At 60.9% G+C, this 57,671-nt stretch carries 43 protein-coding genes, 1 tRNA gene and 2 pseudogenes (2 of these 46 running past the window's edge); 21 read left to right on the forward strand and 25 right to left on the reverse strand.

The window, feature by feature from the left end; genetic code table 11:
• On the reverse strand, window positions 1-362 hold the beginning of the coding sequence (locus PSUM_RS01880) for an AraC family transcriptional regulator (RefSeq protein ID WP_033044354.1). Its footprint begins 682 nt before the window's first position; 362 of the gene's 1,044 nt are visible here — the first part of the coding sequence; it begins with the start codon at window positions 360-362; the stop codon falls past the left edge of the window.
• A gap of 355 nt (window positions 363-717) precedes the next feature.
• On the opposite strand from PSUM_RS01880, the gene PSUM_RS01885 reads away from it, so the two are divergent.
• From PSUM_RS01885 to PSUM_RS01915, 7 genes are all read left to right on the forward strand, one after another.
• Window positions 718-1,284, forward strand: coding sequence for an RBBP9/YdeN family alpha/beta hydrolase (locus tag PSUM_RS01885; RefSeq protein WP_020800027.1), 567 nt, complete (start codon window positions 718-720; stop codon window positions 1,282-1,284).
• 127 nt (window positions 1,285-1,411) lie between these two features.
• Window positions 1,412-3,415 carry a DUF1302 domain-containing protein gene (locus PSUM_RS01890; RefSeq protein WP_083348863.1) on the forward strand — a complete coding sequence of 668 codons (2,004 nt, stop codon included), beginning with the start codon at window positions 1,412-1,414 and terminating at the stop codon, window positions 3,413-3,415.
• A gap of 41 nt (window positions 3,416-3,456) precedes the next feature.
• Window positions 3,457-4,815 carry a DUF1329 domain-containing protein gene (locus PSUM_RS01895; protein ID WP_020800025.1) on the forward strand — a complete coding sequence of 453 codons (1,359 nt, stop codon included), beginning with the start codon at window positions 3,457-3,459 and terminating at the stop codon, window positions 4,813-4,815.
• A gap of 209 nt (window positions 4,816-5,024) precedes the next feature.
• Window positions 5,025-6,113 carry a WD40/YVTN/BNR-like repeat-containing protein gene (locus tag PSUM_RS01900; RefSeq protein ID WP_033044348.1) on the forward strand — a complete coding sequence of 363 codons (1,089 nt, stop codon included), beginning with the start codon at window positions 5,025-5,027 and terminating at the stop codon, window positions 6,111-6,113.
• 16 nt (window positions 6,114-6,129) lie between these two features.
• On the forward strand, window positions 6,130-8,649 hold the full coding sequence (locus PSUM_RS01905) for an efflux RND transporter permease subunit (RefSeq protein ID WP_083348864.1): 2,520 nt from the start codon (window positions 6,130-6,132) through the stop codon (window positions 8,647-8,649).
• 6 nt (window positions 8,650-8,655) lie between these two features.
• Window positions 8,656-10,434, forward strand: a complete 1,779-nt coding sequence (locus tag PSUM_RS01910) for an acyl-CoA dehydrogenase C-terminal domain-containing protein (RefSeq protein WP_083348865.1) — start codon at window positions 8,656-8,658, stop codon at window positions 10,432-10,434.
• Window positions 10,435-10,453: 19 nt separating this feature from the next.
• Window positions 10,454-12,097, forward strand: coding sequence for a fatty acid--CoA ligase (locus tag PSUM_RS01915; protein ID WP_020800021.1), 1,644 nt, complete (start codon window positions 10,454-10,456; stop codon window positions 12,095-12,097).
• A gap of 19 nt (window positions 12,098-12,116) precedes the next feature.
• On the opposite strand, the pseudogene PSUM_RS32535 reads toward PSUM_RS01915, so the two are convergent.
• Window positions 12,117-12,206 (reverse strand): annotated as a pseudogene (locus PSUM_RS32535) (outer membrane lipoprotein carrier protein LolA); the annotation flags it as partial.
• Between the two features lie 205 nt (window positions 12,207-12,411).
• Between PSUM_RS32535 and PSUM_RS01920 the strand changes: the two are divergent.
• The gene (locus PSUM_RS01920) at window positions 12,412-13,737 is read left to right on the forward strand and encodes an OprD family porin (RefSeq protein WP_033042529.1); all 1,326 of its coding nucleotides are present in this window, start codon (window positions 12,412-12,414) and stop codon (window positions 13,735-13,737) included.
• A 1,912-nt stretch (window positions 13,738-15,649) separates the two neighbouring features.
• Here PSUM_RS01920 and PSUM_RS01935 read toward each other — a convergent pair.
• The 5 genes from PSUM_RS01935 to lldD all read right to left on the reverse strand — a co-directional run bounded on the left by PSUM_RS01935 (window position 15,650) and on the right by lldD (window position 24,687).
• Window positions 15,650-19,747, reverse strand: coding sequence for a bifunctional nitrate reductase/sulfite reductase flavoprotein subunit alpha (locus tag PSUM_RS01935; protein WP_083348867.1), 4,098 nt, complete (start codon window positions 19,745-19,747; stop codon window positions 15,650-15,652).
• Window positions 19,748-20,168: 421 nt separating this feature from the next.
• Window positions 20,169-21,875 (reverse strand): amidase, encoded by a 1,707-nt coding sequence (locus PSUM_RS01940; RefSeq protein ID WP_083348868.1) that lies wholly within the window; start codon window positions 21,873-21,875, stop codon window positions 20,169-20,171.
• 83 nt (window positions 21,876-21,958) lie between these two features.
• Window positions 21,959-22,477, reverse strand: coding sequence for an HIT family protein (locus tag PSUM_RS01945; RefSeq protein ID WP_083348869.1), 519 nt, complete (start codon window positions 22,475-22,477; stop codon window positions 21,959-21,961).
• A 259-nt stretch (window positions 22,478-22,736) separates the two neighbouring features.
• Window positions 22,737-23,504 carry a metallophosphoesterase gene (locus PSUM_RS01950; RefSeq protein ID WP_083348870.1) on the reverse strand — a complete coding sequence of 256 codons (768 nt, stop codon included), beginning with the start codon at window positions 23,502-23,504 and terminating at the stop codon, window positions 22,737-22,739.
• Window positions 23,505-23,541: 37 nt separating this feature from the next.
• Window positions 23,542-24,687, reverse strand: a complete 1,146-nt coding sequence (gene lldD, locus PSUM_RS01955) for an FMN-dependent L-lactate dehydrogenase LldD (RefSeq protein ID WP_020800052.1) — start codon at window positions 24,685-24,687, stop codon at window positions 23,542-23,544.
• Window positions 24,688-24,859: 172 nt separating this feature from the next.
• On the opposite strand from lldD, the gene PSUM_RS01960 reads away from it, so the two are divergent.
• A complete protein-coding gene (locus PSUM_RS01960; protein ID WP_083348871.1) occupies window positions 24,860-25,075 on the forward strand; it encodes a hypothetical protein in 216 nt (71 codons plus the stop codon).
• 22 nt (window positions 25,076-25,097) lie between these two features.
• Here the strand turns inward: PSUM_RS01960 and PSUM_RS01965 are convergent, their stop codons facing one another.
• Entirely contained in the window at window positions 25,098-25,316 is a 219-nt protein-coding gene (locus tag PSUM_RS01965; RefSeq protein ID WP_020800050.1) for a DUF4287 domain-containing protein, read from the reverse strand.
• 464 nt (window positions 25,317-25,780) lie between these two features.
• Here PSUM_RS01965 and PSUM_RS01970 point away from each other — a divergent pair.
• Window positions 25,781-25,990 (forward strand): annotated as a pseudogene (locus PSUM_RS01970) (NUDIX domain-containing protein); the annotation flags it as partial.
• A 45-nt stretch (window positions 25,991-26,035) separates the two neighbouring features.
• Window positions 26,036-26,557: a GNAT family N-acetyltransferase gene (locus PSUM_RS01975; protein WP_083348872.1), complete on the forward strand. Its 522-nt coding sequence runs from the start codon at window positions 26,036-26,038 to the stop codon at window positions 26,555-26,557.
• On the opposite strand, the gene PSUM_RS31990 is transcribed toward PSUM_RS01975, so the two are convergent.
• The 7 genes from PSUM_RS31990 to PSUM_RS02015 form a co-directional block, all read right to left on the reverse strand.
• Complete coding sequence (locus PSUM_RS31990) at window positions 26,544-27,041, reverse strand: hypothetical protein (RefSeq protein WP_231989909.1); 498 nt, start codon at window positions 27,039-27,041, stop codon at window positions 26,544-26,546. The genes PSUM_RS01975 and PSUM_RS31990 overlap by 14 nt on opposite strands.
• Window positions 27,042-27,071: 30 nt before the next feature.
• Window positions 27,072-28,241, reverse strand: coding sequence for a GGDEF domain-containing protein (locus PSUM_RS01985; RefSeq protein ID WP_083348873.1), 1,170 nt, complete (start codon window positions 28,239-28,241; stop codon window positions 27,072-27,074).
• Window positions 28,242-28,337: 96 nt separating this feature from the next.
• Window positions 28,338-29,123 (reverse strand): 2-oxo-tetronate isomerase, encoded by a 786-nt coding sequence (gene otnI, locus PSUM_RS01990; RefSeq protein WP_033044559.1) that lies wholly within the window; start codon window positions 29,121-29,123, stop codon window positions 28,338-28,340.
• Window positions 29,124-29,914: 791 nt separating this feature from the next.
• Complete coding sequence (otnC, locus tag PSUM_RS02000; protein WP_020796427.1) at window positions 29,915-30,553, reverse strand: 3-oxo-tetronate 4-phosphate decarboxylase; 639 nt, start codon at window positions 30,551-30,553, stop codon at window positions 29,915-29,917.
• Window positions 30,550-31,842 carry a 3-oxo-tetronate kinase gene (gene otnK / locus PSUM_RS02005; protein WP_020796426.1) on the reverse strand — a complete coding sequence of 431 codons (1,293 nt, stop codon included), beginning with the start codon at window positions 31,840-31,842 and terminating at the stop codon, window positions 30,550-30,552. The genes otnC and otnK overlap by 4 nt, the downstream gene beginning before the upstream one ends.
• Window positions 31,843-31,852: 10 nt before the next feature.
• On the reverse strand, window positions 31,853-32,827 hold the full coding sequence (gene denD, locus PSUM_RS02010) for a D-erythronate dehydrogenase (RefSeq protein WP_020796425.1): 975 nt from the start codon (window positions 32,825-32,827) through the stop codon (window positions 31,853-31,855).
• Between the two features lie 15 nt (window positions 32,828-32,842).
• Window positions 32,843-34,153 carry an MFS transporter gene (locus PSUM_RS02015; protein ID WP_020796424.1) on the reverse strand — a complete coding sequence of 437 codons (1,311 nt, stop codon included), beginning with the start codon at window positions 34,151-34,153 and terminating at the stop codon, window positions 32,843-32,845.
• Between the two features lie 162 nt (window positions 34,154-34,315).
• Here PSUM_RS02015 and PSUM_RS02020 point away from each other — a divergent pair, with 162 nt between their 5' ends.
• On the forward strand, window positions 34,316-35,101 hold the full coding sequence (locus PSUM_RS02020; protein ID WP_033043139.1) for a FadR/GntR family transcriptional regulator: 786 nt from the start codon (window positions 34,316-34,318) through the stop codon (window positions 35,099-35,101).
• Window positions 35,102-35,243: 142 nt separating this feature from the next.
• Here PSUM_RS02020 and PSUM_RS02025 read toward each other — a convergent pair whose 3' ends face one another.
• The 5 genes from PSUM_RS02025 to PSUM_RS02045 form a co-directional block, all read right to left on the reverse strand.
• On the reverse strand, window positions 35,244-37,370 hold the full coding sequence (locus PSUM_RS02025) for a TonB-dependent receptor family protein (RefSeq protein ID WP_083348874.1): 2,127 nt from the start codon (window positions 37,368-37,370) through the stop codon (window positions 35,244-35,246).
• A gap of 313 nt (window positions 37,371-37,683) precedes the next feature.
• The gene (locus PSUM_RS02030) at window positions 37,684-39,237 is read right to left on the reverse strand and encodes an amino acid permease (RefSeq protein ID WP_083350147.1); all 1,554 of its coding nucleotides are present in this window, start codon (window positions 39,235-39,237) and stop codon (window positions 37,684-37,686) included.
• Between the two features lie 265 nt (window positions 39,238-39,502).
• On the reverse strand, window positions 39,503-40,666 hold the full coding sequence (locus PSUM_RS02035; protein ID WP_020796418.1) for an iron-containing alcohol dehydrogenase: 1,164 nt from the start codon (window positions 40,664-40,666) through the stop codon (window positions 39,503-39,505).
• Window positions 40,667-40,669: 3 nt separating this feature from the next.
• Window positions 40,670-42,061, reverse strand: a complete 1,392-nt coding sequence (locus PSUM_RS02040) for an aldehyde dehydrogenase family protein (protein ID WP_083348875.1) — start codon at window positions 42,059-42,061, stop codon at window positions 40,670-40,672.
• Window positions 42,062-42,068: 7 nt separating this feature from the next.
• Window positions 42,069-43,442, reverse strand: coding sequence for a glutamine synthetase family protein (locus PSUM_RS02045; RefSeq protein ID WP_083348876.1), 1,374 nt, complete (start codon window positions 43,440-43,442; stop codon window positions 42,069-42,071).
• Between the two features lie 216 nt (window positions 43,443-43,658).
• Between PSUM_RS02045 and PSUM_RS02050 the strand changes: the two genes are divergently transcribed.
• The 4 genes from PSUM_RS02050 (at window position 43,659) to PSUM_RS02065 (ending at window position 47,481) form a co-directional block, all read left to right on the forward strand.
• On the forward strand, window positions 43,659-44,051 hold the full coding sequence (locus tag PSUM_RS02050) for a GFA family protein (protein WP_083348877.1): 393 nt from the start codon (window positions 43,659-43,661) through the stop codon (window positions 44,049-44,051).
• A 227-nt stretch (window positions 44,052-44,278) separates the two neighbouring features.
• Window positions 44,279-45,277: a bile acid:sodium symporter family protein gene (locus tag PSUM_RS02055; RefSeq protein WP_083348878.1), complete on the forward strand. Its 999-nt coding sequence runs from the start codon at window positions 44,279-44,281 to the stop codon at window positions 45,275-45,277.
• Between the two features lie 121 nt (window positions 45,278-45,398).
• Window positions 45,399-45,473 (forward strand) — tRNA-Gln (locus tag PSUM_RS02060).
• A gap of 331 nt (window positions 45,474-45,804) precedes the next feature.
• The gene (locus tag PSUM_RS02065) at window positions 45,805-47,481 is read left to right on the forward strand and encodes an MFS transporter (protein WP_020796412.1); all 1,677 of its coding nucleotides are present in this window, start codon (window positions 45,805-45,807) and stop codon (window positions 47,479-47,481) included.
• A 153-nt stretch (window positions 47,482-47,634) separates the two neighbouring features.
• Here PSUM_RS02065 and PSUM_RS02070 read toward each other — a convergent pair whose 3' ends face one another.
• The 3 genes from PSUM_RS02070 to PSUM_RS31995 all read right to left on the reverse strand — a co-directional run bounded on the left by PSUM_RS02070 (window position 47,635) and on the right by PSUM_RS31995 (window position 52,834).
• A complete protein-coding gene (locus PSUM_RS02070) occupies window positions 47,635-48,855 on the reverse strand; it encodes a hypothetical protein (RefSeq protein ID WP_083348879.1) in 1,221 nt (406 codons plus the stop codon).
• A gap of 8 nt (window positions 48,856-48,863) precedes the next feature.
• Window positions 48,864-50,057: a hypothetical protein gene (locus tag PSUM_RS30885; RefSeq protein ID WP_141195470.1), complete on the reverse strand. Its 1,194-nt coding sequence runs from the start codon at window positions 50,055-50,057 to the stop codon at window positions 48,864-48,866.
• 71 nt (window positions 50,058-50,128) lie between these two features.
• On the reverse strand, window positions 50,129-52,834 hold the full coding sequence (locus PSUM_RS31995) for a glycoside hydrolase family 19 protein (protein WP_225441921.1): 2,706 nt from the start codon (window positions 52,832-52,834) through the stop codon (window positions 50,129-50,131).
• A 520-nt stretch (window positions 52,835-53,354) separates the two neighbouring features.
• On the opposite strand from PSUM_RS31995, the gene PSUM_RS02085 reads away from it, so the two are divergent.
• From PSUM_RS02085 to PSUM_RS02100, 4 genes are all read left to right on the forward strand, one after another.
• Window positions 53,355-53,675, forward strand: coding sequence for a DUF6124 family protein (locus tag PSUM_RS02085; RefSeq protein WP_020800992.1), 321 nt, complete (start codon window positions 53,355-53,357; stop codon window positions 53,673-53,675).
• Window positions 53,676-53,905: 230 nt separating this feature from the next.
• Entirely contained in the window at window positions 53,906-54,115 is a 210-nt protein-coding gene (locus tag PSUM_RS02090) for a hypothetical protein (RefSeq protein ID WP_020800991.1), read from the forward strand.
• Window positions 54,116-54,163: 48 nt separating this feature from the next.
• Window positions 54,164-55,546, forward strand: a complete 1,383-nt coding sequence (locus PSUM_RS02095; protein ID WP_020800990.1) for an iron-containing redox enzyme family protein — start codon at window positions 54,164-54,166, stop codon at window positions 55,544-55,546.
• A 17-nt stretch (window positions 55,547-55,563) separates the two neighbouring features.
• Window positions 55,564-56,508, forward strand: coding sequence for a methyltransferase (locus PSUM_RS02100; protein ID WP_083348881.1), 945 nt, complete (start codon window positions 55,564-55,566; stop codon window positions 56,506-56,508).
• A 12-nt stretch (window positions 56,509-56,520) separates the two neighbouring features.
• On the opposite strand, the gene PSUM_RS31755 is transcribed toward PSUM_RS02100, so the two are convergent.
• Together PSUM_RS31755 and PSUM_RS02105 are read right to left on the reverse strand one after the other, a co-directional pair.
• Complete coding sequence (locus PSUM_RS31755; RefSeq protein WP_169840427.1) at window positions 56,521-56,676, reverse strand: hypothetical protein; 156 nt, start codon at window positions 56,674-56,676, stop codon at window positions 56,521-56,523.
• Between the two features lie 82 nt (window positions 56,677-56,758).
• Window positions 56,759-57,283, reverse strand: coding sequence for a cupin (locus PSUM_RS02105; protein ID WP_033042836.1), 525 nt, complete (start codon window positions 57,281-57,283; stop codon window positions 56,759-56,761).
• A 208-nt stretch (window positions 57,284-57,491) separates the two neighbouring features.
• On the opposite strand from PSUM_RS02105, the gene PSUM_RS02110 reads away from it, so the two are divergent.
• Window positions 57,492-57,671, forward strand: partial view of an acyl-CoA dehydrogenase family protein gene (locus PSUM_RS02110; RefSeq protein ID WP_083348882.1) — the 5' end (the start) only. The gene runs 849 nt beyond the window's last position; only the first 180 of its 1,029 coding nucleotides appear in the window; it begins with the start codon at window positions 57,492-57,494; its stop codon lies off the right edge, out of view.

The following is a 57,671-nucleotide window of genomic DNA, read 5'->3' on the forward strand; positions in this document are numbered from 1 at the left end:
ACCATCTTGCCGGCCTCTTCAATGAAGATGGCCAGCGAGTCATTCATCAAGTGCCGGTAATGCACCACCACCTGCAAGGCATCGCGCAGCGTGCGCTGATGGCTGAGCAGCAGGCTGACCACGCCGAAGTCCGAGAGCTGGCGTGATTCGGCCATGCTCAAACCGAAGGTCTGGCAGCCGCTGGCAGAGGCTGAATCCTCCAGCAGGCGCACGGCGGAATCGATGGGGATGCGATGTTCCGGGGCCTGCAGCAAAGCCTTGGACAAGCCAACGCTGGCCAGCAAATCGCGTGGGTTGAACCCCAGGTATTGGGTGACCTCCAGGTAGTTGGTCAAGACGGCGGCGCGAACAAGCTTGGTCATGCGAAGGTCTTTCCTGGGCCGATTGCAATTCAATTGAGCGTGGCGACTATATCCAGCGCATCAGCAATTGCAACAGTTGTTAAGTGAGCGATTGCACCCGCCCATTGCTGTCCGATTTACCACTCTTGAACCTGCCTCATCGAGGCTCACCCATTGATTACAGTGACCCGCACAGAACTTGCTGAGATTTTCGACCGGTGGTCGCACCGCGCCATCACCGAAACGTTTGTCATGAAAAGAAAAGTGCCTGACGTCCAATGAAAAGCGCCTGGGGTGGGCGCTCTTTAATGTCAGTCCTACAAAAAGCCCCTGGCGACAGAGCCAGTCGAGTCATCGAGAAAGCGTAGGTGTTGAAGTGGACAAACTGCAAACTGCCGCAACCGTTCTGATCGTACCGGGCCTGCGTGAGCACGTCGCCGAACATTGGCAGACGTTGCTTGAAGCCAGGCTGAGCAAGGTACGTAGCGTGCCGCCGCTGGAGGCCGACAAGCTCGATTGCAACAAACGCGTGCAAGCGATCCAGCATGCACTGGAACAGATCGACGGGCCGGTGATCCTGGTCGCCCATAGCGCCGGTGTCCTGATGGTCGCGCACTGGGCCGCGCAGCACAGCCGGCCGATCAAGGGCGCGCTGCTGGCCGCTCCACCTGACCTCGATGCCCCTTGGCCGTCTGGCTACCCATCGCCTGAAACCCTGCGTAGCCAGGGGTGGGACCCTCTACCCAAAGGCCCGCTGCCATTTCGCAGCCTCGTGGCCGCCAGTACCAACGACCACCTCGCCAGCCTGCAAGCCGTTACGCACCTGGCCGAAGGCTGGGGTAGCGAGCTGCTCAACCTGGGCGATGTCGGTCATCTCAATCCTGCTGCCGGGTACGGGCACTGGCCGCAAGCCGAAGCCCTGATCCTCGAGCTGGATCGCTAGTTCAGGCGCCGGTTGGCCCGCGCCATCCGGTATCCGCCCCTATCCTGAAAAACGTAAACCCCTGGAACAAGGGGTTACGCGGGGCCTGCTGCGCTTAAAACAAATACAAAAAGGCGGAGACAACGCTATGCACCACAACAAGAGTCACGGGTTCACCGCTTCACGCTACACCTTGCTGGCCTCGGCCATTCTCGCGGCAACGGTGCCGACGGCCCATGCGGTCGAGATCGAGACAGGTAACCCGGACTGGAACGTTCGCGTGGATAACACCGTCAAGTACAACTACGGCGTACGCACCGAAAGCGCGGACAAACGTATGTTGGGCACGCCCAACAACAACGACGGCGACTACAACTTCCGTAGGTCTGGCACCAACATCACCAACCGCGTCGACCTGTTGACCGAGATGGACGTGGTTTATCAGAACCACATGGGCTTTCGCGTAAGCGCCGCCGGTTGGTACGACAAGGCCTACGAGAACACCGGTTCCAATTCCAACCCGTTCGTCAACGGCAACGGTTCGACCTCGGGCCTGATCGCCAACGACCCGCGCCTGGCCGGGGTCACCAATGACAACGTCGGCAATGGCAGCCCGCACCTGAGCAACTATGCCCAGCGTTACTACACGGGTCCGTCCGGCGAAATCCTCGACGCCTTCGTGTTCTACAGCACCGAAGTGGGCGAGGAGTCGATGCTGAGCTTCAAGGCTGGCCAGCACAACGTGTTCTGGGGCGAGACCATTCTCAATCCGGTGCATTCGATCAGCTACGGCCAGTCCGGCCTGGACCTGGCCAAGCTGGCCGCGTCGCCGGGCACCGAAGCCAAGGAGCTGTTCGTACCGCGCAATCAGCTGTCGATGTCGTTCACCGTCAACCCTGAGTTGACCCTGGCGGCCCAATACTTCCTCGACTGGGATGAAGCGCGTCTTCCAGAAGCCGGCACCTACTACGGCGGTTCCGACCTGGTCGGTTTCGGCGCGCAGTCGTTCCTGCTGGGTAACACTAATGCTGTCGTGCCTGGCAGCCCTCTGGGTTGCGGCCTGGCGCCGTGCAACGGCTTGACCAACGTGCGTCGCGGGCACGACCTGACCCCGGACAAGCGCGGCGACTGGGGCCTCATGGCCAAATGGTCACCCGCCTGGCTGGACGGCACCCTCGGCGTCTATTACCGCGAAACCTCGGAAATCCTCCCGCAAGCCTGGCTCGATGCCCGTGGCCTGAGTTCGGCCAACCCGAACGGAACCCGGCCAGCCGGCCAGGTGCCCGCGGTCATCAATACGCTCAACTCGCTGAGCACCGCCACCTATCAGATGGCCTATGCCGACAACATCAAGATCGTTGGCCTGAGCCTGTCCAAGGACGTGGGCGGGGTGAGCGTGGGCTCGGACCTGAACGTCCGGCACAACATGCCGCTGGCCAGTATTCCAGCCGTCGTCAGCACCACCAGTCCCCTGGGCCTGGGCCAGGGGCTCGGCCTGCTGCCGGCGCGCACACCCGGAACCGGCGTGATCTATGACACCCCGGAAAAGGGCGACAGCATGGCCGCCACCGGCGACACCCTGCACTGGACGGTCAACGGTCTGATGACCATGCCGAAAACGCCCGTGTTCGATTCGGCGACCCTGCTCGCCGAGTTGTACTACAGCAACTTGCTCAAGCTCGATAGCAAGAACGAAGCGCTCTACAAAGGCAAGGGCACTTACCACGGTATCGATCAGCCGACCCGTGACAACTGGGGCATCGCGGTCAACTTCACACCGACCTGGTACCAGGTGTTTCCCGGTGTCGACCTCAATGCACCGATGTCCGTCAACCTCGGTCTCGATGGCGTTTCACCGGTTTCCGGTGGCGGTGCCAAGGACACCGGTAACTACGCAGTCGGCCTCGGCGCCGTTGTGTACAACAAATACTTCGTCGACCTGAAATACGTGGACTCTTTCGGCAAGGCCGACAAGTGCAATGTCAGTGGCGTGAGTACTGGCCCGACCGGAGGTGACGGCGCTGCGCCGAATGCCTTCAGCGGCAACGAAAACTACGCCTGTTACGCCGGTGGCTATTCGTCCTTTTCCGGTGGTGGTGCCACGACTGAGGACCGTGGCGCTGTGTACCTGACGATGAAAACAACCTTTTGATGCACCACTGATTTGCTCAATGCAAGCAGGAGAATAACAAGATGAAATTCGTGAAAACCGTGTTGGCCGCTTCGCTGGCCATGGTCCTTGCCGCCCAGGTACAGGCCGCTGTTTCAACCCAGGACGCTGCCAAGCTGGGCACCAGCCTGACCCTGGTGGGCGCCGAAAAGGCCGGCAATGCCGATGGTTCGATTCCGGCCTACAACGGTGGCCTGACCACGCCGCCAGCCAGTTTCAAAGCCGGTGACAGCATGCGCCCGGACCCGTTTGCCAGTGAAAAACCGCTGCTGGTGATCGATGGCAAGAACGTCGACCAGTACAAGGGCATGCTCACCGCCACCACGGTGGAACTGGCCAAGCGCTTTCCGACTTTCCGTGTCGACGTGTTCCCGACCCACCGCACCGTTTCGCTGCCAAAAGCCATCCTCGATAACGGCGTGAAGAACGCCAGCGGCGCCAAGTCACTCGAAGGCGGGTTGGCCATCGACAACGTGCTGCCGGGCGTACCGTTCCCGATTCCGCAATCGGGCAACGAAGCAATGTGGAACTTCCTCTTGCGTTATCAGGGCGTGAGCATCAACTCCAAGTACGACTCCTGGAACGTTGACTCCGCCGGCGTGCCAAGCCTGGCCACCACCGGGCAGGCGTTCATCTCCTATCCGATCTACGAGAACCTGACGCAGCCGATCAGCAGCGCCGATGTGTACTACCAGATGAAGCTGTCCTACACCGGCCCGGCACGTCGCGCCGGCGAGGCGGTAATGCTCAAGGACGCGGCCAACCCGCTGCAGCAACCACGCCGCGCCTGGCAATACCTGCCGGGGCAGCGTCGGGTGAAGCTGGCGCCTAACCTGGCGTACGACACGCCGAACCCAGGGACTGCGGGTGCGGGCACTTATGACGATGTGTTCGTGTTCAACGGTGCGCTGGATCGCTACGACTGGAAGCTGGTGGGCAAGCAGGAAATGATCGTGCCCTACAACACCTACAAGCTGACCTACGCCCAGGATCCGAAGTCGCTGACCACCGCCAATCACCTCGCACCAGACTTCGTGCGCTGGGAAAAACACCGCGTATGGGTCGTGGAAGGCAACCTCAAGGCCGGTGCCCGGCACATCTATGCCAAGCGCCGCTTCTACCTCGACGAAGACAGCTGGAGCGCTTTGGCCTCGGATCAGTATGACGCCCGTGGCCAGCTCTATCGTGGTTCCTTCGCGTTCCTCAGCCAGAGCTATGACAAGCAGGTGCCGGACTCCACGCCTTTCATGATCTACGACCTGGTCGGTGGCTCCTACAACATCAACGGTGTAGTCGGCCCTTACGGCGGCATCAAGTACATCGATCCGCTCTCCAAGGCCCAGTGGTCGTCGGAATCCCTGGCCGGCAGCGGCATTCGCTAAGCAAACCGCAAGCAGACGCTCGCACGATCCACTGTGGGAGCGAGCCTGCTCGCGATGGACGTTAACGATGACGCGTGCTGTCTGGATGCCCGCGTCGCCCTCTGGTCCATCGCGAGCAGGCTCGCTCCCACATGACCTGCACGGCGCAAGGTTTGAACGTCAGGCACACCGATGTGTGTCCCGGCGCGGTTTTCCGAAGAGGACGCGGTATGTGTTCGTATAAGAATTTCAAGCACGTGGCGTTTGGCCTGGCGCTCGGCCTGTTGCAGGGCGTCACCCACGCAGCCGATTACGTTGATGTGCTGGACCTGCCTGCCAGGGTCAGTGCCTTGGCCAGCAATAGCCCGCTGTCCGGCATGGCCCGCGCCGGTGAGCGCGTGATCGCCGTTGGCCAGCGCGGCCATATCCTGTTTTCCGATGACGCTGGCAAGCACTGGCAGCAGGCTGCCGTACCGGTCAGCGCCGACTTGACCGCCGTGAGTTTTTCCGGTCCCACCCAGGGCTGGGCGGTGGGCAATGACGGTGTGGTGTTGCACACGAGCGACGCTGGCGCGACCTGGAACAAGCAACTCGACGGCCGCCAGATCGGCAACTTGCTGGTCAAGCATTACACGGCGCTGGCCAGTGCCGAGCCGGGCAACGAACAGTGGCCGCTGCTGGTCGCCGAAGGTCAGCGACTGCTGGAGCAGGGTGCCGATAAACCGCTACTCGATGTGTGGTTCGCCAATGACCAAGTCGGCTATGTGGTCGGCGTGTTCAACCTGATCCTGCGCACTGACGATGGCGGCATGAGCTGGACGCCGTTGCAGGATCGCACCGACAACCCGCAAGGCTTGCACCTCAATGCCATCGCCTCCACTGGTGACAGCCTGTACATCGCCGGCGAACAAGGCCTGTTGCTCAAATGGGATGAGCAGGCTCAACGCTTCGCCGCCGTGGAGACGCCCTATCAGGGCAGCTTCTTCGGTGTCATCGGCAAGCCTGGCGAAGTGCTCGTCTACGGCTTGCGCGGCAACGTGCTGCGCAGTACCGACGGCGGGCAGAGCTGGACCCCGTTGGACACTGGGCTGCACATCAGCATTACCGCCGGCCTCGTCGATGCCCGTGGCCATTACCGCCTGTTCACCCAGGGCGGGCAGATGCTGGTCAGCCAGGGCACAGGTGCGCACATGCACCTGGTGCAGCAACCGGCACGCACCCCGGTTGCCGGTGCCACCCAGTCCGCCGACGGCGCATTGGTGGTAGCGGGCAGCCGTGGCGCCCAGGTGTTAGCCGCCGATCCAGCCCTCGAACCCTAAGAGCGAGAACCCAGACATGGGCAATATCAAACAAGACGCCATGCCGGTGATTCGCGAGCTGCGTGATTTCGACCGCCGCTCCGGCAACCTGCTCGAACGGCTGGTGTTCAACTACCGTCCGCTGTTCATGCTGCTGATGGCCTTGGCCACCGTGGTCCTGGGCTTCATGGCGGTGACCCGCCTGGAACTGCGCCCCAGCTTCGAAAAAATGATTCCGCAGAGCCAGCCCTACATCCAGAATTTCCTGGAGAACCGCCAGTCGCTGCGCGGCCTGGGCAACTCGGTGCGGGTGGTGGTCGAGAACACCCAGGGTGACATTTTCGACCCTCAGTACCTTGACGTACTCAAGCAGGTCAACGACCAGTTGTTCCTCACTGAAGGCGTCGACCGTGCGTGGATGAAGTCCTTGTGGAGCCCGGCGGTACGCTGGACTGAAGTCACCGAGCAAGGCTTCCAGGGTGGCCCGGTGATGCCTGATACCTATGAGGGCAAACCTGAGCAAATCGAACAGTTGCGCCAGAACATTTCCCGCGCCGGCATCGTCGGCAGCCTGGTCGCCAGCGACTACAAGTCGAGCATGCTCGTCGTACCGCTGCTGGACAAGTCCGCCGCAGGTGGCCAGCGCATCAACTACCATCAGTTCTCGCAGATGCTCGAAGAGCAGTTGCGCGACAAGATCGAATTCGCCGGCGACAGCGCGGCGCGTAAATCCGGGGAAGAGGGCAAGGGCCCGTACAAGGTGCGGGTGATCGGTTTCGCCAAGCTGATGGGCGACCTGATCGACGGCCTGATCCAGGTGATGATGTTCTTCGGGCTGGCCGTGGTCACTTCGCTGATCATCATCTACGCCTACACCCGTTGTGTGCGCAGCACCTTGTTGGTGGTCGGCTGCTCGCTGATCGCGGTAGTCTGGCAACTGGGCATCGTCGCCTGGCTGGGCTACGCCATCGACCCGTACTCGGTGCTTGTACCGTTCCTGATCTTCGCCATCGGTGTGTCACACGCCGCGCAGAAGATGAACGGCATCATGCAGGACATCGCCCGTGGCACCCACAAACTGATTGCCGCGCGCTACACCTTCCGCCGCCTGTTCATCGCTGGCGTCACCGCATTGCTGGCCGACGCCGTGGGCTTTGCCGTGCTGATGCTGATCGACATTCCGGTGATCCAGGACCTGGCGATCACCGCCAGCATCGGTGTCGCGGTACTGATCTTCACCTCACTGTTGCTGATGCCGGTGGCGCTGTCCTACATCGGCGTCGGCCGCAAGGCGGCCGAGCGTGCGCTGAAAATCGACAACCGTGCCGAGCACCACAAGGGCTTCGGCAAACTCTGGGACCTGCTCGATCGCTTCACAACGCGCAAGTGGGCGACGGGCGCCGTGCTGGTCGCGGTGCTGATGGGCATTGGCGGCTTCATGGTCAGCCTGCAACTGAAGATCGGCGACCTTGAAAGTGGGGCGCCGGAGTTGCGCGCCGACTCGCGCTACAACCGCGACAACGCCTACATCACCAGCCACTACGCGCTGTCCAGCGACCTGTTCGCGGTGATGATCAAGACCGCGCCGGAAGGCTGCCTGAACTACCAGACCTTGATCCTCGCGGACCGCCTGGCCTGGGAGCTGCAGCAGTATCCGGGTGTGCAGGCGACGTCCTCGCTGGTCAACGCGGTACGCCAGATCACCGCCGGCACCTATGAAGGCAACCCCAAGCTCAACAGCATCCAGCGCAACCAGGACGTGCTGAACTACGCCGCGCAGCAAGCCTCGGTTAACTCTCCGGAGCTGTTCAACAACAACTGCTCGCTGATGCCGGTGATTGCCTTCCTCAAGGATCACAAGGCGGAGACCCTGGATGCCGTGGTGGCGATTGCCGACAAGTTCGCCAAGGAAAACAGTACTGACGATCGCCAGTTTCTGTTGGCGGCCGGCAGTGCCGGGATCGAAGCGGCCACCAACATCGTGGTGCGCGAGGCCAACCGTACCATGCTGCTGTACGTCTATCTGGCGGTAACCCTGTTCTGCCTGATCACTTTCCGCAGCTGGCGCGCCACGCTGGTGGCGCTGCTGCCGCTGGTGCTGACTTCGATCCTGTGCGAAGCGCTGATGGTGGCCATGGGCATCGGCGTGAAAGTCGCGACCTTGCCGGTGATCGCCCTGGGTGTGGGGATCGGTGTGGACTACGCACTGTATCTGCTCAGCGTGCAATTGCACTTCCAGCGCCAGGGCCTGCCGCTGTCCCAAGCCTACCGTAACGCCGTGTCGTTCACCGGCCGGGTGGTCGGGCTGGTCGGTATCACCCTGGCCGCCGGCGTGGTGTGCTGGGTCTGGTCGCCGATCAAGTTCCAGGCCGACATGGGCATCCTGCTGACCTTCATGTTCCTGTGGAACATGCTCGGTGCGCTGATCCTGATTCCCGCCCTGTCGTACTTCCTGCTGCGTGAACGGGCACCGCAACCCGGCGCTATTGCGGCAGCCGAAATCATTGAATCCACTGAACGTCCCGGCATGCCCCATGCCGTGACCACTTCCGAGTAAGTCAAGATGTCTGATTACAAAGCTCCCCTGCGCGACATGCGCTTCGTCCTCAACGAGGTCTTCCAGGTGTCCCGGCTGTGGGCCAGTTTGCCTGGCCTGGCCGACGTGATCGATGAAGAAACCGCTGCCGCCATCCTCGAAGAAGCCGGCAAGATCAGTGGCGAAGTCATCGCACCCTTGAACCGCGCCACCGACGAGCAGGGCTGTACCTGGAGCAATGGTTCGGTCACCGCGCCAGAGGGTTTTGCCGAGGCCTATCAAGCCTTCGCCGAAGGCGGTTGGGTCGGTGTCGGCGGAGATCCGCAGTACGGTGGCATGGGCATGCCCAAGGCGATTTCGGCCCAGGTCGAAGAGATGGTCAACTCGGCCAGCCTGTCGTTCGGCCTGTACCCGATGCTGACCGCCGGCGCCTGCCTGTCGATCAAGGCGCACGCCAGTGAAGAACTCAAGGCGCGTTACCTGCCGAACATGTACGCCGGCACCTGGACCGGTTCCATGTGCCTGACCGAGGCCCATGCCGGCACCGACCTGGGCATGATCCGCACTCGCGCCGAGCCCCAGGCCGATGGCAGCTACAAGGTCAGCGGCAGCAAGATTTTCATCACCGGCGGCGACCACGACCTGACCGAAAACATCATCCACCTGGTACTGGCGCGACTGCCCGATGCCCCGGCAGGCCCAAAAGGCATCTCGCTGTTCCTGGTGCCCAAGGTGCTGGTCAACGCCGACGGATCGCTGGGTGAAAACAATGCGCTGTCCTGCGGCTCCATCGAACACAAGATGGGGATCAAGGCGTCGGCCACCTGCGTGATGAACTTCGACGGCGCCACCGGCTGGATCGTCGATGCGCCGAACAAGGGGCTGGCGGCGATGTTCACCATGATGAACTATGAGCGCCTGGGCGTGGGCATCCAGGGCCTGGCGCAGGGCGAGCGTTCCTACCAGAACGCCGTCGCCTATGCCCGTGATCGCTTGCAGAGCCGTGCACCTACCGGCGCGCAGAACAAAGACAAGGCCGCCGACCCGATCATCGTCCACCCTGACGTGCGGCGCATGCTGTTGACCATGAAGGCCCTGAACGAAGGTGGCCGTGCGTTTTCCAGCTACGTGGCCCTGCAACTGGACATCGCCAAATACAGCGAAGACCCGACAGCCCGCACCCGTGCCCAGGAACTGGTGTCGTTGTTGACCCCGGTGGCGAAGGCATTTCTCACCGACATGGGCCTGGAAACGACCCTGCACGGGCAGATGATTTTCGGCGGCCATGGCTACATTCGCGAGTGGGGCCAGGAGCAACTGGTGCGCGACGTGCGCATCACGCAAATCTACGAAGGCACCAACGGCATCCAGTCCCTGGACCTGGCCGGGCGCAAGATTGTCGGCAGCGGCGGGGCGCTCTACCGCCTGTTTGCTTCGGAAATCCGCAACTTCACCGCCAACGCCAGCGCCGAACTTGATGAGTTCACCCAGCCGTTGAACGCCGCCGTGGACACCCTCGATGAACTGACCGCGTGGCTGCTGGATCGGGCACAGGGCAACCCAAATGAAATCGGCGCGGCCTCGGTCGAGTACCTGCACGTGTTTGGCTACACCGCGTACGCCTACATGTGGGCGCGCATGGCCAAGGCCGTCGTCAGCGGCGATGCCGAGGACGATTTCTACACCAGCAAGCTGGCCACCGCGCGTTTCTACTTCGCCCGGTTGCTGCCACGTATCCACTCGTTGAGCGCATCGGCCAAAGCCGGAAGCGACTGCCTCTACGAGCTGCAAGCCGACCAGTTCTAAAGGACAAGGAACCTTAATCATGATGGCGACAAAAATAATTCCACCCGCCGAAGGCGCCTATGCCTATCCCTTGCTGATCAAGCAATTGCTGCTGTCCGGGGTGCGCTACGAACCGGGTCGGGAAATCGTCTACGCCGACAAGCTGCGCTACAGCTACCAGACCCTCAACCAGCGCATCCGCCGCCTGGCCAATGCGTTGACTGCGGCCGGGGTCAAGGCCGGGGACACCGTGGCCCTGCTTGACTGGGACAGCCACCGCTACCTGGAATGCTTCTTCGCCGTGCCGATGATTGGCGCGGTGCTGCACACGGTGAACATTCGCCTGTCGCCGGAGCAGGTGCTGTTCACCATGAACCACGCCGAGGATGACCTGGTGCTGGTGCATGACGATTTCCTGCCGCTGGTCGAGCAGATCCAGGGGCGGCTGACCACGGTCAAAGGCTTTGTGCAGCTCACCGATGACCAGGCATCCGATACTTCATTACCCGTGCAGGGCGAGTACGAGCAGTTGCTGTCGCAGTGTTCGGACCAGTATGACTTTCCCGATTTCGACGAGAATTCGGTAGCGACGCTGTTCTACACCACCGGCACCACCGGCGACCCCAAGGGCGTGTATTTCACCCATCGCCAGTTGGTCCTGCACACCTTGAATGCCGTGGGGACATTGGGCGTCTACCAGGGGACGCCGCTGCTGCGTTCCGATGACGTGTACATGCCGATCACGCCGATGTTCCATGTGCATGCCTGGGGCGTGCCTTACGTCGCTACCCTGATGGGCATCAAGCAGGTGTACCCCGGCCGCTACGAACCCAATAGCCTGGTCCGGCTTTATCAGGAGGAGAAGGTGACGTTTTCCCACTGTGTGCCAACCATCCTGCAAATGCTCCTCACCTGTGAGCAAGGCAAGTCCGCCGATTTCAACGGCTGGAAAATGCTCCTGGGTGGCAGTGCGCTGCCCTTGGGTCTTGCCAGCGAAGCCAGTGCAAAAGGCATGGTGGTGCACGCTGGCTACGGCATGTCGGAAACCTGCCCGCTGCTGTGCCTGACTTACCTGCGCGATGAAGACCGCAAGCTATCGGCCCAGGCGCAACTGCCGACACGCATCAAGACCGGTACCCCGGTGCCGATGGTCGACCTGAAAATCATCGATGCCAGTGGCAATGACGTGGTCCATGACGGCGAGTCCCTGGGCGAGATCGTGGTGCGCGCGCCCTGGCTGACACAAGGCTACTTGAAGGAGCCGCAAAAAGGCGCCGAGCTGTGGCAGGACGGCTGGTTGCACACTGGCGACATGGCTTCCATCGACCCGTTGGGCGGTGTGGAAATCAAGGATCGCATCAAGGACGTGATCAAGACCGGCGGGGAGTGGATCAGCTCCCTGGAGCTGGAAAGCCTGATCAGCGAACACCAGGCGGTGCTGTCGGTCGCGGTGGTGGGCATTGCCGATGAGCAATGGGGAGAACGGCCCATGGCCCTGGTGGTGTGCGAGCCGGGACAGTACCTGGACCGCAAGATCCTCGAGGCGCACCTGCAAGGGTTCGTCGAGATCGGCCGGATCAATAAATGGGCGATTCCCAAGCAGTTCAAGTTCGTGGCTGAGATTCCCAAGACCAGCGTTGGCAAGATCAACAAGAAGCTGATCCGGGAACAGGCGCTGGTCTGAGCAACCGTGACGCATAACCCACTGTAGGAGCGAGCATGCTCGCGAGAAACCCGAGAGCACCGCGGGGTGTCAGGTAGCCAGCGTCATCGTTGACGACCATCGCGAGCATGCTCGCTCCTACAGGGGGCCTTCGGCACGTCCGATTTCGATGAAAATCCCCCTGGTCGTTTTTCAAAAACCATGAGGTTGCGTACCTCATTGCGACAACTCTTATCCCTCTACGGAAATTACTTTCATCTCGTTTGAAGTTCGTGCCTCGAAATGTTCTAAGAGTTTCACAAATATTTCGACGTGACCCTCTTGAGGAGTACCGCATGTTCAAACGAGCAATTCCCGCCGCCATCCTGTTGTTCGGCGGTTCGATCGGCGCACAGGCAGCAGAGCCTGGCGCACGCGGCTTTCTGGAAGACAGCAAGGCCAGCCTTTCCATGCGTACCCTGTACTTCAACAGCGATAACCGCGACGGCAGCGCAGACCCTTCCAAGACCGAAGAGGCGGCCCAGGGTTTTGTGCTGCGTTATGAGTCGGGATTCACCCAAGGCACCCTGGGGTTCGGGCTTGATGCCCAGGCGTTGCAAGGGATTACCCTGGACAGCGGCGCCGGTCGCCACGTCGGCAGCGGCATGATTCCCTCGAAGGGCGACGGTGCGGCCGATGCCTGGAGCAGCTTCGGTCCCACGGCGAAGATGCGCATCGCCAAGACCGAACTGCGTTACGGCACGTTGTTGCCGAAGCTGCCGATACTGCTGTCCAACGATGCCCGCGTGCTGCCGCAATCGTTCACCGGCGGCCAGGTCACGTCAAAAGACATCGATGGCCTGACCCTGACCGGCGGGTTGCTGGAGCACGCAGTCGGTCGTGCCTCGACCGATCGAACCGGCCTGTCGGTTGCCGGTGGTACCCGGGACAGCAACAAGTTCTATTTCGCCGGGGGCGACTACGAGGTGACCAAGGCGCTGAAGGCACAGTACTACTTCGCGCAGTTGGAAGACTTCTACAACCAGAACTTCCTCGGCCTGACACACAGCCTGGCCATCGACAGTGCAAGCGCCATCACCACGGACCTGCGCTATTTCCGCACCACCTCCAGCGGTGCCAACAGCTCCGCCGCAGGTAGAGCGCAAGGCTATCGCGTCTCGGGTTACACCGATGACAACAACGGTGAAATCGATAACGACACCTGGGCTGCCATGGTTACCTATACCAACGGCGGCCATGCCGTGGCGCTCGGTTACCAGCAAGTGGGCGATGGCAGCAACTTCGTCCAGCCCAACCAGGGCAGCCTGGTGGATAAAGGCGCGGGTGGTGGCAGCGTCTACCTGCCCACCGATCGCATGATCCAGAGCTTTGCCCGCGCCGGGGAGCGAACCCGTTTCGGTCAATACACCTATGACTTCGCGCCCCTTGGAATCCCTGGCCTGAAGGCGTCAGTGGCGTATCTCAAGGGCACGGACATCAAGGCGCAAAACGCTGCAGACCAGTCTGAGTGGGAGCGTGATATGACGCTGGACTATGTGATTCAGTCGGGTTCGCTCAGGGGGCTTGCCTTCAGCGTGCGCAATGGCAAGTCGAACACCGATGCCGGGCGCAATGTTGAGCAGAATCGCTTCATCATCAACTACACCCTGTCGCTGCTGTAACGCCCGTTACGAACTCACGGCGGAATGAAACCCTTGTAGGAGCCAGGCTTGCCGGCGATGGCGGCCTGATAGCCGACCTATTATTTGTTGTCGGAGTACATATCCATACCTGCGGTAACGGCCACCTACGGTTTCGCTCTTACAGCGAGTCACTTGGAAAGCCCCAAGTAACCAAGGGCTCTTGCCCCTGGCGTTCGGTGCCTCGCTAGGGCTCGGCATGCCCTCGCTCCGGTCCTGCTCCGTGGGTCGCCGCGATGGGCCATCCATGGCCCAGCGCGGCTAAACCGGCATCCATGCCGGTTTACCCACTATGCAGAACCTCCTCTCAGCCTCTCGAGGGGGCAAGAACATCAAAAGCCAAAGCAAAGCAAAAGCCAAAGCGAGGCGGCCTTAAAGCCGACCTGATTGCTGGTCTGTCCGCGATCCCCTGTAGGAGCGAGCCTTCTCGCGATGAACCTGAGAGCACCGCGGGCTACCAGGTGCCCCGCGTTATCGTTGACGCCCATCGTCGGAACGCCGCCCGGAGCATGCTCGCTCCTACAGGGGATTGGATGTATCTGCGAAGGTAAGGTCGGCTTTAAGGCCGCCTCGCTTTGCTGTTGATCGCGGGCGCCCCGTTAACCACGCTGGCCGAACGCAGGCATTGCGCAGTGGGTGAACCGGCAGGACGCCGGTTTAGCCGCGCTGGGCCATGGATGGCCCATCGCGGCGACCCACGGAGCAATGCCGGAGTGAGGGCATGCCGAGCCTAAGCGAGGCACCAAGTGGTGGGGCAAAGCCTTTTGCTTCCTTTTTGGCGTTTGAAAAAGGGAGTCGCCGTAAGGGCGAAACCATAGGAGGCCGTTACCGCAGCAATGGATATGCACTCCGACAATAAATCTCACATAGCTTCCTGTGACGCCCCGCATCACCGTTGCGCACGGCTCAATTAATGCGTCGTCAGCGGAACGCGGAGCGTCCCTGGCGGCATTCCCACGCAGAGCGTGGGAACGATCAATCGCGAGCAGGCTCGCTCCCACAGGGGATCCAGGTGCACCCGAAAAAGTCAGGTCGGCTGTCAGGCCGCCTCGCTTTGCTGTTGATCGCGGGCGCCCCGTTAACCACGATGGCCGAACGCAGGCATTGCGCAGTGGGGAAACCGGCAGGACGCCGGTTTAGCCGCGCTGGGCCAGGGACGGCCCATCGCGGCGACCCACGGAGCAATGCCGGAGAGAGGGCATGCCGAGCCCAAGCGAGGCACCGAGTGGTGGGGCACAGCCTTTTGCTTCCTTTTCGGCGTTTGGAAAAGGGAGTCGCTGTAAAAGCGAAACCATAAGCCGCCGTTACCGCAGCAATGGATATGCACTCCGACAACCAATTTCACACAGGGCTTCTTGCGACGCCCCGCATCACCGTTGCGCACGGCTCAATTAATGCGTCGTCAGCGGAACGCGGAGCGTCCCTGGCGGCATTCCCACGCAGAGCGTGGGAACGATCAATCGCGAGCAGGCTCGCTCCCACAGGGGATCCAGGTGCACCCGAAAAAGTCAGGTCGGCTGTCAGGCCGCCTCGCTTTGCTGTTGATCGCGGGCGCCCCGTTAACCACGATGGCCGAACGCAGGCATTGCGCAGTGGGTAAACCGGCAGGACGCCGGTTTAGCCGCGCTGGGCCAGGGACGGCCCATCGCGGCGACCCACGGAGCAATGCCTTCGTTCTGGCATGCCGAGCCCTAGCGAGGCACCAAGTGGTGGGGCAAAGCCTTTTGCTTCCTTTTTGGTGTTTGAAAAAGGGAGTCGCTGTAAAAGCGAAACCATAAGCCGCCGTTACCGCAGCAATGGATATGTACTCCCCAAACAACTTCGACGTGGCATCGATCAATGTTGGTAGAGGCGCCGATGAAGGTCGGCACTGTCACCGACACCCACCAACCACTCAATAAACATCCCGCAAATAACGCTTCTGCTCACTCATCTGCCGCCAGTAATCAGCGGCGCCTTGCGAGTCCAGTCCACCGTGTTGCTGGGCGACCTGGCGCAAGGCCTGGTCGACGTCCTTGGCCATGCAGCTGGCGTCTCCACAGATGTACAACCGGGCGCCGTCCTGCAGCCAGCGCCAGAGTGCGGCGCCTTGTTCGCGGATGCGGTCCTGCACGTAGATTTTCTCGGCCTGGTCACGGGAAAACGCCAGGCTCAGGTGCGTCAGCAGGCCATCGTGCTGCATGCCTTGCAGTTCGTCGCGGTAGTAGAAGTCGCTGGCGGCGTGCTGTTCACCGAAGAACAGCCAGTTCTTGCCCTGGTCGCCCCGCGCCCGGCGCTCCTGCAGGAAGGCGCGGAAGGGCGCGACCCCGGTGCCGGGGCCGATCATGATCATCGGCACATCACCTTCGTTCGGCACGCGAAAGTGTCTGGCTGGCTGGACGAAAACCGGTACCTCGGCGTCCTGCGCGCGGTCGGCGAGGAAGGTCGAGGACACGCCCTTGCGCTTGCCGTAGCGCACCGCCGCCACGGTGAGATGGACTTCCCGTGGATGCGCCTTGGCGCTCGAAGCGATGGAATACAGGCGCGGCTGCAAGCGCTTGAAGGTGCCCAGGAGCTCGCTCGCCGAGCAGTCCAGTGGATATTCCTGCAGCACGTCCGCCAGTTGCCGGCCCCACAACCATTCTTTCAACTGAGCCTTATGCTCAGTGCCCAGCAACTGTTTCAAACCGGGATTGGCGCTGCGTTCGGCGATGAAAGCCAGGGTGTCGCTGTTGGGCCGAGCGATTTCGAAGTGTTCGGTCAGTGCCTGACGTAACGACACCTCGGCGCATTGATCGACGCTCACCGGCGTCTCGCCATTTAACCGGGTCAAGTCGAGCAACTCGTCGACCAGTTCCGGACAATTGCGCGGATGGACGCCCAGCGCGTCACCCGCCTCATAACCCAGTCCAGAATCCGCCAGGTCCAGGGAAAACATGCGGGTTTCCTTGTGCGGGCTCTGGCGGTTCAGGTGAAGATTGGCCAGCAGCCGCGAAGCATGGGGCTTGGCCTTGCCGGGTGTCTGGGCAGCGCTGGCGGCAGTGTGGCTATGCGCGACGACCACAGCTTCGGGCCTGAGGGTCTTCTGCAATTGCGCCAGCCAGGTATCGGCGCGCTCCTCGAATTCGGTGTCGCAATCGACCCGTTCCAGCAGGCGGGTGGCGCCCAGTTCCTGCAGGCGCTGATCGAGCTGTTTGCCGTGCTGGCAGAATCGGTCGTAGGCCGGGTCACCCAGGGCCAGCACGGCAAAGCGCAATGACTCCAGACGCGTCTGGGCGGTGCTGAGGGTGTGCCAGAAACCTTCGCCATTGTCCGGCGGATCGCCATCGCCGAAGGTGCTGCTGATCAAGGCCAGATTCTGCGTGCTGGCCAACTTGCCGGCGGGGAAGTCGGCCATCGCGCTCAGCTCCACGGCGAAGCCGGCATCGCGCAGGCGCGCGGCCAGGCGCTCGGCCAGGGTTTCGGCATTGCCGGTTTGCGACGCCCAGAGCAAGGTCACCGCGGGGGCATTTTCGGCGGTGACGCCCGCCAGGGTTGCAGCCTGATCAGCTACACCCGCATCAACCCGACTGAACAATCCGCCCAGGAGCCCGTCCAGCCACAGACGAGTCTCGGTGGCCAACGGCGCGCTGGGCGGCAGCACCGGCACCCCAGCCGCCTGGCGCCCTGCTGGCGATTGCAGGCCACTGAGAAAACCGGCGAGGTAGGTGCGCTCACTGTCGTTCAATGGCGGGGAGGGCAGGCAACGGATGCCCGCGAGATCGGCAAAGGTCTCGATGCTCGACATGGCGAGTTCCTCTGGTAAGGGGGATGAGTCGACGGTGGCAGGCGCTGGCGTTTGCAGGAACTGATGGTCGATCAGTTCGACACGTTGCAGGGCGACCGCACAGAATTTGAATTCGGGCTGCTGCGAGATCGGGTCGACGGCATCGTTGGTCACGGCATTGATCGCCAGGTTCTCGCCAAACACATCGTTCCAGTGAAAAGGCGCAAAACAGTTGCCCTGGCGCACGCGGTCGCTCACCACCGCCGGAAGCACGGCCCGACCTCGCACCGAACGTACCTCGACCGGGTCCTTGTCCTTGATGCCCAGGGCGCTGGCATCCTCGGGATGGATCTCGACGAAGGGGCCCGGATTGAGCTTGTTCAGGGTCGCCACCTTGCCGGTCTTGGTCAGGGTGTGCCACTGATGCTGCAAGCGCCCGGTGTTGAGTACGAAGGGAAAGGTTTCATCGGGCATTTCCGCTGGCGCCATGTGCGGACGGGCGAGAAAGATGCCTTTGCCGCGCTCGGTGGGGAAGACGATCGTCGGCTGGCTGCCGTCGGCTTCGACCCTGAGTGCCTGACTCTCGCCATTGTTGAGGTAGCGAATCGGATTGCGTTCCGCCGCGCTAGCGCTGGCGCAGGGCCATTGCAAGGGTTTGTTGCGCAGGCGCGGGTAGCTGGCGCCGCGAATGTCATAGCCGGTCTTGGGGTTCCAGGCGCGCTTGATCTCTTCGAACACCGCGTCGGCAGTGCTGTAGGTGAACGCCGCGGCGAAGCCCATTTCGCAGGCCACCCGCGCGATGATCTGCCAGTCGGGCAGCGTCTCGCCCGGGGGCTCCACGGCTTTTTGCATCAGCGTCAGGTTGCGTTCGGAGTTGATCATAACGCCCTCGGCCTCGGCCCAGAGCGCGCCGGGCAGCAGGATGTCGGCGTAACGGTTGGTCTCGGTGTCGAGGTAGGCGTCCTGGGTGATGACCAGCTCTGCCGCCTGCAGGCCGTCGATCACTTTCTGGCGGTTGGGGCCCGACGCCACCGGGTTGGTGCAGATGATCCAGCAGGCCTTGATTCGTCCTGCGCTCATGTCTTCGAACATCGACACGGTGCCGCCACCGGCTTTGCGCGGCAAGCGGTCGCGGGGGATGCTCCACAAATCTTCGATGAACGCGCGGTCCGCCTCCACCAGCATGGAACGCTGGCCGGGTAGGCCTGGCCCCATATAGCCCATCTCACGGCCACCCATGGCGTTCGGTTGCCCGGTCAGGGAGAACGGCCCGCTGCCCGGCCGGCAAATTGCGCCGGTGGCCAGGTGCAGGTTGCACAGGGCGTTGGTGTTCCAGGTGCCGTGGGTGCTTTGGTTCAGCCCCATGGTCCAGCAGCTCATCCACTGTGCGGCTTCGCCGATCCATTGCGCGGCCTGGCGAATGTCCGCCTCGGGCAGACCGGTGAGGTGTGCGACCTTGTCCGGCGGATAGTCCTCGAGAAATTCCGGCATGGCCTCCCAGCCTTCGGTGAACGCCGCGATGAACGCCGGGTCGGTGTGACCGTTTTTCACCAGCAGATGCAGCAAGCCATTGAGCAATGCCAGGTCGGTGCCCGGCTTGATCGGCAGGAACAGGTCGGCTTTGTCCGCGGTGGCGCTGCGCCGTGGATCGACCACGATCAACTTCGCTCCGGCCTTGACCCGGTCCATCATGCGCAGGAACAAAATCGGGTGACAGTCGGCCATGTTGGCGCCGATGACGAAAAACAGGTCCGCCTGGTCGAAGTCCTGATACGAGCCCGGAGGGCCATCAGAACCGAGGGAGAGCTTGTAGCCGCTGCCGGCGCTGGCCATGCACAGGCGGGAATTGGACTCTATGTTTGCGGTTCCGACAAAACCCTTGGCCAGTTTGTTGATCAGGTATTGGGCTTCCAGCGACATTTGCCCGGACACGTAGAACGACAATGCATCGGGGCCGTGGCGATCGAGGGTGTCGCGCAGTCGGTTGGCCGTCTCGCTGATGGCTTTATCCATGGCAATGCGCACCGGATCGCGGCGGCGTTCCTGGCGCAGGTAGGCGTGTTCCATCCGGCCCGACTCGGCGATGGCCTGGCCGCAGGTGGTGCCCTTGGTGCAGAGCCTGCCGGCGTTGCTCGGGTGCTCCTTGTCGCCGCTGACTTTGACCACGCGGTTGTTTTCGACCTGCATGACGATGCCGCAGCCCACACCACAATAGGGACATACACTGCGTACGGTTTTGCTTGTCATCCTCGTCCCTCGAATCTTTTGCCGGCCGTTGCCGATGCCGGAAACAAAAAAGGCGCCATGCGGCCCACCGTCAGAAAAAACGGGGGACACACGGCGCCTTTGTCGTATGCATGCAATCAGCGTTGACTGCAGGGTTGAGGTGTTCCTAGCAAGTCACGCGCCAGAAATGCCCTTGAGGTCGCGATCGTTGTCGATACGCAGGCGGGCGGGGCTGCGAGCGCACGGCTTTGCCGGATGAAAAGCGCGGTCTTGTGCGGATCGTCGGCGAGGGGAGTGCAGGAGGGAATCGTTGAACAGCGGTTCAAATGAACGGTGCGCACCGGTTGCCTGCACTTTTATAAAGCGCCATGTGCACCCAAGTGCACCAGTCGGTGGCGGTGGCGGGACTGGCGCCTGTTCCGCTCCAGTCCCAACCGCATTATCACTTGCCCAGCGGTGGCGTGCGCGGTGGAATCAAGCGCTTCGAACCACAGGCCTCGAACGCCGACGCCAGGCGCAGCAGGCTCGAGTCGTCATAGGCGCGACCGGCAAAGGTCAGCCCCACGGGCATGCCGATATCCGGCATGACCCCCATCGGCACGGTGACCGTCGGCACACCCAGGTGACGTATCGCGAGGTTGCCGTTGGCCACCCAGACACCGTTGCTCCAGGCGATGTCCGCCGCTGCCGGATCAACGTCGGCATTGGCCGGGCCGACGTCGGCGACCGTCGGGAAAATCACTGCATCGAGCCCCAGCCCATCCATCCACTGCTCAAGATCGATCTGGCGGGTCTGTTCCAGGCCGCGCAGGCCATCAGGCACCGTCGGGATTTGGTCCCACGGGGTAATGCCGCGCTCGGCCATGCGCACGTACTCGTCCATGCCGGCGGCCAGGTCGCCTTCGCGGTTGGGCAAGGTGCCCGGGTCGTGCGGGAAAATCAGTGGCCCGTCGACATCCACCAGACGGTTCAATTTCGGATCGCCGTTGGCCTGCAGGAAATCGTCGAACGCCCAGGCCGTCAGGTCCCACAGCTCGTGATGCAGGAATTCCTTGGACACGATCCCGCGATTGAACACGGTTGGTGCACCGGGGCGATCGCCTTCACAGTTGGAGACGAGGGGAAAATCGACCTCGACGACTTCGGCGCCGGCGGCCTGCAAGGCCTGGCGTGCCTGTTCCCAGAGCCCGATCACCGAAGGCCGGGTGTGGATGCGCTGCCCGGTCGGGCCGCCGATGCCAGGGGCTTCACTGGTGCCGGCTTCAGGGTCGGCGTTGATGTACATGCGTGGTACGCCCAGACGCTTGCCGGCCAGTGCCGCGGCATTGGCGGCCAGGTCCTGGTAAGACGCGGGGCGGACCGAGGCGACGGGCGGAATCGGCACCCAGGGTTGCATGCGCCACAGGTCGCCGCGGGTGTCGGGGTCCTCGGCCACCACCACGTCAAGCACCTCGAGCAGGTCGGCCATGGTCCTGGCAAACGGCACGACGACGTCCATGGTCGGCGTCAACGGCCAGTTGCCGCGCACCGAGATCACGCCGCGTGACGGCGTGTAGGCACACAAGCCATTGTTGGACGCAGGGCCGCGACCGCTCGACCAGGTTTCTTCAGCCAGGCCGAAGGCGGCAAAACTCGCGGCGGTGGCCGTCCCTGCGCCGTTCGAAGAGCCCGAGGCGAAGGGGGCGGTGAGGTAGTCGGCGTTGTACGGGCTTTCTGCGCGGCCGTACACGCCACGCTGCATGCCGCCGTTGGCCATTGGCGGCATATTGGTCTTGCCCAGGCAGATGGCACCGCCAGCACGCAAGCGCTCAACGGTGAATGCATCGCGATAGGCGATCAGGTCTTTGAAAGCCGGACTGCCGGAGGCGGCGGTGAGCCCCTTGACCAGATAACTGTCCTTGGCCGTATAGGGGATGCCATCGAGCGGGCCCAGCGTTTGGCCCTTGGCTCGACGGGCATCGCTGGCCTGTGCCTCTTTCAAGGCGTCGGGGTTGCGCACCACCACCGCGTTGAGCGCGGTGGGCGTCTGGGGCGTGTCGTAGGCATCGATCCTGGCCAGATAAGCCTGGACCAGCTCAACGGCAGTGGTCTGGCCGGATTCGAGCGCAGCGCGCAGTTGGGCAATGGAAACTTCGGTGACTTCGATCATGCGGTGACTGCCGACTGTTGATGGGGGATGCGCTGAGGAGGCATCCGGGTACGCCCGTCATGTTAGCACCGTGATCGCCGAAGTCAGCGATCGACTTGAAGACGCAGGCGCTGGTTCGCCGGATTGAAACAGGTGCGCAAATGGTCGATGACCTGGTCGATCGAAGGCCCTTCAATGGCCGGTAGTTGCGAGTTCTCGCCAAATTCACGCCAGATGAACAGGGTCATTTCAGCGCCATCGGTGAGTGTGCGCGCGGCGGCGCTGGTGCCGAAGTTTTCCAGCAGCCGGTAGCGCTCATCCTCCCAGAACTGGTCCTCGACCCACTGGTAGACCGGTATGTAATGAAAATGGATGGGGAAGCGTGGATCATGGCCGAAGCGGCTGATATAGAGCCACTTGGGCTTCAACTCCGCTTGCAGGGTTTTCTGGATGCTGGCGAGCAGCACGCCCATCTCCACCAGGGCCTGCTCGGGCAGGTCGGACAGCGAATTGGCGTTGTGCCGGGTGCCCAGCACCAGATAGCCGGGGAGCGCCGAAGACATATGGTGGTTGAGGATCCAGTGGGCGGTTTCATGAATGATGAAACGGGGTGCGATGTCCATGGGTCTATGTCCGTTGGCGAAACTGCCGAAGGGGGCGAGTGGGGGTGGCCACGATCGATTCTAAATCCAGCATTGCGCGGTGCGATACGCTTTTTGCGCCGAGTCCATGAGCAGGGCCCAAAGGGTTTATGGCACTGTGCCCTTCAGGTATTGGCAATGTAGGGGTAAACATTGCTCGCGACCACTGGACAAGGGTGTAGCAGGGTAATGCTTTGGTATGAGGCGGGCAGGGGCCGCCAGCCGAGCATGGCAACGGGTTTCACAGGTTCAGCTCGATCACATGGGCGGCATTGAATCGAGCATTTTCATTGACGCCCTCTTTGGCATAGCCCCGGGCATTGCAGATGACCCGGGTGTCGCCGATCCGATAATCGAAGCTGCCATGGGTATGGCCATGCAGCCAAAGCGCGGGCTGCCACGCCTCGATCCGCTCCTGCAGGTCTGAGACGAAACTTGCGTTGATCGGCGAATCGGCGAACGCCGGGCTAATGCTCGACCGGGTCGGCGCGAAATGCGAGATCACTACCGTGGGGATGCCGGGGTCGGCGGCAAAACATTCTTCCAGCCAGGCGACCGTCTGCATGAACAGCATCTGGGAAAGGGCCGGCGTGAACAGGTCTGGGAAGTCAGGCGCAACCTTGATTCGGCTGAAGTCGCGGATCAGCCGGGTGGCCATGTCGATACCCTGCGCCCGATCTTCCGCTCGATCGAAGAGACGGTAGTCTGACCACAGGGTACAGCCCAGGAAGCGTACGCCGTGATGAACGTATGCGGTGCGTTCCAGGACGTGGATCGGAGTGCCTTGCGACAACCTGTGCAACTGCTCGTAGGTAGAGATCAGGTCACTGCCATAAAATTCGTGATTGCCCGCCACGTACAACACCGGCGCCGGGCTTGACCTGGCCCAGTCGATGGCCGCGGCCGGTCGGGAAATGTCACCGGCCAGGACCACGATATCGGCCTCCACAGCCGGGAATGGCATGGCGTCTACGGACAAGTGGATATCGGAAAGCAAGGCGATGCGCATGGAACGGTTCCTGGCAGGATTGAACGTCGTCGGCTGGTTACTTGAGAGGATGACGCACCAGAATCGATTCGTCGATCCGGTCGATGGCGGTGACGCCTGTCAAGGTCATCGCCACGCGCATTTCCTTGGCGAAAATATCCAGCATGTTTTCCACCCCGCGTTGACCGTCGGCCGCCAAGGCATAGGCCATGGAGCGTCCCAGGAGTACCCCCTTTGCTCCCAGGGCCAACATGCGCACCACGTCCAGTCCCGAGCGGATCCCCGAGTCGACCAGCACCTTGAGGTCATCGCCGACCGCTTGCATGATAGGCGGCAAGGCTTGGGCCGTGGAGAGCACACCGTCCAGCTGGCGGCCGCCGTGGTTGGAGACGACAATGCCGTCCGCGCCAAAACTCACCGCATCCCTGGCGTCCTCAGGGTCGAGAATACCCTTGATGATCATCGGGCCCTTCCAGAAATCGCGAATCCACTCCAGGTCGCTCCAACTGATCGAGGGGTCGAAATTATTGGCCAGCCAGCCGATGTAGTCTTCGAGGGTCACGGCCTTGCCGAGATACTTCGATACGTTGCCCAGGTCATGCGGGCGGCCCAGCAGGCCGACGTTGAAGGCCCAGTCGGGCCGGGTCATGGCCTGCAGCATGCGCCGGGACGATGCGTAGGGACCGGACATGCCCGAATGGGCATCGCGATAGCGGGCACCGGGCGTGGGCATATCGACCGTAAACACCAGGTTCTGCACGCCGGCAGCCTTGGCGCGTTCCAGCGCATTTCTCATGAAGCCCCGGTCCTTGAGGACATACAACTGAAACCAGATCGGCTGTTGAGTGTTGGCGCAGACTTCTTCGATCGAACATACCGAGACAGTGGACAGGCACAGCGGGATGCCTTTTTTCTCGGCAGCCTTGACCGCCTGCACCTCGCCCCGGCGGGCGAACATGCCCGTCAGGCCTACCGGGGCCAACACGATGGGCATCGATAGTCGTTGATCGAACAGGGTGGTTTGCAGGCTCAATGCTTCGACGTTCTTGAGGATACGTTGGCGCAGGCTGACCTGCGTCAGGTCGGCGCTGTTGGCCCTCAGCGTATGCTCGGCATAGGCTCCGCCATCGATGTAGTCGAACAAAAAACGCGGCAGCTTGCGACGCGCTGCCTCGCGATAGTCGGATGCGGACGAAATGATCATAGGCCGATGCCTCGGGCTGATGAGGGACGGTGACGTCTGTCGAGCGTGAAGGCAGATTAGCCCATGCAATCGCATCCCTGCAGAAAATGCCATTCAAACCTTTTGTGGCTGCAACATGGACGAAACATAACGCGCCTATGATCCGCCTCAACCAAAACTCAGGGAACGACCCATGAATCGGCCATCAAGAAGCCTGCGCAAACTGCTCGACGCCGTCGCCACCAACAATGAAGGCGCGGCGTTGGATGTGATGCGTGCAGCTGAACAGCTCAAGGACGAAGTGTTGCGCCAACGCTTGCTCAACCTGATTCATCGGCTCAATCAGGACGCCACCGACTTGCGGATTGCGCGGGATGAGATTCAGGGGGGCAGGATCAAGTTGGCGTGAGGGGACAGCCGATCCAGGCCCGTCACTGATTCTTCGCGTTGGCCAGGAAATAGGCGACCAGCGCGTTGGCGTGGCCATGCCCCAAGCCGTGCTCGGTCTTGAGCCAGGCGACCATTTCCATGTGCTTCTTGCTGCTGACGGTCTTGAGCAGATCAAACCAGTGGGTGACCGGGTGCCCGTACTTTTTTTCGATTGAAGGGAAGTACGAGGCGGGTCCTTTCGTTTTTGTCTCTTCAGTCACGTTCAAAACTCCTTTTTTGCCGGGTTATCAGGGGATGTGCCGAGCGCTCTGCAAAGTCGGGGTAATGCTCCCAACGCAGCGCCGGTAACGTTACTTTTTAGCCTGCACTGAAGCTGCCGTCCACTTCTGGCACAAAGTGGGTCCTGCCCTGATAGCCGATGATTGTCTTTCAGGTGTACATATCCATTCCTGCGGTAACGGCCACCTATGGTTTCGCCGTCACGGCGACAAGCCTGTAGGAGCGAGCATGCTCGCGATGGAGGTCAACGATGACGCGGGGAGCCTGACACCCCGCGGTGCTCTCAGGTTTTTCGTCGGAACGCCGCCCGGAGCATGCTCGCTCCTACAGGGCCCGCCGCACTGCGCAGAACCGGAACGAAGCCTCTCGACGGGGTAAGCCGGCTCCTACAAATGCATGTCAAACGCCGTATGATGCTGGCTTCATTGTCGATAAGGACGTCGCCATGTCACCGAACAAGGCTTGCCCCGTCATCCTCTCGAGTACTGCCGGGCCACGCATCCTTCTGTTTCGCCATCCCCTGGCAGGCGTGCAACTGGTCAAAGGCACCATCGAGTCAGGTGAAACACCCGCCGAAGCCGCGCTTCGTGAGTTGAGCGAGGAGGCAGGAATAGACGATGCCTCGATTGTCAGTGACCTGGGTTGCTGGAACGCCGGACAGACGGTCACGCTCGGGCCTCAAGCACTGGAGAGTTGATGCATGAACGCATTCAGAATTCGCGAGCTGAAAAGTACGGATGCGGACGCCTTGCTGGCCTTCGAAATCCACAACCGTGCATGGTTCGAATCGCATATTGATGCGCGCGACCCTTCTTTTTACTCATCGCAAGGTGTCGCCGAACATATCGAAGGCTACTTGTCCGGTTTTGCCATCGGCACCTGGCATCCGTTTGTTATTGAGGACGGCAGCGGAACAATTGTAGGGCGGGCAAACTTGAAAGACATAAACCCATCGACTGGTTGTGCGGAGGTGGGCTATCGGATCGGTCGCGACGCGTGCGGCCAGGGCCTGGCGACACAGGCGCTCAGGCATCTGATCGAGCAAGCGCAGGGGCGTTGGCAACTGACACAGCTGGTGGCTTATGTATTCAAGGAAAATGCAGGCTCAAAAAAAGTGCTGGCCCGGTGCGGATTCCAGCTTGAACAACCCCGCAGCAACGAAGAACCGGAAGTCGAATGCCGATTCGTCCGCGCGCTTGTTCCAGACACTAATGCACAGTGATCGCCCAGGTGATGAACCCTGCAATGGCCGTGGTACAGGTCAAGGCGATAAGGAAAAGAACGTCGACCAGCTTTTCCAGGAAATGATTGCGGTTCACGTTGCTGGTACGCAGCGCCCAGTAGGATAGAAGTGTCGTAATCAGATACAGGATGGCGTTCATCGCAAGAAAATCATCACCCAGGGAGTCTTCACTTCTCAGCGTGGTAACCACCTGGAAAATACCGATGACCGTAATGCATACGCCCACCATGGCCGCCGAAGCGGTAAAGACATGCGCAGATATCGTGCTCGGGTTTTTCGCGAGCGTGCTCGCTCCTACTGGAATCGCGGCAAACGCATTTACAGCGATCTTGCCCGGGCCCCTGTAGGAGCAAGCTTGCTCGCGATGGTCGTCAACGATGACGCAGGAAACCTGATGCCCCGCGGCGCTTGGTCCAATGGCTGGAGGATGAGTTGGATTGGCACGCGAGCCCCGGAGTTTCATACGCGAACCGCGCAATGCAATCCTCAGAAATCAAAGCGGTTCGTTGCTGGCAAAGGTCAGATCGACCAACCGTATGCTGTCGCGTCCGCCACGCTTGGACTGGTAGAGCGCCGCATCGCCTTGCTCGATCAATGCCGCGAGGCTGGCTGGTGGATGGTCGAACAGGTTGGCGCCGATGCTCAGGGTTACCGCTTGCGGTGTGGCGAACGCTTGCGCGGCAGCGTGGTGGAACTGCTCACGCAGCGCGCTGCCCAGCCCGACGATTTGCTCATGCGATGCGTTGCCCAGCAGGATCACGAATTCATCACCGCCCAGCCACGCCGCCAGTGCGCCTTCAGGCAGGACCGAACGGATCATCTCGCTCAGTGTGACGAGCAGGCGGTCGCCAGCCATATGGCCATAGAGGTCGTTGACCTGTTTGAAATTGTCGATATCGATCAACAGCAAGGCACCGGGTTTTGCCGTGGAGACGTTATCGAGCAGGCGCGCTGCTCGCACTTCTAGGGCGCGGCGGTTGTACAGGGCGGTCAACGGATCACGGGCGGCCAGCCGGGCGATGCGTTTCTCACGCCTGTAGCGTTCGGTACCGGTCATGGACAGGGCGATCAGCATGATCGCCATCGCGCCTTCGACCAGGGAAATCTGAATGATCTCGCCACGAAACGCGGCAAGGTCGATCAGCGTGCCGGGAACGATGGCGGTAATTGACTTGGCAAGATAGAACAACCCATGGGCCAACAGCACATAGCGCAGTTGCACCGCCCCCACGCTCAACGACTTGCCATGGGGACGCAAAAGGAAACTGGCCCTGAGTGTCACCAGGGCGACCAGCAGCGAATTGGCCAGCAGCATGGCCTTCGACCACGACGGCTCGTCCGGCAACAACAGCAAGGTCACCCAGGCGACGAAGATCAGGTACCAGGCACGCGACAGCCGCGTCTGCGTGAAGCGCGCGACGCCCAGCAGAAAACACCAGTGGGCCACCACCAGCAGGCCATTGGCGAACCAGATGCCAGCCAGCAAAAGGCCGGCCCCGCGCAGCAAGGCGAGGGTCGACCCCAGGGTGATGGTGGCGAAACCCGCGCTCCAGAACAGCAGCGAGGGTTCGCGAATGCTCCGCCATTCGATCGCCAGGTACAGCGCGGCGGCGGCTGCGAGGGCGGTCGAAATCGTCAACATCGTGGGAGGGTCGAGCGCCATAACCTGTAGAACCTTTCTGATCTGCGGTGAAAGGCGTGATTGTAAAGGCTGGGGCGGTTTTTCGCAGATTTCAGCGCATTGAAAAGTGAAGCCAGATCAGCGCGCCTGCCAATCGCGCATCCATTGCAACCCCTCGCTGGTGTTGCCGCGCGGCCGGTACTCGCAACCCACCCAACCGTTGTAGCCCAGTTGGTCGATGAGCTCGAACAGGTAGGGATAATTCAACTCGTTGTGCAGGTCCGGTTCGTGACGATCCGGCACTCCCGCGATCTGGATATGGCCGATGCCGGCGAAATCCCGGCGCAGCTTCGTCGCCACGTCCCCCTCTACGATCTGACAATGGTAGATGTCGAACTGGACCTTGAGATTGGCCATGCCGACAGCTTTGCAGACGGCCTGGGCCTGATCCTGCTGGTTGAGGAAAAACCCCGGCATGTCGCGGGTGTTGATCGGCTCCAGCAACACAGTGACGCCGACCTTGGCCGCTTGCGTCGCCGCGTGGCTGAGGTTTTCCAGGTAAGTCGCGTGGTGTCGGGCACGGGCTGCTTCGCTCGCCAGCAGCCCGGCCATGACGTGGATGCGGTCATTGCCCAGGATCGCGGCATATTCCAGGGCCTGGTCGAAACCTTCGCGAAACTCCGCTTCACGGCCAGGCAAGGAGACGACGCCTCTTTCGCCTGCCGCCCAATTGCCGGGCGGGGCGTTGAACAGGGCCTGGACCAGGCCGTTGTCGTCCAGCCGCTGTTTAAGTTGTTGCGCGCTGTAGTCGTAGGGGAACAGGTATTCCACCGCCTGGAATCCATCGGCAGCGGCCGCGGCGAAGCGGTCGAGAAAATCGTGTTCCGGGTAGAGCATGCTGAGGTTGGCAGCGAAACGAGGCATGGTGACTCCTGAAATTAAAATACCAGCGTAGGTTCAGTTAAGCGAAAAAGTCCTTGTAGATGCGTAATGCTGTTCACTTTAAGTTGGGTGCTGCAGGCGCATATTTGGATTGGGTGTATATCCATTGCTGCGGTAACGGCCACCTAGGGTTTCGCCCATGCGGCGAGTCACCTGGAAAACCTGTAGGAGTCAGCGGTGCGGCGATCCGACTTGCCGGCGAAGGCGTCCTGACGGCCAATGCGGATTTTGTTGACTGCGTACATATCCATTCCTGCGGTAACGGCCACCTATGGTTTCGCCCTTACGGCGAGTCACTTGGAAAAGCCCCAAGTAACCAAGGGCTCTTGCCCCTGACGTTCGGTGCCTCGCTAGGGCTCGGCATGCCCTCGCTCCGGTCCTGCTCCGTGGGTCGCCGCGATGGGCCATCCATGGCCCAGCGCGGCGACCCACGGAGCAATGCCGGAGTGAGGACATGCCGAGCCCTGGCGAGGCACCGAGTGGTGGGGCAAAGCCTTTTGCTTACTTTTTGCTGGGCCGGCACTCCGGCGTTTGGAAAAGTGAGTCGCTGTAAGAGCGAAACCGCCAGCCGCCATCACCGAACAAACGGATAAGCTCCCAATCCAATCCATACATATAACGTCAAGCTTAAGTGAACAGCATTGCTTGTAGGAGCGAGCCTGCTCGCGAAAAGCCTGAGAGCGCTGCAGGGTGTCAGGCTTCCAGCGTTATCGTTGTCGTCCATCGCGAGCAGGCTCGCTCCTACAAATGCATTTAGCGCAAGGCCCGGGGGGTTACCACTGCACGCCAAACACTTCGCGCAGCTCATCCAGCGCGGCCTGGTCGAGCGGGGCCGGCTTGGGGTTGCTCATCAGCCACAGGCGTGCGGTTTCTTCCAGCTCTTCCAGGGCATAACTGGCCTTCGATACCGAGCTTTCCCACACCACCGGACCCAGGCGTTCGAGCATCACCCCGCGCACGCTGTTGGCCAGTTGCGCCACCCGCTCGGCCACCTTCGGCGAGCCGGGACGCTCATAGGCGATCAACGGGATGTGCCCGACCTTCATCACCTGGTAGGGCGTCAGCGGCGGCAGGATGTCATCCTGCTGCCAGACCCCGGCCAGCGTCAACGCCACCAAATGCGTGGAATGGGTATGGACCACGCCGCCGACACCCGGGTTGCGATCATAGACCTCACGGTGCAAGCCCAGGGTCTTCGACGGTTTGTCGCCGCTGACCCATTCCCCGGCCAGGTTGACCTTGGAAATGGCGGCCGGGTCCAGACGGCCCAGGCAGGCGTCCGTGGGTGTGATCAACCAGCCATCGTCGAGCCGGGCGCTGATGTTGCCGGCACTGCCTACCGTGTAGCCACGGCTGTACAACTGGCTGCCGACGTCACAGATTTCTTCGCGCAGGGCGTTTTCGTTGCTCATGCTTGAACTCCCGCCAGGTGTTTCAGAGCCTTGGCGAAGAAGTCCGGGCCACCGAAGTTGCCAGACTTGAGTGCCAGGGCCAGTGGTTCGCCGGGCGTGCTGACGCAAGCGGGCACCCCCGGATCAATTTGCGCACCGATCTGCAACAGCTGGATATCCAGGGCTTGCACCACGGCCCCGGAGGTTTCTCCCCCGGCGACCACAAAGCGCCGTATCCCGGCCTGGTGTAGCCCGCTGGCTATCCGGCCCATGGCCTGCTCGACCATATTTCCCGCGCGCTCGGTACCCAGTTCACGTTGTACGGCCTTGACCTCATCCGGGGAACTGGTGGCGTAGATCAGTACCGTTTCCGCCGTGTCAGCGACGAAGGCCAGTGCCTGTTCGATGACCGGCGCTCCCGCCGCCAAGGCCAAAGGGTCGATCCGAAAGGCTGGGCGACCGGCCTGCAGCCAGCTCGCCACTTGCCCATTGGTGGCTTGCGAAGCGCTGCCCGCGAGCACCACTTCGCCGCCGTCGACTTTTGGTACGAGGGTGGCGTCCAGCTCGCGAAGTTTGCCAGCCCGTCGGAAGTTGTCCGGCAAGCCCAGCGCCAGCCCTGAACCACCCGTCAGTAGCGCAAGACCGGCGCAAGCTTCGCCCAGCAGATGCAGGTCGGCATCGGTCACCGCATCTGCGATCGCCATGCGCACACCCTCGGCGCGAAGCTGCGTGATGCGCGTGCGAATGCTCTCCACGCCTTTGGACACCGTGTCATGGCGCAGCAGGCCGACTTTGCCCTGACTCTGCGCTTGCAGCACCCGAACAAGGTTCGCGTCTGTCATCGGTGTCAGCGGGTGATGCTGCATGCCCGACTCGCTGAGCAACTGGTCCTGCACGAACAAATGCCCACGAAAGACCGTGCGCCCGTTCTCCGGGAAGGCGGGGCAGGCCAGGGTGAAATCACTGTCCAGCGCTTCCAGCAAGGCTTCGCTCACCGGGCCGATGTTGCCGTCAGCGGTCGAGTCGAACGTCGAGCAGTACTTGAAGAAAATCTGTTCGCAGCCACGTTCGCGCAGCCAGCGCAGCGCTTCGAGCGACGCCTCGACGGCGTCGGCGGCCGGCACGGTGCGAGACTTCAGGGCGATGACGATCGCATCGGCGTCGAGGTGTTCGGCAACCTCGGCGCCGGGTATGCCGATGCTTTGCACGGTGCGCATGCCGCCGCGCACCAGCATGTTGGCAAGGTCCGTGGCACCGGTGAAATCGTCAGCGATGCAGCCCAGCAGAGGGCGGGCAGGGGCATTCAACATGTCGGGTTCCTCATCCGGGCAGATAATCAGTCATGTACTGCTTGATCACAGCGCGGAAATCTTCATCTGCGGTGAAGCCCAGGTCCCGGGAATAGGTGGCACAAAAGGACCCCGGCCACGAGCCGACGATGCGCTCGATCGCCGGATTGCGCTCCAGGCTGATCCGCGCGGCCACTTCCGTACCAGCGACCTCGCGCAGGGCATCGATCATCTGTTCGACGGTAATCGACAGGCCCGGCATGTTGATCACCCGACCCTCGGTCATCTGCTCGCCGGCCAGCTCATGACCATGGATCAGGTTGGCGATCGCCTGCGCTGGCGACATCAGCCAGAGCCGCGTATCGAGGGGCACCGGACACACGCTGGGCTGGCCGTTGAGCGGTTCGCGGATGATCCCGCTGGCGAAGCTGGAAGCGGCCAGGTTGGGTTTTCCCGGGCGCACCACGATGGTCGGCATGCGCAGGCTGCGGCCATCGACAAAACCGCGTCGGCTGTAGTCGGCGAGCAGCAGGTCGTTCATGGCTTTTTGCGTGCCATAGGAACTCTGCGGTGCCCACACCTGATCATCGCGCACGCGTTCCGGCAGTTGCCCGCCGAATACCGCGACGGAGCTGGTCATCACCCATTTTGGGCAGGTACCGAGCAAGCGAATGCGTTCGAGCATGTTCTGGGTCGCGGTGAAGTTGATGCGCATGCCCAGTTCGAAGTCGGCCTCCGCCTGGCTGGAAACCACCGCAGCCAAATGGAAGATGCTGTCGGTGCTGGCGTCGATCAGGCTGTCCAGCACTTCAGGGTTGGCGATATCGCCACACACCACCATTACCCGCGGATCATCGATGCCCTCGAGCGCGACCCTGTCGAAGGCGACGATTTGCCCGATGGGCTGGGGCTGGCCTGCACGGTCGGTCAGCGAGCCGCGCAGCAGCAGGGCTTCGATCAGACGGCGGCCAAGGAAGCCGGCTGCACCGGTCACGAGAATTTTCATGAGTTACTCCAAACGTCAACGGTTGACGAGTTTTCCGGGAATTCGGAAGACCAGCAGGGCGCCGAGGAACAACGCGCTTGCCATCACATACATGCCGATCGTGGTGCTGTGGGTCGTGTCCTTGAGGAAGCCCATCAGGTACGGCGAGACGAAACCCGCGAGGTTGCCCCAGGAGTTGATCAGGGCAATGCCGGCGGCCGCGGCGGTGCCACCGAGGAAGGCGGTAGGCAGGCTCCAGAACAGCGGCAGGGTGCTCATGGCCCCCATGGAACCCAGGGTCAGGCCGATCATCGAAATCGTGAAGTTGTCGCTCCAGGTGGCGGAGATGAACAGGCCGATACCGCCCAGCACCGCGGTCAGCGCCAGGTGCCAGCGACGCTCGCGCAACCGGTCGGCGCTACGCGACACCAGGATCATGGTCATTGCGGCGGCGGCATAAGGAATGGCGGTGAGCATGCCGACCTGCAAGACATCGCTGACGCCGGCCTGGCGGATCAGCGTCGGCAACCAGAATCCCACGGTATAGAAGCCGGCGATCATGCAGAAATAGATCGCCGTCAGCAGCCAGATGCGCGGCTGCAGAAACACCTCTTTGAGGCTGTGGGTTTGATGGCCAGCGGTTTCGGCGTCGATACGGGTCTGCAGCAGGGTTTTCTCTTCCCGGGTGAGCCAGCCGGCACTGGAGATGCGGTCGCTGAGGCAGAAGATCACCAGGATACCGACGGCGATCGAAGGCAGCCCTTCAAGGAAGAACAGCCATTGCCAGCCGGCAAACCCATGGTCACCGTTGAAGGCGCTCATGATCCAGCCGGACAGGGGCGCACCGATCAGTCCCGAGAGCGGCACCGCCGTGGCGAACAGGGCGTACATCTTGCCGCGGCGATGGGTCGGGAACCAGTAGGACAGGTAAAGGATGACGCCCGGGTAGAACCCGGCCTCGGCGATGCCCAGCAGGAAGCGCATGATGTAGAAGGACATCGGCGTACTGACCAGGGCCATGGCCGAGGAGATGATGCCCCAGGTGATCATGATGCGCGCGATCCACAACCGCGCACCGACACGATGCAGGATCAGGTTGCTGGGAATTTCCACGAGGAAATAGGCAATGAAGAAAATCCCTGCGCCGAGACCGTAGACGGCTTCGGAAAATTGCAGATCGTCGGACATCTGCAATTTGGCGAAACCCACGTTCACCCGATCCAGATAAGCGACGAGGTAGCACAGCAACAACAACGGCAGGATCCGCCACGCGGCTTTGCGATATGCAAGGTCCTCGAAGCGATCGGCGGGCGCGATGGCACCGGTTTGAATCACAGATTCAGTCATGTGTTTCCCCCATCCTTATTTTTGTAGTGGGTGACGTTGTTTTTATCGGACTTACATGAAGATCGGTTTTTTATCATAATACGTCATACGAATTCAAGGCGCAGAATTCAAAGAGGACGACGGGTCTAAAATGCAGTACCGTTCACCGATTTGAGCCCAGAGATGCCTATGCCCACTCCTGACAAATCCCCCTGTTCCGCCGAGGCACTGGCCGTTCTGAAGGACTCCGCCAAGGGCACGCTGTCCGATCAGGTGACGGCGGCCCTGAAGGCCTATATCGCCAACGGCGAAGTACTGCCGGGTGCTCGCCTGCCCACTGAGCCCGTGCTCTCGGAGCGTTTCGGGGTGAGCAGGACGGTCATCCGCGAGGCGATCTCGCGCCTGAAGTCAGCCGGCCTGGTCGAGGTCCGCCAAGGCAGCGGCACCGTCGTCAGCGAAGGTGCGCACATCAAGGCGTTCACCATCGACCTGGACGTCAGCGGGTCGATCGAGGCGGTATTGCGGGTCACCGAACTGCGCCGCGGTATCGAAGGAGAGGCGGCGGCACTGGCGGCACAGCGGCATTCACCGGCGCAACTGGAGGCCATCCACCAGGCGCTCAAGGCCATCGATGCCGCCGAGCAAGCGGGGCGCGATGGCGTCGAGGAAGACCTGGCGTTCCATCACTCCATTTCCAGGGCGACGGGCAATCCGTTGTACCCGTCACTGCACGAATTCATCGCTCAGTACATCAAGGAAGCAATCCGCATCACCCGCTCCAACGAGGAACGCCGCCATGATCTGGCCAGGACGGTGCATGTCGAACACTCCGCCGTGTACGAGGCCATCGCCGCACGAGACCCCGAAGGCGCGCGCCATGCCGCGCTCAACCACATCAACAATGCGGTCGAGCGGCTCAAGAGTGCCGATCCCGCGTTCTGGCAGAATCCGGGGGCGAGAACCTCTTAGCCTGATCTGTAACGGCCCGGATTACCGGCGGTGGCGTCCTCGAATATTGCATTTACCTTTCTGGCCTCATCGCTGGCAAGCCAGCTCCTACAAAAGCTGCGTAGGGCGTTGACTCATGGGTGCCGGATTTCCTGCCAATGTCTTACAGCAGGCTCCACGACACCCCGACATACACCCCCAAACCTTCACCCGGCGTCGACCGCGCCGCGTCCAACCCTTTATCGTCGTAGCCCGGCGTGACAGTGGCGGCGTAGTGCTTGTCGGTCAGGTTGCGCATGTCCACCCAGGTCTGCCAGTCACCCTTGGGCGCGTTGTAGCCCAGGGTCGCGCCGAACAGTGCGTAGGGATCGGCGTAGTAGCTGTTGGCGTAATCGACCGCGACCTTGGACACCCATTGCGTGTTGAGCGCGGCGAAGAAGCCCTGGGGCCAGTCGTAGCGCAGTTCGCCCTGGTAGTAGTGCATCGGCAGGCCTGGCAGGCGGTTGTCGCCGAAGCGCTCGTCGTCCTGGTAATGGAAGTCACTGAAGGTGTAGCTCTGGCGCAGGCTCAGTTGACCGCCATCGTTACCCGACCACAGGTTGCTCGACAGGCTGGCTTCCACGCCCTGGTGCACGGTAGGGCTGGCATTGAGTTCGTAGGGCGTGGTGGCGTTGGCATCCGGTAACACCGAGAGCAATTCGTGGCGTACCTGGGCGTAGTACCAGGCCAGGCTCCATTGGCCCATCGCGCTGTCGCCGCGCCCGCCCAGTTCCAGGGTGGTCGCGGTCTGGTTTTGCAGCTCTATCGGGTCGCGCTGGGTGCCGGTAGCAGGGCCGCTGCCTTCGGGGAAGCGGATGTTGGAGCTGTAGATCAGCGACCAGGGGTGCGGTGCCTCGACCGAGCGGCTGAGGTTGCCGAACAGTTGCAGGTCGGGTGTCAGTTGGTAGCGCAGGCCCACGCGAGGAGCATAGTCCCAGTCGCCCTGACTAGTCTTGCCACCGCCTTGCGGGTAGGTCACCGCGCTTTCCCGGCGGGTGTAGATGGCCGCCAGGCCCGTGGTCAGCCATAGGTCGTCTGCAATCTCCAGGTCATTGCCCGCATGCAGGACGCTGTCCGAACCCTGGTAGGTGAAGTTGCGCATGGGCGTGCCTGGCGCATAACCGGCCGTGTTGCCGGTGGGGATGCGCACCTGCTCGCTGGCGCCGGCGTTGGGCAGGTGCTTGGTCATGCGCAGGCCCAGCGTGCTCTGGCTTTGCAGGCCCCAGAGGGTGTCGCGACGCTTGTAGTCGAGGGTGCCGCTGACATCCGTGTAGGCCACCTTCAGGCGGTTGGGACCTTCGCGCAAGTCCATGGGGTAGTCATGGTAGGCAAGGCCGGCCTGGATGCTCGAATCGTCATCGATGAACCAGGTGGTCTTGTTGCCGATGAAGGTGCTGCCCGGCTGTTCACGGCGATCGTCGCGCGCCACGTAGGCAGGGTTGGCCGCGCGCGGGTCGTGCTCGATGCTGTGCTTGGTGACCCGGCCGGCGAGGTCGTTGTCGGTCTGGCGGTAGCGCAGGTAGAAGCGCGTTTCCAGGTTCGGGTTGAAGCGATAGCCGAAGTTGGCGATGGCGCCCTGGCTCTCGCTGGCGGAGTGATCCTGGTAGCCGTCCGAACGGGCGTCGGTCAGGGCCAGGTAGTAGTCGAAGTCCCCCAGCACCTGCCCGGAGCTGACCTGGCGCTGCTGATAACCGTGGCTGCCCGTGGCATAGCGTACCTGCAACCGTGGTGCGTTGTAGCCGGTATGGCTGACGTAATCGATGGCCCCGCCCAAAGCCAGGGCACCGCGGTCGAAACCGTTGGCGCCGCGCAGCACCTCCACATGGTCAAGCCATAGCGGCTCCAGCAGCTCATAGGGCGTGCCGCCGGGACCGGTCAGCGGCAGGCCGTCGAGCATGGCGTACAGGCCCGAGGCATGGGCGCCCGGCGCACGGTTGATGCCCGACCCGCGGATCGAGATCTTCACGCCTTCATTGCCTGCCGACTGGGCATAGATGCCTGGCTGATAAGCCAGCACATCCTGATTGCTCGCTACCCGGCCCTGCAGGGGGCGGCGCATGTCGACCACGTTGGTGCCGCCGGGTACCTGGTCGAGCCGCGCCTTGGCGTCCTCGATCCCCTGGTCCTCGTCACTCTGGTCTTCGGCCCCGATCAGCACTTGCCCCAACTCCAGGCCCTGGCCCTGGGCGATCGCCGGACAAACAAGGGCCAGGCCCAGCAACGCGGCGGACAGGGATTGGGGCGAGGGCATTGAGAAAACTCCAGACAGGGGGAAACGGGCAGTGAAGTCTGCGACGCATGAAAGAACGAACGGAGCACATGATGATTTTGCTGTTGCGCCAGGAACAGGCTTATCGGCAGGGGCGAGCCTGGCGTGAAATGGCGACCGTCCATGTCGTCGCGCTGCGGGAGGGCGCCTACTGTCGAACAGGCGCAAGGTTCACTGTACGAGCGAGCATGCTCGCGATGGTCGTGAACGATAACGCGTTGAACCAGATGCCCCGCGGCGCCCTCTGGTTTTTCGCGAACATGCTCGCTCCTACAGGTAGGCAGTCGCGGTTGTTTCAGAGTTTGTTCAACGCTGCTTCCGCCGCCGCGATTTCAGCCTGGCGCTTGAGGATCACGTCGCCTACCGGCGGTCCCTGGAAGCGTCGCGCTTCGAAACCGAACCAGACGATGGCCGTCAACACCAGGAAGCCGATGGTGATGTACAACGCCCAGTCGTTCGGTGGCTGGATGCCGATGACGAAAATGATCACCATCGACACGACCGAGAGCAGGGCGAACACCGTGTACCAGAAGCGCCCCATGTTCCACGGCCCCATGGTCGGCCATTTTGCGCTCCCGTAGGCAAACAGGCCCAGTACGATGGGAATGATGAAGGAGAAGAACAGGAAGATCACCGTGCAGGAGACCACGATGGTGTACACCGGCGTTTCTCCGATCGATATCACCGACGATCCCCAGACGAACAGCACCGCCAGTGTGGCACCGGTCCAAATGGCTGCCACCGGGCTGCGAAAGGTTGGCGAAACCGAGGCCAGGGCTTTGGAGCAAGGCAGGCCGCCGTCGCGGGAAAACGCGAAGATCATGCGTGAAACCGAGGTCACGGTCGCCAGGCCACAGAGCACCTGCGAGATGAAAATCGCCACGTACAAGCCGTCCTTGAGCAGCGGGTTAACTTGGGTATTCATGGCCCAGAAGAACACGCTCCAGCCTTGCTTGGCCGCTTCGTCCATGCTCGGCAACATCAGCACGAATGCGCTGAGCATCACCCAGCCGAACAGCAGCGACCAGACCACCGACATGACCATTCCCCGCGGCACCGACATGGCCGCATTACGGGTTTCCTCTGAGGTGTGGGCAGAGGCGTCGTAGCCAGTGATGGTGTAGATCGGCAGCAGCAGGCCGAGCATGAAGACCCAGCCGTTGGAGACTTCCGGCCAGACGCCGCCACCCGCCGCGCCAGAGTAGTTGCCGAAGGTCACCAGCCGTGAGAATTCGTAGCTGGGGGCTGATATCAGGCAGACGATGGTCAGCGCCAGTGCGGTGGCGAAGATCAGGTAGCCGGAGAAATCGGTGAGCCTGGCGGTCAGGCCGATCCCCAGGTGATTGCACAGGGCCTGGAGACCCGTGAGGATCGCCAGGAAAATCACCCGGGTCGTGGTGGTGTCTTCCATGCCCAGCGTGGGGCCAAAGGCGCCGAAAAAGAAGTAATAGGTGCCGACGTTGATCGCCCCGAGCACCGTGACCAGCCCCAGCAGGTTGAACCAGGCCGTGAGCCAGCCGGTAAAACGGTTGCCGAGGATCGAGCCCCAGTGATACAGGCCGCCTGCGGTGGGGTAGGCCGAGGAAATCTGCGCCATGGCCAGGGCGAACACGCCGGAAATCAGGCAACCAATCGGCCAGCCGATACCGATCGACGCACCGCCGGCGCCCGAGGTGCCCTGCGCCAGTGAGTTGATGCCACCGGAAAGGATGCAGATGATCGAAAAGGAAATCGCAAAGTTGGAGAAAACCCCCATTCTTCGCGACAACTGCTGGGCGTAGCCCATGCTGTGCAGCACCTTGACGTCATCGTCGTGCGCGTCGGTGCCGGGCTGGCTTGCTGGGTTCATTGTCGTGTGCCCCTTCAGGTTTTGATACGCAGCCATCCGGCGCTCCGGATGGATTGGCTTTCAACCCCTTGTCGTACTGCTCCTGTTTCCTATCGGTGAAACCTGCCAGCTTTTGTGTAGGAGCGAGCCTGCTCGCGATGGAGGTTAACGATTACTCGGGGCGTCAGGTTCCCCGCGTTATCGTTGAGGTTCATCGCGAGCAGGCTCGCTCCCACAGTCAGGTTCCCCGCGTAATCGTTGGCGTCCATCGCGAGCGTGCTCGCTCCTACAGAAGGCGGCCGTGGAGGGCCGCCTGGAAAATTTCCGCTACACCGGCCCGGGTCAAGGGCAGCGGGTTGCCGCCGGCCGACGGGTCGACCACCGCCATGTCGGCGATCAGGTCGGCTTGCTGGTCATCCACCCCCAGCTCGAACAGCGTATGCGGCACGGCGATGTCCTTGCGCAATTTGAGGACGAAGGCCAGGAAGCTGTCGAAGCCCGGGGAGGGCAGGTGCAGGTACGCCGCCAGGCGTGTGATGCGTTCCTCGATGGCCGGACGATTGAACTTCAGCACGTAGGGCATCAGTGTGGCGTTGGTCATGCCGTGGTGGGTGTCGTACAGCGCGCCGATCGGATGCGCGAGGGCGTGCATCCCGCCCAGGCCTTTCTGGAATGCAGTGGCGCCCATCGCCGCCGCCGCCAGCATTTGCCCGCGTGCATCGAGGTCCGAAGGGGTGTGGACGGCACGCACCAGGGCATTGCTCACCAGGCGCATGCCTTCGACCGCAATGCCATCGGCCATGGGGTGGAAACCAGGGGCGCAGTAGGACTCCAGGCAGTGCGCCAAGGCGTCCATGCCCGTGCCGGCAGTGACTTTGGCCGGCATGCCGACGGTCAGGGCGGGATCGCTGATGACCACGCGCGGCATCATTTTCGGGTGGAAGATGATGCGCTTGGTGTGGGTGCGATCGTCGATGATCACCGCGGCGCGCCCCACTTCCGAGCCCGTACCCGCGGTGGTCGGCACCGCGATGACCGGGGCAATGCGGCTTTCATCGGCGCGGGTCCAGTAGTCGCCGATGTCTTCGAAATCCCAGACCGGGCGGGTCTGGCCACTCATGAAGGCGATGAGCTTGCCCATGTCCAGGCCGCTGCCTCCGCCAAAGGCCACCACGCCATCGTGGTTGCCCGCGCGCCAGGCGTCGAGCCCGCCTGCCAGGTTGGCTTCGACCGGGTTGGGCTTGAGGTCGCAGAACAGCGCGGCGCCCAGCCCTGCATCGCGCAAGGCGTCCAGCGCAGCCGTGGTGATCGACGCACGCCCCAGGCCGCTGTCGGTGACCAGCAGCGGGCGTTGAATACCCTGGCTGCGACAGACCTCGGCCAGTTCCGCGATGCGGCCGACACCGAAGCGGATGCTCGTGGGGTAGTTCCAGTTTCCAGTCAGGCTCATGGCTCAGATCTCGTGGCGCAGATGGAAGGATTTGGCGCGGGTCAGGTGTTCGTATCCCAAGCGGGAAAGGGTCACGCCGCGCCCACTGTTCTTGACCCCGGTCCAGGCCAGGGCCGGGTCCAGGTAGTCGCAGCGATTCATGAACAGGGTGCCGGTTTCGATCTGCTCGCCCAGGCGTTCGGCGGCGGCCAGGTCCCGGGTCCATATGGACGCGCTGAGCCCGAACTCACTGTCGTTCATCAAGGCGACGGCCTCGTCGTCGCCGACAACTGGCATGATGCCGACCACTGGCCCGAAGCTTTCATCGCGCATCACCGACATCTGATGGTTCACATCCACCAGCACTTGCGGGGCCAGATAGGCACTGCCGGGCACATCGGCGGCGAAGGCTTGCGCGTCGATCAGCGCCGTGGCGCCCTCACTCAATGCCTCGGCGATCTGCCCGCGGACGAAATCGGCCGCTTGTGGATTCACCATCGGTCCGAGGGTGGTGGCGGGGTCCAATGGATTGCCCAGCACGTACTGGCGGGTCAATTCGGCGAAACGCTGGATGAAGGCCGGATAGATTGCCTGATCGACATAGATGCGCTCCACGGCGCAACAACTTTGTCCCGAGTTGAAGAAGCTGCCGTCCACCAGGTTTTCCACCGCGTGTTCGAGGTCGGCATCGGCCCGAACGTAGGCAGGGTCCTTGCCGCCGAGCTCCAGGCCGGTGCCAATGAAGCCTGTGAGTGTCGCCTGCTGGACGATCTTGCCGGCCTCCACCGAGCCGGTGAAATTCACCTGCTGTATGTCGCCGGAGACGATGGCCAGCGCAGTCGAGGTGTGGTCAAGCACCAGGTTCTGGAACAACCCTTCAGGCAGATGCGCCCGACGAAAAGCTTCGGCGAAACGCTCACCCACCAGCAGGGTTTGCGAAGCGTGTTTGAGGATGACGCTGTTGCCAGCCATCAGCGCCGGAATGACCGAGTTGACTGCCGTCAAATAAGGGTAATTCCACGGGGCGATCACCAGCACCGTGCCCAGCGGTTCGCGCTTGATATAGCGCTTGAAACCCGCGACAGGCCCGGGCTCCACCGCTGCCAGAGCTTCAGGCGCAATGGCGATCATGTGCCGCGCACGTTCTTCGAAACCACGCAGTTCGCCGGCGCCGAAACGCACCGGTCGACCCATCTGCCAGGCCAGTTCCGGGACGATGTCATCCTTCATGGCCAGCATTGCGTCCACCGCTGCGCTGCAAATGCCCGCGCGTTCGTTCAGTGGCCGGCGTTTCCACTGCGCCTGGGCATCGGCCGCGGCCGCCAGTGCCCGATAGAGCTGGCCGGTATCGGCGCAGGGACGTTCAGCATAAACCCGGCCATCGACCGGGGAGATGAGTTGAATCGTCTTGGTCATGGCAATCTCAATAGCGCTCGAAACCGCGCTGCAGTTCCCAATCGGTAATCCGCCGGTCGTACTCCTTCTGTTCCCATTCGGCGGTGTGCACGTAGTGATCGATGACCTCGTCACCGAAGGCCTCGCGCAACATGCTCGACTTCTGCAATGCGGCACTGGCCTCACGCAAAGTCTTGGAGACCTCGGGCAAATGCTCGTCTACGTAGGCATCGCCCTCGAAGGGCGCGGCGAGCTCGAGCTTTTCATCGATGCCCGCCAGCCCGGCAGCGATCAAGGAGGCGAAGGCCAGGTAAGGATTGAGATCGGCACCGCCAATGCGACATTCGATTCGGATCGATTTGCTGCCCTCGGCGCACAAGCGAAAGCCCGCGGTGCGATTGTCCCGGCTCCACACCGCGCGGGTAGGAGCGAAGGTGCCGGCCTGGAAGCGCTTGTAGGAGTTGATGTAGGGCGCGAGAAAGCAGGTGATGTCGTTGGCGTACTTGAGCTGACCGGCCACCCAGGCACGCATCAGCTTGGACATGCCGAACTCGGCCTTGGCATCGAAGAACAGCGGCTTCTTGGCGTTCTTGTCCCACAGCGAATTGTGGATGTGGCTGCTGGAGCCGGCGGCGTCATAGCGCCACTTGGCCATGAAGGTGATCGCCTTGCCCTGCAGTTGAGCGATCTCCTTGCACGCATGCTTGATGATGACGTGATGGTCGGCCATGGTCATCGCGTCGGCGTAACGGATGTTGATTTCTTCCTGGCCCGGGCCCCATTCACCCTTGGAGTTTTCCACGGGAATGCCGCTGGCCTGCAGATGCTTGCGAATTGCCCGCAGCACCGGCTCTTCGCGAGTGGTCTGCAGGATGTTGTAATCCTCGATGTAGTGCCCGGCGGTTTTCGGCTTGTGGTAGTTGCGCTTGTGGATAGCCTCGTAGCTCTCGTCGAACAGGTAGAACTCCAGTTCTGAAGCGAACATGCCGGTGTAGCCGCGTTCACGCAGGCGCTCGACCTGTTTTTTCAGGATCGCCCGCGGGCTGTGGGGCAGGTCCTCTCGATGGTGATGGTCCAGCACGTCACACAGGACCAGCGCCGTGCACTCAAGCCAGGGCACCTTGCGCAAGGTGCGCATGTCGGGCTTGAGCACGAAGTCGCCGTAGCCTTTGCTCCAACTGGCGGCGGCATAGCCGGGCACCGGCTCCATGTCGATGTCGTCGGCCAGCAGGTAATTGCAGCAGTGGGTTTCTTCATGGCCGCTGTCGATGAAAAACTCGACCTGGAAGCGCTTGCCAACCAGGCGCCCCTGCATGTCGACCATGCACACCAGTACGGTATCGATCTCGCCAGAGGCGGCAGCACGCTTGAGTTGGTCAAAACTGAGGAACGGCTCGGTCATCACGGCAATCCTGCGCAAATTGTTTGGGCCTGTCTGAGATAGCTGTTGCAGACGCTCTCCAGATAAAACCAACAACTGCCGCCGCGAGCATCGTAGGCAATAAGCTGACGTAAGCTTAGCCTACTGTCGCTTTTCGCAAGTTTTTGCTGCGCAGGGTTTGTGAGCCTCTACAGTCGTTGAACGGCTACTTTCAAACTTTTGAAGAGGAGGCGAGGCATGCAACGATTTACTGGCGGCTGCCTGTGCGGCAATGTGCGGATTACGGCGTCGGGGCAGCCCTACCGGGTTGGCCTCTGTCATTGCCTCGATTGCCGCAAACACCACGGGGCGCTCTTTCACGCCTCGGCGATCTTCCCTGAGGACGCGGTGACGATCGAGGGCGAAACGCGCGACTACACCGGGCGCTATTTCTGTCCGCGCTGTGGCTCGTCGGTGTTTGCCCGCAGCGACGACGAAATCGAAGTGAACCTGGGCTCGCTCGATGCCCCTGACCAGTTGCAGCCAACCTATGAAAGCTGGACGGTGCGGCGCGAGTCCTGGTTGCCGGCGTTCCCGCTCGCACGGCACTACAAGCACGATCGAGAGGGCACCGGCCGATGTGACGGCTAAATGATATGGCTTGTAGGAGCGAGCATGCTCGCGATGAACGTCAACGATAACGCTGGCAACCTGACACCCAGCGGTGCTCTCAGGTTCATCGCGAGCATGCTCGCTCCTACAGAAGATCAGCGTGTCGTCCTGTCCGTTAGGCGATATCTCCTGGCTTGTTAGCGTTAGCCGGCAATCAGGGCGCGCGCTATTGTGGTCGCACGTTCCCGGCCGCCTGGATGATCCCGATGACCCGCCCCCGTTTCTTGCCCGATAACTTCACCCTGACCCTGATCGGCGTGGTCCTTCTCGCCAGCCTCCTGCCCGCCAGTGGCCAGGTGGCCGTGGGCTTTGGCTGGTTGACCAATAGCGCTATCGCGCTGCTGTTTTTCCTGCACGGCGCAAAGCTGTCCCGCGAGTCGATCATTGCCGGCGCCGGCCACTGGCGCTTGCACTTGCTGGTGTTTGGCCTGACGTTCGTCCTGTTCCCGCTGCTCGGCCTGGCGCTCAAGCCTGTGCTGTCGCCGATGATCGGCGCCGACCTGTACATGGGCATGCTCTACCTCTGCGCGCTGCCAGCCACCGTGCAGTCGGCGATTGCCTTTACCTCGTTGGCGCGAGGCAACATTCCGGCGGCGATTTGCAGTGCGGCAGCGTCCAGCCTGTTCGGGATCTTTCTCACGCCATTGCTGGTGACCTTGCTGCTGGACGTGCATGGCGAGGGCGGCTCGACCCTCGACGCGATCGTGAAAATCAGTGTGCAGTTACTGCTGCCGTTCATTGCCGGGCAGATCGCTCGCCGCTGGATCGGTGCCTGGGTGGCGCGTAACAAGAGCTGGCTTAAATTTGTCGATCAGGGCTCGATCCTGCTGGTGGTGTACGGCGCTTTCAGCGAAGCGGTGATCGAAGGCATCTGGCACCAGATTCCATTGCGCGACCTGGCCGGGCTGGTGGTCGCCTGCTGTGTGGTCTTGGGGTTGGTGTTGCTGGCGTCCACCGTGCTGGGCAAGGCCTTGGGTTTCAACCAGCAAGACCGCATCACCATCCTCTTCTGTGGTTCGAAGAAAAGCCTGGCCACAGGTGTGCCGATGGCCCAGGTGCTGTTCGCCGGCAGCACCATCGGCGTGTTGATCCTGCCGCTGATGCTGTTCCACCAGATTCAGTTGATGGTCTGTGCGGTGCTGGCCCAGCGGTTCGCCAATCGCCCTGAATCGGTGCCTGAATTGATGGCACAGGTCGACCCTTGATGGTAAGTCGCTGTTTTAAAATAAAATAATGATGCAGGGGGGTTCCCAGGCGGCAAGAAAGTTGATAAATTGCCGCCCATTCCTGCAGGGGGCCATCCACGGCTCTCCAGGTAGCAGCTACAGGGGCGTCGCCAAGCGGTAAGGCAGCAGGTTTTGATCCTGCCATGCGTTGGTTCGAATCCAGCCGCCCCTGCCATCTTTTGATCAGCCGCGCTCGTGCATTGCACGAGCGCGGCTGATTGCATTCTGAATATCCTCTCCCCGCAACAAAATACCTTCCCACTGCACAGTGTCTCCTTCGCAGGCTCACGACAGCTCGTTCGCTCGATCCCGTTTGCCCATGATGACGAGTGGATATCTGCAAGAAGCCGATTATGCTTCTAGAAACCTTGCAGCGATGCGAGGCCGTCAGCCTGTGTGCATGCTTTGCGCAATCCGTAATCCGATGACTTCAGCCCTAGGGCCTGGGTGCGGCTATAAGACAGTGGGTACTCCGGCCTATAACAAGAGCAAGACGGAGAAGACTCATGGCCGCAATCGACAACACAACCACGGGCAGCGCGCCCAACCGCGGGATCACCAAGGAGGAGCGCAAGGTCATTTTCGCCTCGTCCCTGGGCACCGTGTTCGAATGGTACGACTTCTATCTCTACGGCTCTCTTGCCGCGATTATCGCCAAGCACTTCTTTGCTGGCGTCAACGAGACAACGTCCTTCATCTTTGCCTTGCTCGCGTTCGCCGCAGGCTTCGCCGTTCGCCCCTTCGGCGCCATCGTGTTCGGCCGTCTGGGCGACATGATCGGGCGCAAGCACACCTTCCTGATCACCATTGTGATCATGGGTATCTCTACCGCCGTCGTGGGCTTTTTGCCCGGTTACGCGACCATTGGCGTGGCGGCACCGATCATCCTGATCACCCTGCGCCTGTTGCAAGGCCTGGCCCTGGGTGGCGAGTATGGCGGCGCAGCGACTTACGTGGCCGAACATGCACCCAAAGGCAAGCGTGGCTACTTCACCTCGTGGATACAGACCACCGCCACCCTCGGCCTGTTCCTTTCGCTCCTGGTGATCCTGGCCTGCCGTACAGTCCTCGGCAACGAAGCATTTGAGGCCTGGGGCTGGCGGATTCCCTTCCTGCTGTCGATCCTGCTGTTGATCATCTCGGTCTACATCCGCCTGCAGCTCAGCGAGTCGCCGGTGTTCTTGAAGATGAAGGCCGAAGGCAAGTCCTCCAAGGCGCCGCTGACTGAATCCTTCGCCCGCTGGGAGAACCTCAAGATAGTGATCATGGCGTTGCTCGGCGGTACCGCCGGCCAGGCCGTCGTCTGGTACACCGGGCAGTTCTACGCGTTGTTCTTCCTGCTGCAAACGCTCAAGATCGACGCGCAGACAGCCAACCTGCTGATTGCCGGTTCGCTGTTGATCGGTACGCCATTTTTTGTCATTTTCGGCAGCCTGTCTGACCGCATCGGACGCAAGGGCATTATCATGGCTGGCTGCATCCTCGCAGCGGTGACCTACTTCCCGATCTTCAATGCGTTGACCCAGTACGGTAATCCCGACGTGTTCGTTGCGCAGGAGAAGAACCCGGTCACGGTGGTCGCCGATCCCGACGAGTGTTCGTTCCAGTTCGACCCGGTCGGCAAGGCCAAATTCACCAGCTCCTGCGACCTGGCCAAGACCGTGCTGGCGAAAAGGGCCATCCCCTACAAGAACGAGAAGGCCGAACCGGGCACCGTCGCGCAGGTGCGCATCGGCGACAAAGTCATCCCAAGCTTCGAAGGCACCGGCATGCCGGCCGCCGACTTCAAGACCCGCAACGACGCCTTCGTCGCGACCCTCGGCACCGCCCTCAAGGACGCCGGCTACCCCGAGAAGGCCGATCCGGCCAAGACCAACTACCCGATGGTGCTTTTGCTGCTGACCATCCTGGTGATCTACGTGACCATGGTCTACGGTCCGATCGCCGCCTGGCTGGTGGAACTGTTCCCGGCGCGCATTCGCTACACCTCGATGTCGCTGCCTTATCACATCGGCAACGGCTGGTTCGGCGGGTTCCTGCCGACCGTGGCCTTCGCCATGGTCGCGGCCACCGGCGATATCTACTATGGGCTGTGGTACCCGATCGTCATCGCAGTGATGACGGCCATCCTGGGTACGTTCTTCCTGCCGGAAACCAAGGACCGGGAGATTCATCACACCTGAAACCTGGAATGCGCGGAAATATTGTAGGAGCCGGCGGTGCGGTGCATCTGCCGCACCATGTTATCGTTCTTCGCCGGCAAGTTGGATCGCCGCCTGCTCACTCTGTAGCAGCTGTCGCAGGCGGCGATCTTTTGACTTTCGGTGCTTACGCTTTTAAGGGGCTGATACTGGCATCAACACCGTGCCCCACAGACCCGCCGCGGCAGCACCACCACTGAAGATGAATTGCGGTCCTGCGCCACGCGCAATCGCCTGCGTCCCAGTTGCGATGGCTAGCCAAGGTGACGCACAGCCTGGATGACCCAACATCGCATCGAGGTCGCACAATCCCGTTTTATTGACTGGCATGGGGACTTTACTCAGTACGCTCGCAACATCCACAGCCCGTTGCGCGTTGATACCCACTCGCCAAACCCGCTCGATCGATGTCGATTCAAGCGGCACCCAATCAAGGGCCTGGCGCGTGGCATAAAACAGGTCATCGGAGGAGGGCGTGCGCTCCTGTTCCGGGCGGTGAAGATAAGCTATCGGCGCTAAGGTGGTTTGCGTCAGGCGGTTGCCAAACAACAACCCGACGGCGGCTTCTGCCTTGCCTTCAGGCTGCTGCGGTGCAAACTGCACAGCCACCACCAACAGCAACGCCCGATCGCGGATACGCCGGTCGAGCCACAGGTCCATTGCAGTCAGTCCGCTGCCATCGACAGGGGTAACGAGCTGGCGAATACCGGATTCGCGCCACGCCTGCCGCCAGACTCGGCGCCACTGGCTCTCCGGCAAACCGTTGTCGACGTCCAGCAACAGGGCCAGCGGTTGATCAGCAGGCAATTGCGCCAACGTTGGCGCCAGGTCGGCGAGCGTCTGCGCCCATATACTCAGCAATAGCGCTTCCGGATTTTCATCGGCATCGCACGATAAACAACTATGGCGAAGTATTGCTCCATCCATTCTGGACGCTTGGGACTTCAACGCCGTCGTCCCACTCAGGAGAGCTTCCAGTTGTGTTGATGCCTCATCGCCAGGCTGCTGAAGCACCGTCTGCAAACTCACGCCCAACACCTGTTGCGAGCGGCGGCCCTGTCGAGTCTTGCGGATCAGGTCTTCTTCACGCGCTTCATCCCAACCTTCGGCGGCACCGTGTTCGCCGACGTATAACAGCGCTCGTCCGAAACCCAGTACAAACCAACTCAGGATTGGAAAGACCAAGGCCGCGCGCCAGAACTCCGTAGGCCGTTGAGGTAAGGTTTCATCGCCGAGCAACAGCGTTCCTCCTGTGCCCAGCAAACAGAACAGCAACAACAGGCTGAGCCAAAGCAAAAAACGAGGTGGTTGAGGGCATAGTGCGGGAGGAGGGAGTTTATCCAGTCTGATTGGCATGTTTTCACCTAACTCTCTGAAAAATTAATTGACTTGCACTGTGTCCATTTCGTGATTTTTTTTATTGTTGTTTTATATGAAACCCTGCACCATCCACCCCACGAATCCTCCGCTAAAACTTTGTCCCCCTTAATTAAATACATATTTGGCGCGTATTGTAGCAACGGCTCCGAGCCGCCCTCATAAAGATATGCTTTTTCCATAATGGAGCCGGTGATAATTTTGCCAGTATGGATGGCGTGAAACAAAGGCGAGCTTACCGTTTTCTCAACACTTTTTTTGTCTTTATACGGGTACGCATATGTTGTTCTTCCCTGCTTATCCACTTCATCTCCACCCAAATGAAAAAAACGAGTGAGCTTTTTGTCCAGAAGTAATGTGTCCGCCTCCAATCTAAAAACACTAACATCGTAAATATCGCTTGCCGGATCCCACGCCCTTGGTATTTCCATGCGATGTACGACGAACAATAGTTCTTCTCCCCCATCATCAACGGGAAGAAAAAATGCGTCAGTGATAACCCCTTCCGTACCCAAGTATGGAAATTCATAAACAAGCTTTGGGCTTTCAGATGGAATAACTGAATAAAGGGATATTCCATCAGGTTTACGGGTTGGTTTCGCATTGGCTTGCAAATCCGTTTTTGTGTAGACAATACATGCATTCACCCGTTCTACATCCATAGAGCTATAAGCTTCCCGAAGACCAATGCTGCTGCATTTATTCGCATCGGATATCTTTGTTGTGCCAAGTTCTACTGTTTGTATGCCTTGATACGCATCGTCGGTTAAATAGTCTAACCCAGGAAGGTCACAGTTTTTATTAAAAACTTTTTTGTCTTGTTTTCTGGCAACAACGTTGTAGCCGAAGGAGTTAAGGCTTTCGAATGAATAAAGGTATTCGCCACGTGCAAAGCGAAGAGCGACCCCGGTACTTTCAGAGTTGCTCGAATTGTAAATTGTGAATATTCCCTTTGGTGGTATTTTTTGCTCTGGATACTGCAGTTCTATTCTTGCCGGACCAACACCGTAGGACGGTTTTCCAAAACGATACTGTACATAGCCACTGTCAGGAGATGTATTGTTCTTCGCGCAAATGGAAGCAACCTTCCCCAAGTAGTTGTCTTGATCCAAACTGGAGTTGAATGCACAGCTAATGTAAACATCCTCACCCTTTTCACATAATGTTGAATTTTTGTCCACGTATCGATCCTTTGCCCAGGACTTAGGGTTCACAAAAGACCCAATAGCCAAACAAACTATCAGTATTTTTTTCAATTTAAATTCCCTTTTTTCAATAGATCAACAAAGTGCCCCCTTCTATCTGGGTGGCTTGCCGTATGTTTATTTACGACAGTGGTTATTGAATCCACAACCTCCAAAGCGCTACCTTTATCTGCTATTTTATATAACTCATTGTTCAGCCAAAAACTCGCAGCCGACCGAACCGCATATTTCACCTCCAACAACAAGTCAGGATTCACAACAAAGTCTGCATAATCGTTTGGCCACTGCGCCGAATGCTTTGTGTGCCAACGTTGAAATAGTGTGTAATTGTGCAATCCTGTCAGCTGTTTTAAACCTCGCCCTCTATACCTCCAACCATCCCCGCTTGAAATTCCTCGGTTGCCGAGTTCGGTGCGCCCCCCATATGCCCCATTGGCGATAGCCTCATAATCGGCGCGACCCATAGAGACACCATTTTCTTTGATTTTTCCTGTCTTGATTTTGTACCCGTATCGCCTTGCTTCTTCCGGGTTATTCCGAAAGTAACTGAACAAGTCAATCAATGTGCTGGATTTATATGCGAAACTCTCATCTATCGATAAAGCCTCCCCGGTTTCTTGTTTTATCTTTGCAAAAAAGTGAGCTCTTCGCAATGGAGTATTTAACTTGAAGAAGTCGAGGTTTGCGTTTAATTCGTCAGCGATTTTTTGCAAATCACCGTTTCGATCTTCACCAAGCTTCGGGTAAATGCTTTTCATAGTTTCAAGGGAAAACTTAAATCGGTCACCACTAAAACTCCCCATCAAACCAACCGGATGAAAGTGATAGGCACTCCCCCATGAAGGCAGCCCCACCTTTTCCGCGACGTCCCTCCACCACCCCAGCTCTGCAATCCGCTGCTTCCCCGCCAGCCAGTTCAAGTGCGGCGTCGAGCCGCTATGGCCGAGCAATTCATCCAGTGCGTCCCATATCTTCGGCTGCTGAAACCATTCGCTTTCCTTATACAGGATCATCTGCGAAATCGACTGCGCATGCGCCGGCAGCTCAAGGGCCGCTTGCAGTTCAGTGGCTGTCATCTTGCCGTCGCGGTTGCGATCGATGATCTCGTACAACCGGTTCTTCATCGGGCCTTTATCGTCTTTTTCGGCAAAGGGGCGATAACGCTCGCGATGCGCGTCGCTGAAACTGTCGATTGCGCTGAGAAAAGAGGCCATCAAGTGTTTGGGTCGGCTGTAGTCGATGATGACGTCATAGCCTTCCCAGGCCCAGGGACTGACCCAGGGCGTTACGCCAATCTCTTCACACACCCAGCCATCGAGAAGATTGTTGTCGGCGTCGTGAAGCAGGTTTTCCAGGTGATACCAGGTGCGCGCTTTGCGGGTCGGGTTCGCAGGCACCTGGATTTTTCGATCCGCCGGCAGGTCATCAAGCAGCTTCTTGGGGATCAACAGGTCGGCCGCACTGCGCGGGCTGGAATCACTGGCCATCTGCATTTGCGCAGCGGTATGTCCTTCTGGCGCCACCACGGGTGTGCCCTTGGCGAGCTTCAGCCAGGTCCTGTCTTTTTCCGGCAGGTGCTGCGCCCAAGCCCGGCTGGCTTCGATGAACGCCTCGACGTCATCACCGCTGAACGTTTCCAGGTGCAGCTTCTGTTCCGGCTGATCCGCGTCACAGTCCTGATACAGGCCGAGGTGGCCGATCAAGTCTCCGGCCTTGATCGCGACGGGGGTGTCGAGGACCATTATCCGATCTGTCGCCAGTGGTTCCAGCACGCTTTGCAGCGCAGCGAACTGTACCCACTGCGTGACCCGTTCCAGTTTGCGAAATTCGCCTTCACCGCTGACGGTGACGACCGTACCTTTGGGCAACTCGCTGATTTCCTTGCGGTGCAGGCTCGCTTCCGGGCGCACCTTGAGTGCATCTCTAGCCGTTTCGATGCGATGCTCGCCGTTCACCACCGACTGCAGGAACTGAGATGCGAGGTAACCGCGCAGCGATCCATCGGCATTGCTCAGGCTGGCCGGGCCCAGGCGGTTTTCCAGACGTCGGTACTCGCCGTCGCCGCTGATGCTCAGCTCGGCGCCGCAGGGCAAGAAGTCAGCGACCTTGTCGGACCGGGGGCGGTAGTAAACGTACACGCCGCGTTGTTCGGGATCGTCAGGATGGGGCTCGTTCGCCGTGGCCTTGACCCGGTACACTTCGCGCCAGAATCCCGGCCGTTCCAGGTTCGGATCGTCGTCATACTTCACCCAATCCTGCAGGTGCAAGTACAGGCTGTAGAAGATCAGGCTCGGCGGCTGATCGGTGCTGCCCTCAAGCTTCGGCGGCTGCAGGTGATGACGGACCAGCACGAAGTTGCGCGAGAAGGGTTTTTCAACTTCTTCATTGACGAAGTAGGTCGTTTTCGGCGAATACGTATCGATGCGGTAAGCCACCACTTCGCCGTCGGCTAGGCAGTGCACGCTGGATTGATCCAGGGAACTGGCGGTACCGCTGTCGAAATGCACGCCGCCGTGCCACAGGCCATTGCGGCCCAGAGGGTAGTAACCGGCGGTGGCGTTGGCCAGGTGGGTCAGCTGTTGTAACGGGTCGCGCGCGTCCTTGAACGGGTGGCACCAGTTTTTCAGCGGCGGCAAGCGTTCGGCTTCGGGAGTCGTCGCTGGCGAAGTGGGTTGGGTGGCAGGGGTTGGCCAGACCCTGGGGGTGCTTGAATCGTAGTGACGGCCAAAAATCCAGTCGAGCAGCGTTGCCATGGCGTGTACGTTCCTTGTAACGAAAGGGGAGCAGGCAGCGAAATGGTCAGCTTCAGAGGGCTGGCGCACGCTAGGGCAAAAGGATTTTTATGAGCATCCGCGCGCGAGCCTCGCAAGCCTTCACGAAGTTGGGTCGAGGTGGAAATAGGACGTTTCTGATGGACGCGTAGGATGCTTCTGAGTGTTTGTAAGAAGGCCCTTACGCTAGTTCCCGAAAGCCACAGCGTCTTGCGTCGTTGCCTACGGTTACGCCAGAATCCGCCGGCTTGTGCGCCTTGGGGTCGCTCGGTAACTTGATTCGTGTCACTGCACATCAGTGATCGGGTTTAGCAGCCCGCGATAACCTAAGTCGCATGACGCTTTCATCAGTCAGGTTTACGCCTGCATTTTGATGGTGGCTGTGCGCAGGGCGCCCTTGGGCGCGCCGGCTTCTTAGGTTCCCCGGTCTGCTAACCTGCGTGCAGCTGCCTCCCTTTTCGTTTAGCAGCAGGAGGGTGGCATACCATTAGGAACCTGAGATATGTCCAAGGTCACTCCCGATCCCCCGCGTATTGATCCCACCGACTTAAACAATCGCAACGACCCCATCTCCTCAGCCGCCGACATCAACGCCACCCCACGCAAACCCTGCACCATGTTCATCGTCAACCCTGAACTCGAGACCGAAACCCTCCTGGCCCACGCCTGTGAGTCACTGGCTTCAGCTAATGTCATGGCCCTGGATCTGGCGGATCGCACGCAGGGGGCGAGTCGCAATGTCCTGTTGGGTATTGCGCAAGTCATCATGCTGGGGGAGTTGGCGGTGAACCGCGCGCTGGATCGAATTGATCCCCGGGAATAGAAGATCAAAACATCGCAGCCTGTGGCGGCTCAGGGGAACGCAAAACCTGGTGGAACCCGGCATGCCGACGAAGGCGATTTTCAATGACGCTTTCGCCGGCAAGTCGGATCGCCGCACCGCTGGCTCCTACAAGTGCACATGCCGCTCGTCTATTCGAACGCACACTTTCCCCTGGACACCTTCAAACCAGTACGGCCCGGAAAACCCGGAACTACGTGGTGAGGTGAAACATGTCCAGCGAAACGATCTTCCAGGATAAAGGGCAAGACCCGGACAAGTCACAGGGCGCTGTAAAACCTGCGTCGGACGATCCGGGTAAATACGATCCCCTGACCCAGCCCGACCTCGAAGATGACGACGGCGCGCAGGATTGGAATGAGCGCGACAGGAAACTTCCCGAGGCAGATGAACAAACACCTTTGTCCGACGACAGGCGATAAACGCAGGCGCCCGGCGATAGCCCGATGCACTGCCCAGGAGAACAGCCAATGACACTATTCACGCCCTTGTCGGGTTCGCCTTCGGCGCTTTCGGATGCCGGCGTCGATGGCCCTTACCGTGAACTCTATGGTTTGCTGTACAGCAACGACCCGCAAGCAGCCACGCGGGGCGAACAGTTCCTGCGCGAGCAACTGGCCCTCGCCGCCGAACTCCCCTGTGATCTGCCTGAAGAGCCAGGCCAGTTGTCGTCATGGACGGAACAACATTGTGCCGATGTGGCGCGTGACTATGCCCTCTATCTCGAGGCGCGCAAGCAGGGCGGGGCGCGTCGGTATTTCTCGAACAAGGCCCATGCCCTGTGTTTCCTGCAACGTGTTGCCCCGACCAAGGAAGTCGACGGTGCATGGCTGGCCGGGGTGCTGGAGCATTGGCAGGACATGCGCTATGACGGGCTGCTGAGCACCTATCTGGAAGAATTGGGTAACGGCGATGCGCGGCAGAATCACGTGGTCATCTACCGCAAGCTGCTGGCCGCCCACGACTGTGGCGACAGGCAGGGGCTGCTCGACGAACATTTTCGCCAAGGCGCAATCCAGCTGGCACTGGGGCAGTGCAGCGCGATGTTCATGCCGGAGGTGATCGGCTACAACCTTGGCTATGAACAACTGCCACTGCACTTGCTGATCAGTGCCTATGAACTGCGTGAGCTGGGGATCGATCCTTACTATTTCACCCTGCACGTGACCATCGACAACATCAGCAGCGGTCACGGGCGCAAGGCTATTGAAGCGCTGCTCGAACTGATGCCCATGGAGGAGGGGCGGGACGAGTTCTATCGGCGCGTTGCCGTCGGCTATCGACTCAATGACCTGGGGCCTGGCTCGACGGCGGTGATTGCAGGTTTCGATCTGCAGCAGGAAGTGATTGCCATGCTCGAGCGCAAACGTACCTATGGACAGCACATGCATTCCGATTACTGCCAGATCGAAGGCCAGACCGTCAATCAATGGCTGGCAACCCCTGGCCAGACCGAAGATTTTCTCGGCGCCCTGCAACGCAAGGGCTGGATAAAACGGCATGGCCCCCCCGGGGAAAGCCGCTTCTGGCAGTTGATCGAGGGTGACACGGCGGCCATGTTCGGCGTGTTCAGTGGCTACGAAAAACAACTGCTGCACGACTGGATCGCCGGTGACTGGCAAGCGCCGCAACAGCAACGGGCGATACGCCGGGTGCCCTCCGATGATGCCTTCGCCGATGACGCCTGGGCGAACGATACCGAGCTCAAGGCCTTGCAAGACGCCCTGCACGACCAGTCACCGCGACAGCAGTTGCAACTGCTGATCCCTTGGCTCTGCGCACAGCGCCATTGTCGTCCCGCCGGGCTCTATGCAACCCGTCGCTTTATTGAATGCGTGGCCCGTTTGCGCTGATTCCAGGAGTGTCATGCATGTCAGAACAACAGATTGCCGATCGTACTTTGCTGGAGCTCGGCAAGCGCCTGGCTGCCCAGGACTACCGTTTCATCACCCCGACGCCCTTGACCCATGAGCGCGTTTGCCAACGCTTTGCACCGCCCTTGGCCAAAGACCGGCGTGACGTGTTCGGCTGGTCGATGCCTTTTGAGCACACGCTGTTTCCAGCGCAGGAACTGGCTGACCTGGAGCAGGCGGCCATCGTCGAAAAAGACGGCTCGCTGTGGCGGAGCACGGTACGTTGGTCAAGCCTTGGTCCCTTGTTGATTGCCCACTCGGCGTACCCAACGATGCAGAGTGACGCGGTGTTTTTCGGGCCCGACAGCTACCGCTTCGCGCAATTGATCGAAGCGCATCTGCAGCAGCGCTCCGAGCCCGTGCGGCGCGCGGTGGACATTGGTTGCGGAAGCGGTATCGGAGCACTGGTCGTCGCCCGCGCCCGCCCGGACGCCGACGTGCTGGCGGTGGATATCAATCCACGGGCGTTGCGTTTGTCGGCGGTGAATGCCGAGCTGGCCCAAGCCAGGAATGTGAGCGCTTACCACAGCGACGTGCTGGGCAGTGTCGAAGGGCTGTTCGACCTGATCATCGCCAACCCGCCCTACATGAACGACAGCCAGCAACGGGCGTATCGGCATGGCGGTGGGGCGCTGGGGGAAGCCTTGTCGGTACGCATCGTGCGTGAATCGCTGCCGCGCCTGGACAAAGGCGGCAGCCTGCTGCTGTATACAGGAGTGGCGATGGTGGCCGGGACGGATCCTTTTCTCGAATCCATCCAGCCGCTACTGGGCGACGACAATTTCAGCTGGACCTATCGCGAACTGGACCCTGACGTGTTCGGCGAGGAACTGCTCAAGCCCGGCTATGAACGGGTGGAGCGCATTGCCGTGGTCGCGTTGACCGTCACCCGGCGCTATTGATGCACCGCCGGTTCAATTGCCATCCGCTACCTTGCGTTCGATCTCGGCAACTTTGCGCCTGAGGCCCTCGGCTTCCTCCTCCGTGGTTTCGGGGGGAGGGGTCGCAAGGGCGTCATCCTCTTCGGTGGACGGGGTGTCGGCAGGGGTGATGTGGTCATCGTTGTTCATGGTACTGGCCTCCGGTGTGTACTCATTGGATCGGGGCCTTCGCTACGAGTTCGAGATTTTCACCAGCCATGCCTGACGCAAGTTAGCCCTTGCACCAATACTCGCTGATCGCGCCGTGTGCACCCTGCACCGGATCCTGGTCGGGGAATGGCAGCGTTTCGATGTTTTGCAACTGCGCAGCGCTCGGCGCTTCTCGGCAAATGTCGGCATGCTGGCTCGGTGGATAGGCGCCGACCACCAGGAAGTCGTCGCTGCAATCCAGGTTGCAATGCCCGGTGCCAGCCGGCAACAACAGCACATCCCCGGCACTGACCTGCAGCACGTGGCCGCCAGGTCCGCCCAACATCAGGCGGGCATGACCGCTGGCTATCCCAAGCACTTCATGGCCTTCGGTGTGATAGTGATGGAAGTCATAAATGCCGTAGCGCCATTGTGGTGGCCAGCCGTTGGCACTGAAGGTTTGTTCGAACAGGGCCGCCGGATCGTCGCCCTTGACAGCGATGGCCTTGGGATAGACCAGCACCGGCAGGCGAGGGTTGTTCGGCACCCAGCCATTGTGTTGGAACATCATTTGTCGCGCGGGAGCATCCGCTTTCGACCTGTTCATCTGTGACCTCCGTCTTTGCCCGGCGCTTTAAAGGCTGGCTATTGCAGGGACCTATTGTTGAGTGACATTGCCTGGGTATGGGTGGTTCTAAAAAACCGCAGGTGCAGGTGCAGTGAACTCCTGAAGGCGGCCTGGCTCAGAACTTCAAGCGCTGAATTTCAAGCGCTGAAGATCAGGAGCACTCAGTCGTGATCAGGGAGAAAGGGCCATGAGCAACGCGTTAACCCTCGAACGTCTGCTGCAACGGTTCGCCTGTCGGCCTTCGAAAAGCATCGCGGACGCTGCACTGCAACCGCTGATGCAGCAGCTCGTCAGCGATGGATTTACCGACCTGCCTCTGCCCGGGCAAGGCCGAACCCTGGATCGCTGGCGCACCCTGGCCGCCGTC

This window comes from Pseudomonas umsongensis (genome assembly GCF_002236105.1).
In the GTDB taxonomy this organism is placed as follows: domain Bacteria; phylum Pseudomonadota; class Gammaproteobacteria; order Pseudomonadales; family Pseudomonadaceae; genus Aquipseudomonas; species Aquipseudomonas umsongensis.

Bases quoted from the DNA above. Each gene is read 5' to 3' on its own strand.
- PSUM_RS01890 (WP_083348863.1), top strand. From the start codon at position 1,412: ATGCACCACAACAAGAGTCACGGGTTCACCGCTTCACGCTACACCTTG.
- PSUM_RS01895 (WP_020800025.1), top strand. From the start codon at position 3,457: ATGAAATTCGTGAAAACCGTGTTGGCCGCTTCGCTGGCCATGGTCCTT.
- PSUM_RS01900 (WP_033044348.1), top strand. From the start codon at position 5,025: ATGTGTTCGTATAAGAATTTCAAGCACGTGGCGTTTGGCCTGGCGCTC.
- PSUM_RS01905 (WP_083348864.1), top strand. From the start codon at position 6,130: ATGGGCAATATCAAACAAGACGCCATGCCGGTGATTCGCGAGCTGCGT.
- PSUM_RS01910 (WP_083348865.1), top strand. From the start codon at position 8,656: ATGTCTGATTACAAAGCTCCCCTGCGCGACATGCGCTTCGTCCTCAAC.
- PSUM_RS01915 (WP_020800021.1), top strand. From the start codon at position 10,454: ATGATGGCGACAAAAATAATTCCACCCGCCGAAGGCGCCTATGCCTAT.
- PSUM_RS01920 (WP_033042529.1), top strand. From the start codon at position 12,412: ATGTTCAAACGAGCAATTCCCGCCGCCATCCTGTTGTTCGGCGGTTCG.
- PSUM_RS01935 (WP_083348867.1), bottom strand. From the start codon at position 19,747: ATGACAAGCAAAACCGTACGCAGTGTATGTCCCTATTGTGGTGTGGGC.
- PSUM_RS01940 (WP_083348868.1), bottom strand. From the start codon at position 21,875: ATGATCGAAGTCACCGAAGTTTCCATTGCCCAACTGCGCGCTGCGCTC.
- PSUM_RS01945 (WP_083348869.1), bottom strand. From the start codon at position 22,477: ATGGACATCGCACCCCGTTTCATCATTCATGAAACCGCCCACTGGATC.
- PSUM_RS01950 (WP_083348870.1), bottom strand. From the start codon at position 23,504: ATGCGCATCGCCTTGCTTTCCGATATCCACTTGTCCGTAGACGCCATG.
- lldD (WP_020800052.1), bottom strand. From the start codon at position 24,687: ATGATCATTTCGTCCGCATCCGACTATCGCGAGGCAGCGCGTCGCAAG.
- PSUM_RS01960 (WP_083348871.1), top strand. From the start codon at position 24,860: ATGAATCGGCCATCAAGAAGCCTGCGCAAACTGCTCGACGCCGTCGCC.
- PSUM_RS01975 (WP_083348872.1), top strand. From the start codon at position 26,036: ATGAACGCATTCAGAATTCGCGAGCTGAAAAGTACGGATGCGGACGCC.
- PSUM_RS31990 (WP_231989909.1), bottom strand. From the start codon at position 27,041: ATGAAACTCCGGGGCTCGCGTGCCAATCCAACTCATCCTCCAGCCATT.
- PSUM_RS01985 (WP_083348873.1), bottom strand. From the start codon at position 28,241: ATGGCGCTCGACCCTCCCACGATGTTGACGATTTCGACCGCCCTCGCA.
- otnI (WP_033044559.1), bottom strand. From the start codon at position 29,123: ATGCCTCGTTTCGCTGCCAACCTCAGCATGCTCTACCCGGAACACGAT.
- otnC (WP_020796427.1), bottom strand. From the start codon at position 30,553: ATGAGCAACGAAAACGCCCTGCGCGAAGAAATCTGTGACGTCGGCAGC.
- otnK (WP_020796426.1), bottom strand. From the start codon at position 31,842: ATGTTGAATGCCCCTGCCCGCCCTCTGCTGGGCTGCATCGCTGACGAT.
- denD (WP_020796425.1), bottom strand. From the start codon at position 32,827: ATGAAAATTCTCGTGACCGGTGCAGCCGGCTTCCTTGGCCGCCGTCTG.
- PSUM_RS02015 (WP_020796424.1), bottom strand. From the start codon at position 34,153: ATGACTGAATCTGTGATTCAAACCGGTGCCATCGCGCCCGCCGATCGC.
- PSUM_RS02020 (WP_033043139.1), top strand. From the start codon at position 34,316: ATGCCTATGCCCACTCCTGACAAATCCCCCTGTTCCGCCGAGGCACTG.
- PSUM_RS02025 (WP_083348874.1), bottom strand. From the start codon at position 37,370: ATGCCCTCGCCCCAATCCCTGTCCGCCGCGTTGCTGGGCCTGGCCCTT.
- PSUM_RS02030 (WP_083350147.1), bottom strand. From the start codon at position 39,237: ATGAACCCAGCAAGCCAGCCCGGCACCGACGCGCACGACGATGACGTC.
- PSUM_RS02035 (WP_020796418.1), bottom strand. From the start codon at position 40,666: ATGAGCCTGACTGGAAACTGGAACTACCCCACGAGCATCCGCTTCGGT.
- PSUM_RS02040 (WP_083348875.1), bottom strand. From the start codon at position 42,061: ATGACCAAGACGATTCAACTCATCTCCCCGGTCGATGGCCGGGTTTAT.
- PSUM_RS02045 (WP_083348876.1), bottom strand. From the start codon at position 43,442: ATGACCGAGCCGTTCCTCAGTTTTGACCAACTCAAGCGTGCTGCCGCC.
- PSUM_RS02050 (WP_083348877.1), top strand. From the start codon at position 43,659: ATGCAACGATTTACTGGCGGCTGCCTGTGCGGCAATGTGCGGATTACG.
- PSUM_RS02055 (WP_083348878.1), top strand. From the start codon at position 44,279: ATGACCCGCCCCCGTTTCTTGCCCGATAACTTCACCCTGACCCTGATC.
- PSUM_RS02065 (WP_020796412.1), top strand. From the start codon at position 45,805: ATGGCCGCAATCGACAACACAACCACGGGCAGCGCGCCCAACCGCGGG.
- PSUM_RS02070 (WP_083348879.1), bottom strand. From the start codon at position 48,855: ATGCCAATCAGACTGGATAAACTCCCTCCTCCCGCACTATGCCCTCAA.
- PSUM_RS31995 (WP_225441921.1), bottom strand. From the start codon at position 52,834: ATGGCAACGCTGCTCGACTGGATTTTTGGCCGTCACTACGATTCAAGC.
- PSUM_RS02085 (WP_020800992.1), top strand. From the start codon at position 53,355: ATGTCCAAGGTCACTCCCGATCCCCCGCGTATTGATCCCACCGACTTA.
- PSUM_RS02090 (WP_020800991.1), top strand. From the start codon at position 53,906: ATGTCCAGCGAAACGATCTTCCAGGATAAAGGGCAAGACCCGGACAAG.
- PSUM_RS02095 (WP_020800990.1), top strand. From the start codon at position 54,164: ATGACACTATTCACGCCCTTGTCGGGTTCGCCTTCGGCGCTTTCGGAT.
- PSUM_RS02100 (WP_083348881.1), top strand. From the start codon at position 55,564: ATGTCAGAACAACAGATTGCCGATCGTACTTTGCTGGAGCTCGGCAAG.
- PSUM_RS31755 (WP_169840427.1), bottom strand. From the start codon at position 56,676: ATGAACAACGATGACCACATCACCCCTGCCGACACCCCGTCCACCGAA.
- PSUM_RS02105 (WP_033042836.1), bottom strand. From the start codon at position 57,283: ATGAACAGGTCGAAAGCGGATGCTCCCGCGCGACAAATGATGTTCCAA.